Source organism: Streptomyces sp. Inha503, assembly GCF_047215865.1.
Classification (GTDB): Bacteria; Actinomycetota; Actinomycetes; order Streptomycetales; family Streptomycetaceae; genus Streptomyces; species Streptomyces lycopersici.
Map to the genome: position 1 here is coordinate 573977 of NZ_CP178360.1, position 57223 is coordinate 631199.

Below are 57223 nucleotides of genomic sequence, written 5' to 3' on the forward strand. Positions count from 1 at the left end.
AACGCCTCGCTCATCACCGCGACCTCCCCCGCCGCGTACGCGATGATCGCCGCGCTCACCCTGCTGTTGCTGCAAGCGCTGCCGTCCGCCGGACTGCACAGCGCCTATGTGCAGTGGGGCTGGCGGATACCCTTCCTGGCCGGTGCGCTGCTGGCGGCCCTGTTGTTCCGTTACTACCTCACGCAGGTGCACGAACCGCCGCCCGAGTACACCGGGGCACGGCACAAACTGCCGTTGGCGCGGCTGCTGGTGCGCTACCCGAAATCGCTGGCCCAGGTGTTCGTGCTGATGACCGGCACCTGGCTGGCCACCAATATGGAGGCCGCCGTGACCCCCGGGCAGCTCAAGGAGCACCTTCTGCTGTCGAGCAAGCAGGTCACACTGACCATGCTCGTGATCAACGCCTCCGCCGCGCTGTCCTACCCCCTGTTCGGACTGCTCTCCCAGCGCATCGGGAGGCGGCGGTTCTACATCGGCTACGGTCTGTCGGTCATGGTGATCGGCGCCGGTTCATACGCGTTGCTGATGGTTTCCGACGGTGGCCTGGGGACCGCCCTCGGCTGGGGTGTCATGATCGGCGTCTTCACCGTCGGCACGTTCGGCCCGATCGCCGCGTATCTGACCGAGCGGTTCCCGGCGAGCATCCGCTCCACGGGCTATGGCGTCGGGTACAGCCTCGCGCTCATCGCGCCCGCGTTCTACCAGTTCTATCTGCGGCAATTCGACGGCTTCATGCCCTCGCACCTCGCCCCTGCCGTCCTGATCGCGCTCGCCGGCGCACTGATCGCGTTCGGTGGCTTCCTCGGCCCGGAGACCAGGGACGTCGACATGGCCGACGACAGCACGATCCCGAAACTGGCCTGACCCGGCGCCACCCGGCCCACCCCCCGTACGCCCCGCGGCGGCCCTACACCGCGCGTCGGCCAAGGTCGTCGGGCCGGTAGTGGCCGCCGAGTTCGTGGGTGAGCGCACGCGCGGTGTCGACGACGACACTCAGCTCGGGGGTGTCGTCGGACATCGACAGGGTGTTGTCCGGGCCGACGATCGCGATCGTGGCGCAGATGCCGTCCTCGTCGAACACGGGCGCCCCCACCGCGACGACACCGGGAGTGCTCATCGCGGAGCAGTGGCCCACAGTGCGAACCCGCTCGACGTCGGCGCGCAGTTCCTCCCGCGCCTGGCCCGACAGATTCGCCATCAGCCGTTCCATGGACAGCTGGTCGGCGTGGTAGGCGAGGAAGACCTTGCTCTGCGCCGAATCCAGCGGCAGATGGCTGCCCACCCGTACGGACACCACGACCACGGCGGAGATGTTCTCCTCGACCCGGGAGACCACCGGCCCGGTGAGGCCCCAGAGGCTGAGCACCACGGTCGACTGCGTGGCGCGCGCGAGCGCCCTCATATGGCGCGGCGCGAGGTTGATGACACTGCGGTGGCCGATGGCGAAGGCACCGAGCTGGAGCAGCAGACCGCCGGGTACGTAGCTGCCCTCGGCATTGCGCTCGAGCAGCCCCGCCGCGACCAGGGATGTGCAGTACCGGTATGCGGTGGTGCGGTTCAGGCCGAGCCGCTCGGCGACCTCGACGGCGGTCACTTCCGGAGTGGCGGGCTCGAACAGCGACAGGATCTGGCTGACCCGGCTCACCGCCTGGATATCGGCCTGGTCGCCCCGGTCCGCGCGCGCGGCATCGGACGGCCTCGTCGACTTGCTCATGGGAGCCTCCGCCGGATGGTGATCGAGGGGCTGACACGCATGTTCACGAAGTGAACCTGATGGTCAGACTACCCGAGTCGACTGGCCAGCCACGGCCCGCCTGACCGGGCGTCGGCTCGGCGCGGCGGTGATCGCCGCGCGCTCCGTGGGGTGTGCGTTCCGTCGGAATGGTTCGGTCCTGGCTCTTGACGGTGGGTGAAGCTCACGCCAGAGTTCGTTAATGCGCATTAGTAATGCGCATTAATGGATCGGTGAGCGAGGGGACGTCAGGGGTGGATCAGCCGAAGAAGCGGGCGAAACCGGGACGGAGTTCCGGCTCCGCGAGCCGTACGTCACGGCCGCGGCAGGCCGAGGTGGCCGGGCTCGCCGGAGTGTCGCAGGCGACGGTGTCACTGGTCCTGTCGGCGCGTGGTGGCGGCAAAGCCGCCGCGATCTCCGAGGAGACCCGGCAGCGCGTCCTCGACGCGGCCCGCAGTCTCGGCTACGTGCCGGACCCGGCGGCCCGGCGGCTGGCGGCGGCCAGCAACAACCTGCTGGGCGTCTTCAGTTTCACCGCCACCTTCCCGACCGATGTACAGCACTCGTACTACCCGTTCCTGGTGGGCGTGGAGCAGGAGGCGGCCGCCCGGGGCTACGACCTGGTGCTGTTCACCGGGTCGAGCAGCGGTGGCGCGGGCGCCGCCGGACCGGACGCGCTGAGCCGGGTCCGGCTGGCCGACGGCTGCCTCTTCCTCGGCCGGCACGTACCGCGCGCCGAACTGAAGCGGCTCGTCGCCGACGGGTTTCCGGTGGTGCATCTGGGCCGCCGCGAGGAGCTGGAGGGGCTGGCCTGGGTCGGCGCCGACTATGTCAGCGCCAGCCGTGAAGTCGTCGCCCATCTGGCCGAGTTGGGGCATCGGCGGATCGTGCTCGTACGGGAGGACGACGACGCTCCCCCGTCCACGGACCGCCAGCGGGGCTTCCTGGACGGCCTGGCGGCGGTGGGCGTCGCGGGCGGCCCCGGCGCGGTGCTGCGCTGCGCCGATCCGGCGCGTGAGCTGACCGCGCGGCGCGTGCGGGCCCTGGTCGCGGACGGTGTGACCGCGTTCGTGGCCGAGGAGACCGACACGGGGGCGGCGTGGCGGGCGCTGAACGCCGCCGTCCGGGAGGCCGGGCTCAGTTGCCCGGGTGACGTCTCGCTGGGGCTGCTCGGGAGCCCGCCCGCCGACCTCGCCACCCGGCCCGTGCCGATGGGGTTCGACATCCCCCGGCACCGGCTCGGCGCCGCGGCCGTCCGGCTGCTCGCCGCGCTCGTGGCCGGCGAGGAGGCGCGGGAGCCGTTGGTGGCCTGCGAGTTCCGTGCGGGCGAGACATCGGGCCCGCCCATCCCGCCACCGTAGCGACCGGCACCGCAGCGGCCGGCCCCCGGGGGCCAACTCCGGGGCCATGGAACCAAGTTCAGTCACGACCACGAGGAGCACGGTGATACCCCAGCCAGACATCCTGATCGTCGGTGGCGGCCTCGGCGGCGTCGCCGCCGCACTCGCCGCCTGCCGCGCGGGCCGGCGTGTGGTGATGACCGAGGAGACCGACTGGATCGGTGGGCAGTTGACGGCGCAGGCGGTGCCGCCGGACGAGCACCCGTGGGTGGAGCGGTTCGGCACGACGGCGACGTACCGGGCCCTGCGCGAGGGCATCCGGGCCTACTACCGGCAGTGGTATCCGCTGCGGAGCGAAGCACTCGGGCTCACGGAACTCAACCCGGGCGCCGGGCGCGTCAGCAAACTGTGCCACGAGCCGCGCGTAGCGCTCGCCGTGCTGGAGGCGATGCTCGCGCCCCACCGGGCCTCCGGGCTGCTGACCGTCCTGACCGAGCACCGGGCCGTCTCCGCCGAGCACGACAACGATGCCATCACGGCCGTCACGGTACGGGACCTGCGCGACGGCACCCTGCGCACCGTCGCCGCCCCCTACGTCATCGACGCCACCGAGACCGGTGAGCTGCTCGAGCTGGCCGGTGTGGAGCACACGAGCGGGGCCGAGTCGCACGCCGAGTTCGGGGAGCCGCACGCCCCCGCCCAGGCCCAGCCCGGCAACCAGCAGGGCATCACGGTGTGCTTCGCGCTCTCCCACCACGAGGGCGAGGACCACACCATCGACCGGCCCGGGACGTATGACTTCTGGCGCGCCTACCGCCCGGAATTCTGGCCGGGGCCGCTGCTCGGGTTCGAGGCTCCCGACCCGCGGACCCTGGAGTCCGTCCCGCGCACGTTCATGCCCAACCCCGAGCTGGATCCGCTGGATGTCAGCGCGGACCAGAGCGCGGACGCCGGGGACAAGGAGCTGTGGGGTTTCCGCCGGATCCTGGCCCGCAAGCTGCACCGGCCCGGGGCCTTCGACTCGGACATCACGCTGGTCAACTGGCCCCTGAACGACTACTGGCTGAAGCCCTTCATCGGCCAGGAGGCCGACGCGCTGTACGAGGCACGGCAGTTGTCGCTGTCCGTCCTGTACTGGCTCCAGACCGAGGCGCCGCGCGCGGACGGCGGCACCGGGTTCCCCGGACTGCGCATCCGCCCCGATGTGACGGGCACGGCGGATGGACTGGCCAAGGGGCCTTACATACGCGAGTCGCGGCGTATCAAGGCGGTGACGACCGTCGTCGAGCAGGACGTCGCCATCGACGTCGTGGGCCCGTACGGCACCAAGCACTACCGGGACTCGGTCGGGGTCGGGGGCTATCGCATCGATCTGCACCCCTCGACCGGCGGGGACAGCTACATCGACATCGGCTCGGTGCCGTTCGAGATCCCGCTGGGCGCGATGGTCCCGCGCCGGGTGCGGAACCTGCTGCCCGCCGGCAAGAACATCGGCACGACGCACATCACCAACGGCTGCTACCGCCTGCACCCCGTGGAGTGGAACGTCGGCGAGGTCGCGGGCGCGCTCGCCGCGCACTGCCTGGCCGAGGACGTGGAGCCGGCCCAGGTGCAGGCGGACGACAAGCGGTTCGAGGAGTTCGCGCGGCTACTGGACCGGGCGGGTGTGCAAAGGAGCTGGCCCGACGTCCGCGGCTACTGACGGGTCCCCTTTCGACCGGTCCCCCCTTCGGCAACATACGCACGTCAACGCACAAGGAGGTGCCTGACATGTCCCCTGACCGTCGCGTCCGCGTCGGCATCGACGTGGGCGGCACGTTCACGGACGCCGTGGCCGTCGACGCCACGACACTCGAACCGGTGGGCCAGGTGAAAGTGCCCACCAGCCACCATCATGAGGACGGCGTCGCACACGGCATCGTCCAGGCGCTCGGCCGTCTCCTCGAACAGGCCGGGCGCACCCCGGCCGACGTCACGTTCCTGGCACACGGCACGACCCAGGCCACGAACGCGCTCCTGGAGGGCGATGTGGCGAAGGTCGGGCTCATCGGGATCGGCACCGGGGCGGGTGCGGTGTTCACCCGGCGCCTCGCCGCGTTCGGGAAGCTGGAAGTGGCCCCGGGCAAGCGGCTTCCGCTGGTGTACGCGCATGTGGCGGACCCGTTCGACGGCGACGCGGTGCGGGCGGCCGTGGCCCACGTACGGGACGAGGGCGCCGAAGTCATCGTCGCCACCGAGCCGTTCGGGGTGGACCGGCCCGAAGGGGAGCAGGCCGTGCTCGACGTGGCGCGGTCCACGGGGCTGCCGGTGGCGGCGGCACACGAGATCACATCGCTGTACGGGCTGCACAAGCGGACCCGTACCGCCGTGGTGAACGCGGCGATCCTGCCGCGCATGCTGGCCACGGCCGATCTCGTCGACTCCTCCATCACCAAGGCCGGGGTCACCGCGCCGCTGATGGTGATGCGGTGCGACGGCGGTGTGATGTCGCTGGACGAGATGCGGCGCCGTCCGCTGCTGACGGTCCTGTCGGGGCCGGCGGCGGGTGTGGCGGGGGCGCTGATGCGGGAGCGGATCAGCGAGGGGGTGTTCCTGGAGACGGGTGGCACGTCGACGGACATCAGTGTGGTGCGGCGCGGCAAGGTGGCGGTGCGGCACGCGACGATCCTCGGCAGGGCGTCGTACCTCAACGCCCTGGATGTGCGCACCGTCGGTGTCGGTGGCGGCTCCATGGTGCGGATCTCCGGAGGGAAGGTCACGGGCGTCGGCCCGCGCAGCGCGCATATCGCCGGGCTTCCCTACGCCTGTTTCGCCTCGCTCGACGAGCTGCGGGACGCGAAGGTCACCACGGTCCGGCCGATGGACGGCGACCCCGACGACCATGTGGTCCTGGACGCGGCGGGCGGCCGGTTCGCCGTGACGATGACGTGCGCGGCGAACGCGCTCGGCCGGGTCCCCGAGGGCGACTTCGCGGCGTGCGACCCGGAGGTGGCGCGGGCGGCGCTCGCCCCGCTCGCCGCCCTGCTCGGCATGGACGTGGCGGGCGCGGCGCGGGCCGTGCTGGACGCGGGGACGGCGTCGGTGCGGGCGGTCGTGGACACGATGATCCGCGACTACCGGCTCGGCCGGGAGACCACTGTCCTGGTGGGCGGGGGCGGCGGAGCGGCGGCCGTGACCCCGCATCTGGCCCGGGCCGCCGGTCTGGAAGGGCGTGTCGCCCGTCACCACGAGGTCATCAGCCCGATCGGGGTGGCCCTCGCGCTGGTCCGCGAGCAGGTCGAGCGGATCATCCCCGGCGCCACCCAGGAGCACATCCTCGCCGTGCGCGCCGAGGCCGAACGGGCGGTCGTCGCGCAGGGCGCCGCGGCCGACGGTGTGGAGGTCGAGGTGACGGTCGACCCGCAGACCAGCACCGTACGGGCCGTCGCCACCGGCGCGACCGAACTGCGCACCCGGGACCGGGCGCACCGCGCCGATGACGCCGAGCGGCTGCGCGCGGCCGCCACCAGCCTCAAGGAGCAGGAGGCCCGGGTGAGGATCCTGGCCGGGACGGACGCGTACACGGTGTACGGCACGGAGGTGCGGCGCCGGCTGCGGGCGGGGCGGCAGCCGGTGCGGGTCGTGGACGCGGACGGGGTGGTGCGACTGGGAGTGTCCGACGCGCGGGTGCGGACGACGACCGTGGGCGCGGCCGGCGAGGTGCTCGCCTCGCTGGTGCGGGAGTCCACCTCGTACGGCGACGGCGGGGTGCGGGCGCCCGCGGTACGGCTGCTGGTGGGCGGCCGGATCGCGGATCTGTCCGGGGTGCTCGAACCCGAGGCGCTGCTCGCGCTGGCCCGCAGCGAGTTGCGTACGCGCGCGGCCGACGAGCCGGTGGTCGCGGTCGTGGAGTCCCGCGCATGAGTGGCGACCACGGCCTCGACCTCGGCCGCGACCACGACCAGGACCGCGACCACGATCTGGACCTCGCCGTGCGGCTGCTCGCGGGAACGCCCACGCACGAAGGCCGCGATCCGCTGGTCCTGCGCCGGTGGGCCGAGGCGGCCGAGGAGTTCGGCCGCCGCATGAGGCCCGGTCCGGTGCCGGTCCGGGTGGTCGAGCGGGACGGCGGGCTCGCCGCCGGTCTGCTGGCCCGGTACCGCTCGCGACCGCCGGTGGTCGAGGTGTACGTCGACACGGTCGACCGCGCCGAACGGCTCATCGTCGAGCTGGGCTGGCGGAACTGGTTTCCCGCGGGCTCGGTGCTGGCCGCGGCCCTCGCCCACGAGCGGGCGCACGCCTGGCTCCATCACACGCGTGTCCGGGCCGAGTTCAAGCGGGCGCTCGGCCACACCGCGCTGCGGCTCGGGCCGCGTCGTCTGTACGCGCACGTCGCGGGCGCCGACGAACTCGCCGCGCATGCCTACGCCCGCGCTGCCTGCGGCCTCGGCCGCAGCCCCCTGCTGCTCACCGAGGCGCTGGCCGCCGCAATGTCCAAAAAACCAGAGGTGCCCGAAAGCGAGACGGATCGATGGGTGTCGTAATTCTGCTCCTCATGGCGGCGGGCGTCGCCGCCATGCTCACCCGCAGGCTGCCCACCGCGTTCGCGCTGGTGCTGCTCGCCGTGGCGATCGCGTTCGCCGCGGGCGCGCCGCTGACCGGGAAGAACAGCGTGCTCGACACGGTGCTCCAGGAGGGCGCGCCCGCGCTGGCGGCCACGATGGTCGCGATCCTGCTCGGTTCGTGGCTCGGCAAGCTCCTGGAGGAGACCGGTATCGCGGCCACCCTGGTCCGCAAGATCGTGGAGTTCGGCGGCGACCGGCCGGTGATCGTGGCGCTCGGCGTCCTCGCGGTGTCGGCCCTCGTGGGCACGGTGACGGGGTCCGCGCCCGCGGCGATGCTCGCCGGGCTCATCGGGATCCCGGCCATGATCGCGGTGGGCATCCCCAAGGTGACGGCCGCCGGCACGATCCTCATGGGCATCGCGGTGGGTGTCCCGTTCGAGCTTCCGGTGTGGCAGTTCTTCTCCACGGCGCTGGAACTGCCCGTGGACACCGTGCGCGGCTTCATGGTGAAGCTGTTCCCGTTCGCGCTGGTGGCGGCGGTCGCGTACGTCGTGGTGGAGTCGCGGCGGCGTGGCGTGGAGCACACCTGGTCGCTCAAGTCGCTTGAGGACAGGCCGACTTCGCGCAACCGACGGCAACTGCTCGGCGACGCCCCGTGGTACGCGCTGCTGACGCCGGTGGTACCGCTGGTCCTGGCCCTGGGCTTCGAACTGGCCATCATTCCCTCGCTGCTGGCGGGAGTGCTGTACGCGCTGGTGACGACGACACGGCCGCGCGAGATGAACCGGCGGCTGCTGCGCACCCTGTACGGCGGTTTCGAGGTGGCGGCGCCCCCGATCACGCTGTTCGTGGCGATCGGGATCCTGCTCGCCGCGGTGAAACTGCCCGGTGCGGTCGACGCCCTGGAACCGCTGGTCAAGGCCGTCAGCCCGCAGAACGCGGTGCTGTTCGTGCTGGTCTTCACGGTACTTGTGCCGCTGTGCCTGTACCGCGGCCCGCTCAATGTCTTCGGCCTCGGCGCCGGCATCGCGGGTGTCCTCATCGCCACCGGTATCTACCCGGCCACCGCCGTCCTCGGCATGGCCACCTCGTACAACCAGGTCTTCGGCGTCGCCGACCCGACCAGCACCCAGACCGTGTGGGCCGCCCAGTACGCGGGTGTCTCACCGCAGCAGGTGATGGTGCGGACGCTGCCGTATGTGTGGGCCGTGGCGCTCGGGGGCCTGTGTGTCACCGCCGCGACCCAACTGTGACGTCCATCCGACAACAACCCTTTCAACAACAACCCTTCTCAACAGCACCCCGACCTCAGGAGCCGATCATGCAAGAGCCGCAGTCCGGCCCGGATCGTCGTATGTTCCTGCGCGCGACCGCCGTCACCGGCGCCGCGCTCACCCTCGGCGGCCTGTCGACGCAAGGAGCGTCGGCCGCGCCCGGAGGCTTCCCCGACTACACCTACGTACGGACGCTGCTGACGCCGTCACAGCTGAAGTACAACCCGACGGGCGAGATCATCTTCCCGACCGTGCGCGGCGTCTACGACAAGCTGGCGTCGCCGCTCGGCCGCTACTACCTCTACTACGCGCCGCACGACGCGCCCGGCGGGATCTGCCTCGCCTACGGGAACTCGCTGGAGGGCCCGTTCACGGAGTATCCGGCGAACCCGATCGTGTCCAACAAGTGGTCCCCGCACTACTCGGTCAGCCATGTCTCCTCACCACATGTGCTGTGGAAGGAGGACGTCAAGGAGTTCTGGCTGTACTTCCACGGCGAGAACACCACGACACGGCTCGCCCGCTCCCGGGACGGCGTCCACTTCACGTACGACAAGGTCGTCCTGTCCGCCTCGATGATGCCGTCGGGCACCACCGAGACCTCGTACGCCAGGGTCTTCCGCCACAATCTGCCGTCACGCGGAGCCCGCTATGTGATGCTGTTCATGTACAGAAACACCACCGACCACCGTGACATCTGCTGGGGCTGGTCCGCCGACGGCCGGAACTGGACCTTCGACCAGACCCCGCTGGTACGCCACTCGGATGTCGGCGCGGTGAACGTCGGCGGCCCCCACCTGCTCACGCGCAACGGTTCCGCCTATGTGGTCTACAACAAGGACAAGGAGAGCGGCGGCGACATCATGATCACCGAGGTGGGCGCGGACTTCTCGCTCCGTCGCCATCTGGGTGTCTTCTACAACTCCCGCTCCGCGCCACCGGAGAACGGCAGGGCGGCGGCGCCGTCGTTCGGCACCGACCACGGAGTGCCGTACATGATCTACGAGGCGGGGGAACGGCTCAAGGGCTCGATCGCGGTGGCACGAGGGTAGTCGGGGCCCACGTCACGTCTGTGCGCTGTCCCGCCGGGTTCGCCGGACAGCGCACAGGCTCGACGGCGATCGCGCCGAATGCCCGTCAACGCTTGGGCTGTGTCCATTCCGGTACCCAGACGCCGCTGTTGGGGCGGCCGGGATACGCGGCGGTGAGATGGCGGCGCAGGGCGGCCAGGGCGGGGTGGCGGTCATGGGTACGCCAGATCAGCGAGTGGGGGTAGAGCGGGGTGGGGTCTTTGAGGGGGATACGGCGCAGGTCGTGGCCGGCCGGCCACACCAGGGGGGTCTGTTCGCTGACGAAGGTAGCCAGTGTCGTGGAACCGGCGATGGTGTCGAGCAGCGCCTCGATGCCGAAGTCCGGGCCGACCGAGTCGATGACGACGCCGAAGGCGGTGGCGAGTTCGTCGTAGTAGGCGGCCCACTCGGTGCCGGGCAGGTTGCCGGGCATCCAGATCCGCCGCCCGGCGAGTTGGGCGGGGGTGAGCGCGGGGGCGTTCGCGAACTCGTGTCGTGGTCCGGTGAACAGGTGCAGCGGTTCATCGAAGACGGGAGTGGCCTCCACGCCGCGGGGCAACGATCGGCCCGGCATGGTCACGGCGCGGAACGTCGCGTCGATGATCCCGTCCCGGACCGCGGCGATGGCCGTGTCGGAGTCGAACAGCGTCACGACGTCCAGCTCAATCTCGGAGTGGGCGAGATGGAAGCCGCGCAGCAGTCCCGTCAGGGAGAGCTGGCGGCCGATCACGTCGACGCGTAGCACCCGATGGCCCGGCCGTACGGACGCGACGGCGCGCTCGGCGGAGTGGAGGAAGGTCCGGGCGTGGGGCAGGAACGCCTGGCCGTCGATGGTGAGCCGCGCTCCACGGGCGTCACGGGTGAAGAGTTGGACACCGAGCTCCTTCTCCAGCGCGGCGACACGCTTGGACACGGCCTGCGGCGTGACCGAAAGACCGGCGGCGGCCTCCTGGAACTGCCCCGCGTCCGCGACGGCGACGAAGGTGCGCACGGCCATGACGTCCATGCATCCACTCTATGCGGACAACCAAGTGTTGTTCATGACCGCCCTGATCGTTGTTTGTCGGGTGTCCTCGGATGGCTTTGATGGCTCCGGCCAACCTCTGGTTGAGCGGCTGTCGTATTCGACGGGTGTCGTCCGACGGCTGTACGGGTGCCATCCGACGGCCGCGGTCCGAACGCCACCATCGTGAGGAATCCTCATGCCTGATCAAGACCGTCTCTACGTCCGCACCGCCGAGTTCGCGCGGGTGGCCGAGCGGATCGAGCACGTGACCACGCTCACGTCACGGCTCAACGTCCTGCCCTTCGACGACAAGGCCGCCCGCGCGGCCCTGCTGTCCGAGATCGTCGGCAAGCCCGTCCCCGACTCCGTCACCGTCTATCCGCCCTTCTACACCGACCACGGGCTCGGCATCGACTTCGGTGCCGTCGTCACGAAGGACATTCCCCCCAACACCCTGGTGACCGGATCGGCCGCCTTCGCACGCAAGCGATGGAACGACTGAGCCCGGCGCACGGGCGCGGCGGACGGGCGCGGCGGACGGGCCCGGCGGACGGCCGCGTCGAGCGCCGCGTTCCCCTATCCGCGCCCGGCCGTGGTGCCGCGCACGACGAGGCGCGGGGTGAGGACGACCTCACGGGGCTCGGTGCGGTCCTGGTCGAGGCGTTCCACGGCGGCGGTCACCGCGTGCCTGGCCTGTTCCCGGGCGCTCTGGCTGACGGTGGTCAGATTGAAGCAGCTCAGCCGGGAGAGGGTGTCGTCGTCGTAGCCGGCCACGGACACCTCGCCCGGGACGGCGACTCCGGCGCGCGCGAGGGCGGCCAGGACGCCGATGGCGCACTGGTCGTTGTACGCGACCACCGCGGTGGGCAGTCGGCCGCCGTCGAGGAGGTGGCGGGCGGCGCGCTCGCCGGACGCTTCCGTGTTGTCTCCGGATAGCACACGGATGTGGTCGCCGAGGCCGTGGCGGCGCATGGCGGTGCGGTAACCACGGCGCCGGTCGGTGGCGATGGCCCCCTTCCCGCCGTCCACGTAGACGATCTCGCGATGGCCGAGGCCGACCAGGTGATCAATGGTCTGACTCACGCCGTCGTCGTCAGCGGTGCGTACGACGTCCAGGGCGGTGTCCGCGATCCGGCGGCCGACGGTGATGACGGGGGCCTTGTTGTCGAGCACGGCGAGCGCGTCCGCGGGTGCGGTGGGGCCGAGCAGGATCAGCGCCTCGCTGCGGAAGGCCAGCAGGGTGTCCACCGCGGTCCGTTCGTCGCGGGTGCGGGTGAGGGTGCTCAGGACCAGGTCGTAGCCGACCTCCTCGGCCGCGGTGTGCAGGTGCTCGACCAGTTCGGCGTGGAACGGGCTGTGGATGTCGACCATGACGCCGAGCAGGCGGCTGCGTCTGCTGGCCAGTGTGGAGGCGGTGCGGTCCACCTGATAGCCGAGGTCGGCGGCCGCCTTCAGGACGCGCTGCCGGGTCCGCTCGCTCGGGCCGGGCACACCGCGCAGCACCAGGGAGACCGATGCCGTGGACAGGCCCACCCGCGCGGCCACGTCCTCCAGTCTGGGGCGCTTGGGCGTGCCGTTCTGGTGACGCCCGGAACCACCGTCCTCCACCCCGGAACCACCATCCTCCACCTGTGCCTCCCGGCGCGAATCTCCTTGTGCGACACCCTTGACACCCTCATGCGGCACGGCCGATAGTACCAGAACTTAAAGCGCTTTAAATTGTCCTGTCGTTCCAACAAAGCGATCGCGAAGTTCGCCGCGAAGGGCACCCGGTGACGCCCATGACCCACTCCGGCCGTGTTCCCCCGACCCGAAGGGATTCCCCGTGAAGATCGCCCTCGACCCGTTTATGATCCGCGACGTTCCGCTTCTCGAACTGCCCTCAGTCGTCGCCGAGTTGGGCTACGAGTGGATCGAACTCTCCCCCCGGGAGGACTTCATCCCCTTCTTCCGCCACCCCCGTGTCGACGACGCCACCGTAAGGAAGTTCCGCAAGGCGCTGGACACGGCCGGAGTGGGCGTCTCCTCCCTGCTGCCCCTGTTCCGCTGGTCCGGCCCGGACGAGGACGCACGGCAGGCCGCGGTCCGGTACTGGAAGCGCTCGATCCAGATCTGTGCGGACCTCGGAGTGGACAGCATGATCTCGGAGTTCAACGGCCGCCCCGAGGACCCGGACCGCAGCGAGGCGCAGTTCTGGCGCTCGATGGAGGAGCTGCTCCCGCTGTTCGAGCGCGAGGGCATCAAGCTCGCGCTGGAACCCCACCCGGACGACTTCATCGAGAACGGCTACGACGCGATCAACCTGATCCGGGGCATCAACCACTCCCACGCCGGCTTCCTCTACTGCGCCCCGCACACCTTCCACATCGGCGACGACGCGCCCGGCATCATCGAGTACGCGGGCGACCTCCTCACCCATGTCCACCTCGCGGACGCCTTCGACCACACCGCGTCCTCGGGCAACCGCTACATCCTCAACCCGCCCGGCACCCCGGCCCGGATCCATCAGCACCTCGACATCGGCCAGGGCGAGGTGGACTTCGACGAGCTCTTCCGCACACTGCGCGCACACGGATTCGACTCCACCCTGACCGCCTGCGTCTTCGCCTGGGAGGAACGGGCCAGGGAGTCCTCCGCCTTCATGCGGAAGAAGATCGACGAATACCTGGCCGCCCATTTCTGACCGGTCCCCCGCCGCTGTCCCGTTCCCCGTCCCTCTCTTTCCCTCGTTTCGAAAGGCATCCGCCATGACCACGTCCGCCCAGCCCCTCTCCGTCGCGGTGATCGGAGCCGGGATGGCCGGCCGCGCCCATGCCGCCGGCTACCGCAACGTCAACACCGTCTTCGACGCGGGTCTGCCGCCGGTCCGGCTGGCCGCGATAGCCGACGCCAACGTCGCACTCGGCGAGGACGCCGCCCGCCGCTACGGCTATGAGAAGGCGCTGCCGAGCTGGGAGGCCGTCGCCGAGGACCCGACGATCGACGCCGTCAGCATCGTCGTGGGAAACGATCTGCACCGCCCGATCGCCGAGGCACTGGTCGCGGCCAGCAAGCATGTGCTGTGTGAGAAGCCGCTGGCGGGAACGCTCGAGGACGCCCGGGCGATGGCCGAGTTGGAGCGTGGCGCCGATGTGGTGACCGCCGTCGGGTACACCTTCCGCCGCTCTCCCGCCATCGCCGCGATCCGCGATCATGTCCTGCGCGATGAACTGGGCGAGCCGACCCTGTTCAGCGGCCGGTACTGGTGTGACTACGCGACCGACCCGAAGGGCCCGCTGAGCTGGCGGTTCAAGGGCGGGCCCGGCTCCGGCGCGCTCGGGGACGTCGGTGCGCACGTGATCGACACCGCCGAGTACATCGCGGGCCCCATCACCGCCGTCTCCGGCGCCTCGCTGTCGACGCAGATCCCCAAGCGGCCCCTGCCGCTGGGCGCGGTCGTCGGGCATAACGCCGCGCCCGTCTCGGACGAGCTCGGCGCGGTCGAGAACGAGGACACCGCGTCCTTCACCGTCCGCTTCGAGTCCGGTCTGGTCGGCACCTTCTCGGTCTCGCGCACCGCCTTCGGACTGCCCAACGGGCTCTCGTTCGACGTCCTGGGCGTGGGCGGCCGGGCCGCGTTCGACCAGCACCGCCCGGCCGAGTACCTCTTCGACGACGCACGGCCCGACACCCGCCCGAGCGGCGCCCGCCAGATCATCGCCGGCCCGAACCTCCCCTACTTCAAGGGCGGTTACCCGATGGAGGCACCGGGCGTGGGCGGCGGCAACGCCGAGATGTTCACCTACCAGGCCCGGGCCTTCCTCGACCAGGTCGCGGGCGTGGCCGAACCGCTGCCGCCGTGCGCCACGTTCGCCGACGCCCTGCGGACGATGGAGATCATCCAGGCCGTTGTCGAGTCCTCGCGCCAGGGCGGCACCGCCGTCGACGTTCCGCCCGCCGTCTGAAACGCCCGTAAGGAGTCGTACCCATGCCCCTCAAGCTCGGCGCCTACACCGCCTGCCTGCACGACCGCACCCTCTCCGAGGCCCTGGACATCCTGAAGGAGAACGGTCTGACCTCGGTCGAGGTCAACACCGGCGGTTTCATCCCCTCCCCGCACTGCCCGGTCGACCTGCTGCTGTCCTCGGCCACCGCGCGCGAGGAGTACCTTGCGGCCTTCGCCGACCGGGGGATGGAGCTGACCGGTCTCAACTGCAACGGCAATCCGCTCAACCCCCTCCCCGGTGTCGGCCCGAAACACGCCGATGACCTGCGCCGCACCATCCGCCTCGCGGGCCTGCTCGGCGTCGAGCACGTCGTCACCATGTCCGGCACCCCGGGCTCCGACCCCGACGCCAAGTACCCCTCCTGGGTCGTCAACCCCTGGGACGGCGTCTACATGGACGTCCTGGACTACCAGTGGGGCGTGGCCGTCGAGTTCTGGAAGGAGATCGACGCGCTCGCCCGGGAGAACGGCGTCCGGGTCGCCATCGAGATGCACCCGCACAACGTCGTCTTCTCCCCGGTCACCCTGAAGCGGCTCGTCGACGAGACCGGTGCGACCAACGTCGGCGCCGAGATGGACCCCTCCCATCTGATGTGGCAGGGCATGGACATCGTCGCCGCCATCATGTGGCTCGGCCCGCTGGTATTCCACGCCGCCGCGAAGGACGCCACGCTCTGCCCCGGCGCCGACATCCGCGGCGTCCTGGACACGTCCTTCACCCGTGTCCCCGCCGACGCCCCCGGCAAGGTCCCCACCGGCTACGGCTTCTGGTGCAACGCCTGGCCCGAGAACCCGGCGTGGAAGTTCGTCGCCGTCGGACTCGGCAACGACGTCCCCTTCTGGACGGAGTTCCTGCGCACCCTCGCCGAGGTGAACCCCGACATGGCCGTCAACATCGAACACGAGGACGCCGCCTACTCGCAGACCGAGGGTCTGGCCCTGGCCGCCAAGAACCTCCGTAGCGCCGCGGAAGCCCTCTGACCCACCCGCGCCGTGGTCCCCGCTTCCGCCGGCCGGTGGAAGCGGGGACCCTCGTATCACTCGCCCCGGATCTTTCGGTACGTCTGTCGGCAGCCGGGCCATCGTGTCGTGAGCCGCGCGGTCAGACGCTGTATCCACCGTCCACCCCCAGCGCCTGCCCGGTGATGAACCCGGCGCGCTCCGACGCGAGGAACACGACCGCCTCGGCGATGTCCCGCGCCTGCCCGAACCTGCGCAGGGGGATGTTGCGCCGGGCGACGGCCAAGGCTTCCTCGTCCAGCTCGCCGGAGCTGATCAGCCGGCTGGCGATGCCGTCCGTGAGCATGCCGGGGGCGACGCAGTTGACCCGGACGCCGTACCGCCCCTCCTCGGCGGCGAGTGCCCGGGCCACCGCCTCGACCGCCCCCTTGGCCCCTGAGGACAGCCCGTCTCGGACCGGGAATCTCCGCGTGGCGACCGTCGTCACGGCGACGATGCTGCCCCGGCTCTCCCGCAGCGGGGACAGCGCGGGGTGGACGAGGTTGAAGAACGCCACCGCGTCGGCCTCCAGCTGCGTGCGGTACCGGCCGGGCGTCACCTTGCTCAGATGCGTCATCGGTACGTGCGGTCCGGCCGCGTAGACGAGGGTGTGCAGGCCGCCGAAGTCCGCCGCGGCGACCCGGACGGCCCGTGCTGTGGCCTCCTCGTCGGTCAGGTCGAGCGCGGTCGCGGCAGCCCGACGCCCGGATGCCTTCGTCTCCTCGATGAGTGCGTGCGCCGCGTCCTGGTTGGCTCGGTAGGTGAAGACGATGTCGCTGCCGCGTGCGGCAAGCAACCGTACGATCGCCGCACCGATGGCCCCGGTGCCGCCCGCGACAAAGGCGGCCCCCGGTCGGCCCACGAAGTCGTCCACGCCTCACGACCCCGGGGACTTGGCGATGATGACCATCCTGACCTCACTTGTCCCGGCATAGATACGAGTGACGGCGCGTCAGGGTACAGCCGGGCGATCGGGTACTCCAGTATGTGGCCGCATCCGCCGGACAGCCGGAGTCAGCGATCGACGGCGCGCGCCTGCGTCTCCGTGCGGAGCGGCACGCTATGAGTCGCAGAGCTGGAAGGCGATCTCCTGCGGCTGCGGCCCGAACCCCAGCCGTACCTGGGCTCCGACACACGCCCTGGCCAGCGGCACGGCGCTGACCCTGGCACGGAGACGGAACCCTTCGCGCATGTCGATGATGGCCATGGCGCGAGGCCTGCCCGCGCTGCGGCCGACAACGGTGACGTGATAGATGACGCCGGTACCGTCACTGCGTTCCTCGGCCATGTCGGTGGAGCCGCAGACAGGGCACAGCAGGCGGCGGAAGACCGCGGTATGGCACCAGCGGCAGCGCTGGAAGTACAGCACCCCGTCCCGGACCCCCCCTGCTGGGATGGGGCCGCTGTCCTGGTCCGCGTCAATCCGCGGTGCGGCGGTCGGGACGCCGTCCCCTGCGAAGGGGCCGTCGCCTGCGGTTTCGATCACTGTATGGGACATGGCGAATTCTCCTGACCGCCGCCGGGTGCGGCGGAACGGCTCTGTGAAGGGGGCGAGGGCGGGCCGGTGCGTTCGTCAGTCCTTGATCTCGCAGATCGCGGCACCGGAGGTGAGGGAGGCGCCGATCTCCGCGGACAGGCCCTTGACGGTGCCGGACTTGTGTGCGTTCAGCGGCTGCTCCATCTTCATCGCCTCCAGGACGACGACCAGGTCTCCCTCCTTGACCTCCTGGCCCTCCTCGACGGCGACCTTGACGATCGTGCCCTGCATCGGGGACGCGAGGGTGTCACCCGAGGCGACCGGACCCGACTTCCTGGCCGCGCGCCGCTTGGGGCGGGCGCCCGAGGCGTGACCGGCGCGGGACGGCGACATGCCCAGCGAGGACGGCAGGGAGACCTCCAGGCGCTTGCCGCCGACCTCGACGACCACCGTCTCACGGCCCGGCTCGTCGTCCGTCTCCGCGTCCGAGGGGGCGGCGAAGGGCGTGATCTCGCCTGTGAACTCGGTCTCGATCCAGCGGGTGTGGACGGTGAACGGCTCGGTGGAGCCGGTCAGTTCGGGGGCGAACGCCGGGTCCCTGACCACCGCGCGGTGGAACGGGATGGCGGTCGCCATGCCCTCGACCTGGAACTCGGCCAGGGCGCGGGCCGCGCGCTGGAGGGCTTGTGCGCGGGTGGCACCGGTGACGATCAGCTTGGCCAGCAGCGAGTCCCACGCGGGGCCGATGACGCTGCCGGACTCCACGCCCGCGTCCAGCCGCACACCCGGCCCGGCGGGCGGGGCGAAGGAGGTCACCGTGCCCGGGGCAGGCAGGAAGTTGCGGCCCGGGTCCTCGCCGTTGATGCGGAACTCGAAGGAGTGGCCGCGCAGTTCGGGGTCGCCGTAGCCGAGTTCCTCGCCATCGGCGATGCGGAACATCTCGCGCACCAGGTCGATGCCGGTGACCTCCTCGGTGACCGGGTGCTCCACCTGGAGCCGGGTGTTGACCTCCAGGAAGGAGATCGTGCCGTCGTTGCCGACCAGGAACTCCACCGTGCCCGCGCCGACGTAACCGGCCTCCTTGAGGATGGCCTTGGAGGCGGAGTACAGCTGCGCGACCTGCTCCTCGGACAGGAACGGCGCCGGGGCCTCCTCGACCAGCTTCTGGTGGCGGCGCTGGAGGGAGCAGTCGCGGGTGGAGACCACGACCACGTTGCCGTGGGTGTCGGCCAGGCACTGGGTCTCCACGTGGCGGGGCCTGTCCAGGTAGCGCTCGACGAAGCACTCGCCGCGGCCGAACGCGGCCACCGCCTCGCGTACCGCCGACTCGTAGAGCTCGGGGACCTCATCGAGGGTGCGGGCGACCTTCAGACCGCGGCCGCCGCCGCCGAAGGCCGCCTTGATGGCGATCGGCAGACCGTGCTCCTCGGCGAAGGCCACGACCTCCTCCGCCCCGGAAACGGGGTCGGGGGTCCCGGCCACCAGCGGGGCACCCGCGCGCTGGGCGATATGCCGGGCGGCGACCTTGTCGCCCAGGTCGCGGATGGCCCGCGGCGGCGGGCCGATCCAGATCAGACCGGCGTCCAGGACCGCCTGGGCGAACTCGGCGTTCTCCGACAGGAAGCCGTACCCGGGATGGATGGCGTCCGCGCCGGACTCGCGTGCCGCGTTCAGGATCTTGTCGATCACCAGATAGCTGGTCGCCGGGGTGTCACCGCCCAGGGCGAACGCCTCGTCCGCCGCGCGGACGTGCGGAGCGTCCCGGTCCGGGTCCGCGTAGACGGCCACGCTCACGATCCCGGCGTCCCGGCAGGCCCGAGCAACACGGACCGCGATCTCGCCACGGTTGGCGATCAGCACCTTCGTCAGCATGCCGGCTCCAGCCCGTCCCCGGCCGCGGTCGGCCGGTCCACCACGCGCGTGTGCGGTGCCGCGACGGCGCCGGTCTGCTCCGCTCGTTCCAACAGGTCGTTCATGCTGTTTTCTCCAAGAGTCGGGGGCTGCTCGTTCGACGAGGCCAGGAGGAGCGGTCCGGACTAGAGGGGGATGTTGCCGTGCTTCTTGGGCGGTAGCGACTCGCGCTTGGTGCTCAGCTGACGCAGGCCGCGCACGATGTGGCGACGGGTCTCGGACGGCATGATCACCGCGTCGACGTAGCCGCGCTCGGCCGCGACATAGGGGTTGAGGAGGGTGTCCTCGTACTCCTGGATGAGCCGCGCCCGGGTCGCCTCCACGTCGCCGCCGGTCTCGGCCTCGGCGAGGGTGCGGCGGTGCAGGATGTTGACCGCGCCCTGGGCGCCCATGACCGCGATCTGGGCGGTCGGCCAGGCCAGGTTGAGGTCGGCGCCCAGGTGCTTGGAGCCCATGACGTCGTACGCGCCGCCGAACGCCTTGCGGGTGATCACCGTGATCAGCGGGACCGTCGCCTCCGCGTAGGCGTAGATCAGCTTGGCGCCGCGCCGGATGATGCCGTCGTGTTCCTGGCCCACGCCCGGCAGGAAGCCCGGCACATCGACGAAGGTGATGACCGGGATGTTGAAGGCGTCGCAGGTGCGTACGAAGCGCGCGCCCTTCTCGCTCGCCTTGATGTCCAGGCACCCGGCGGACTGCATCGGCTGGTTGGCGACGATGCCCACCGAGTGGCCCTCGACCCGCCCGAAGCCGGTGACGATGTTCGGCGCGAACAGTGGCTGTGTCTCGAAGAACTCGGTGTCGTCGAGGATGTGCTCGATCACCCTGTGCATGTCGTACGGCTGGTTCGCGCTGTCGGGCACGAGGGTGTCCAGCTCCAGGTCCTCGTCCGTGACGGAGAGGTCCGCCTGCTCGGGGAAGACCGGCGCCTCGGAGAGGTTGTTGGACGGCAGGTACGACAGCAGCTGTTTGACGTACTCGATGGCGTCCTTCTCGTCGCCCGCCATGTGATGGGCCACGCCGGAGGTGGCGCTGTGGGTGCGGGCGCCGCCCAGTTCCTCGAAGCCGACGTCCTCACCGGTGACGGTCTTGATGACGTCCGGGCCGGTGATGAACATGTGCGAGGTCTGGTCGGCCATGACCGTGAAGTCGGTGATCGCCGGGGAGTACACGGCTCCCCCCGCACAGGGGCCCACGACCAGGCTGATCTGCGGGATCACACCGCTCGCGTGGGTGTTGCGGCGGAAGATCTCGCCGTAGGCGCCGAGGGAGGCCACGCCCTCCTGGATGCGGGCGCCGCCGGAGTCGTTGATGCCGATGACCGGGCAGCCGGTCTTCAGCGCGAAGTCCATCACCTTGACGATCTTCTGGCCGTAGACCTCGCCCAGCGCGCCGCCGAAGACGGTGAAGTCCTGGGAGAACACGGCCACCGGGCGGCCGTCGACCGCGCCGTATCCGGTGACGACGCCGTCGCCGTAGGGGCGGTTGCCGGCCAGGCCGAAGTTGGTGGAGCGGTGCCGGGCGAACTCGTCGAGCTCCACGAAGGAGCCCTCGTCGAGCAGCAGCTCGATCCGTTCCCGAGCCGTCAGCTTGCCCTTGGCGTGCTGCTTCTCCACCGCGCGCGCGGAGCCGGCGTGCGTCGCCTCCTCGATACGGCGCTGGAGATCCGCGAGCTTGCCGGCGGTGGTGTGGATGTCGATTTTGGACACGTCCTCGGCACTCTGTGTAACGGAATCCACGCCGGACCCTCCTGTGGTACTCAATGTCTTATGAACGGTACTCAGTACCGCTCGGTGGGGCAAGTGGTCTCCGAGTACTGAGACAGGGAAGGATGAGGGGTCATGAGCAAGCCAGCCGCGCGGATCCGGCTCGCGGACGCCGCGTTCGTTCTCTTCGACGAACGCGGATACGAGCGGACCACCGTTGATGACATCGCCGAACGGGCCGGAGTGGGCCGTACGACGTTCTTCCGGCACTACCGGTCGAAGGAAGCGGTCATCTTCCCCGATCATGACCGGCTGCTGGAGTTGATCAGGGACCGCCTGGCGACCTCCAGCGAGAGCACCGCCCTGGTCGCGGTATCCGACGCCGTACGCCTGGTGCTGCTGCACTACATCGACGAGGGCGACCTCGCGCGCCGCAGGTACGCGCTCACCAGCAAGGTGTCCGCCCTGCGGGATCGGGAGATCGCCAGCGTGGCGCGCTACCAGCGACTGTTCCGCGAGTTCATCGCGGACTGGATGGGCGACCCCACCGAGGCGGCCTCGCTTCGGGCCGAGCTCATGGCGGCGGCAGTGGTGGCGGCCCACAACCACGTACTGCGCCGATGGCTCCGGGGTGAGTCCGCCGACCCCGTCGCAGAGGTCGACGAGGCGATGCGCGAAGTCCTCGCGCTCTTCCCGACACCTCAGTCCCCCGGGGGAAGGGACGATGACGGCACCACCCTCGTCGCGTTCCGGACCAGCCAGGATCTCGACGCCCTGCTCCCCTCGCTGCGACGCCTCATCGAGGACAACCCTTGAGCGCGCCTCGGCCTCGCCGTCAAACGACGAGCACCGCGCACCCGCGTCCCGGCGTTCAGCGCTCCCGGCCGTAGGTCACGGCGCCGCGACCTCGAGCACCAGCTTGCCCGTGGTGGTGCCCGACTCGATGCGGCGGTGGGCCTCGGCGGCCCGTTCCAGCGGCAGGGTTTCGACCCGCGTCCGCAGGTCTCCCGTCGCCGCGGCCGCCACCGCGCGGCGCAGCGCCCGGCGTGTCTCCTCGGGGAAGGCGGCGGAGAAGGCGGCCAGGTTGAAGCCGGAGACGGTCCTGTTGGTGAACCACAGTTCATTGGCAGGGATACCGATGTCCTCGGCGCCGGAGGCGTTGCCCATCACCACCAGGCGCCCCATCGGGGCCAGCCGGTCCAGCCCCGCCCGGCGGGCCGGGCCGCCGACCATGTCGACCACGACGTCGAACTCGCCCGCGTCGGCGATCCGGTCCCGCGTGATCACCTCGTGGTAGCCGAAGCGCTTGGCGGTCTCGACCTTGGCCGCGCTGCCGACGGTGCCGACCACGTGGCCCGCGCCCAGCAGGCGGGCGGCCTGGCCAAGTTGGCTTCCCACGCCACCGGCGGCCGCGTGGATCAGAACGCGTTCCCCGGGCTCGATCCGGGCCACCCGGTCGAGCACCAGGAACGCGGTGGTGCTGTTGGACGGCAGCGCCGCGGCGACGTCCATCCCGATACCGAGGCCGTCCAGCGGCACGACCAGGTCCGCCGAGGTGACCACCACCTCCGCGTAGCCACCGCTGTCGACGATCGAGAGCGCGGCCACCGGCTGCCCGACGGCCAGCTCCTCGACGCCCTCACCGACCGCCCGGATCCGCCCCGACACCTCGATACCGGGCACGAAGGGGAGCGGCACGTCGACCACGCCGCGCCGGTAGAGGACCTCGGCGAAGTTGGCGCCCGCGTACGTCACGTCGATGGCGACCTGGCCCGGTCCGGGCTCGGGGACGGGAACGGTGGCAACGCGGAGCACCTCGGCGTCGCCGAACTCGGGGATGGTCACTGCCTTCATCTGCCTGCTGCTGTTGTTCATGTCCACGATCCTGCGGGCACGGCGGCGACGCGGGCAGTGCCCACTCATCCTGGGTGTGGCACCACCAGGCTGTGCTGCCGCAGCAAGGTCTCCAGCCGCTGCTGGGTGTCGGTGCCGGGGCGCGGGTTGTGCAGGATCAGATGGTGCCCGGGGTGCTCGGGCAGTGGCAGCAAGGTGGCATCGAAGATCATCGTCCCGGCGTCGGGGTGATCGACCGCCTTCACCGCGCTGGTGTGCTCGGCCACGTCGTGGCGCGCCCACAGCTCGGCGAATTCGGGGCTGACCGCGGCCAGGTCGGCGGCGATGCGGCCGAACTCCGGATCGTCCGGGTAACGTGCCGCGTCGGCCCGGAAGGCGGCCGCCACATCGGTCGCGGTCTCGGCCCAGTTCCGGTGCAGCACCCGGTAGCGGGCGTTGGTGAAGAAGGAGACCAGGCAGTTGTGGTCGCTTTCGCCGTAGCCGAACACCACGCGTGCCGCCTCGTTGACGGCGGTGAAGTTCCAGTGGCGGTCGCGAACATAGCCGGGCCGCGGTGACCAGGCATCCAGCAGCCGCCGTACCTCGGGTGAGGGTGCCGCCGAGGGCGCGGAGGGGGCCTGCGGCGGATTGAGTCCGGCCAGGCGGTACAGATGGGCACGCTCGGCGGAGCCCAGCAGCAGCGCCCGGGCGATCGCGTCGAGGACCTGCTCGGACACCTTGATGTCGCGCCCCTGCTCCAGCCACGTGTACCAGGACACTCCGACGCCCGCCAGCACCGCGACCTCCTCGCGCCGCAGACCGGGCGTACGCCGCCGGCCACCGTCCGGCATGCCGACATCGGCCGGGGAGACCCGGGCCCGGCGGCTACGCAGGAACTCCCGCAGCTCGGTGCGCCGGTCGTCGCGGGACAGGGGCGAATGAGAGGTGGCCATGTTGGTTGATCATCCGTTGATGGTGCGAAGGAAGTGGTCCGCGTCCTCGGGTTCGCCCAGCCGTCCTGCTTCCAGCCAGGAGCCGTCGGCGAAGCGGAGCCGGAAGGTGGCGAATCCGCGCGGCTGGCCCGCCTCGCCCTCGACGCGGGCCTGGTCGCGGGGGAACTCCGCGACGATCTGGAAGTCGTCGGCCTTGGTGGGCGACAGCCGACGGCGGGGGGACGTGGCGATACAGACGCGATCGCGGGCCAGCATGACCAGGCGCTTGGGGTTGGGTGAGTGCCCGTACCAGTGCAGGAGCAACTGGCCCGCCGTCAGGCTCCAGTCGCCGTCGAAGACCTGGTTCGTCGGATCCTGTCCGCGATCGCGGCCGGAGGCGGAGGAGCGGGCGTTCGGCCGGTCACGTCGGCCGGTGCCCAGCTTGTCGAGCAGCATCACCGGGACGACGACGAAGAAGAACACCACGGCACCGACGTACAGCAGCCAGTGGTGCCCCGGCTTCAGCCGCCCCCTGCCCGCGGCGCGGTGTACCTCTTTGGGCGGCGTGGGAATGGGTTTGTGGAGCTCGCACCAGACCAGGGCCGCGGGCTCCTCGCCCAATATCTTCCGGGCCCGCCGATGGACCGCGCGCTTCGCCATGCCGAAAATCCTAGAGGAGCCTTCCATGCGCCCCCCGAGAGGCCCGGTATATCCATGCTGGGCGGTTTGCCCGAGCGGTGGGCGGCCGGCCTTACGGCACCAGCGCGATGCCCCCGTCGACGCGCAGATTGATTCCGTTGATGTATCCGGCCGGCGGGCTGACGAGAAACGCGACCGCCGCCGAGATATCCGCCGCGGTGCCGAGCCTGCCCGCCGGGTTCGGGGCGTACTCCGCCACCACCAGCGGTTCCAGCTCTGTCCACTGCTCCGGCCAGCCTCGCGCGGCCGCTCCGTCCTCGAACATCCGCCGCATGCCGTCCGTCACGATGACACCGGGGCTGACCGTGTTCGCGGTGATGCCGGATCCGGCCAGATGCCGGGCCAGGCTGGTCGTCATGTTGACCACCGCCGCCTTCGCCGCCGAATACTCGACCATGTTCGGCAACGGAGTCGTCGCGGCCCTGCTGCCCACATTGACCACCCTTCCCCATCCGCGCTCGCGCATCTGAGGCACCAGGGCCCGGATCATCCGCACCGCGGACGCGACGTTCCCGTTCATCGCCTCCAGCCACAGCTCCGGTTCCGCGGACTCCCAGTCGTGCTCGGCGAAGGGGCCGGCGTTGTTGACCAGTATCTCCACGCCCCACTCCCGGGCCCGCTCGGCCACCGCCTCGGCGGCGGCCTCATCGGCGAGGTCGCCGAGCACGACGTCCACCACCCCGCCGGCGGCCCGAAGCCGCTCCGCGACATCGCCGACGCGCGCCGGGTCGCGACCGTGCACCAGCACCGCGCACCCTTCGTCGACCAGCCGCCGGGCCACGGCGGCACCGATACCGCCACTGCTCCCCGTCACCATCGCCCGTCGTCCCGCAAGCTCCAGGTCCATGGTTCGCACGCTAGACCACACCTATGACAGTCGCGCCGGTCATCGAAGCGGATCAAGAGTATGGGAGCGCTCCCAACCTGCCACTGTAACTGGCGCACGACGAGCCCGGAAGGTCAGCCGCCATCTTGGTGAGGGACATTGACCTGCCTGCAAGCGCTTGCTAATTTTCCGACTCGCATTGCCGCACCACCACCCATCAAATGCGTTCACCTCTGGACTCTAACGATGAGAAGCGGCCAGCAACCGCTCTCATGCGTTGTCTGCCGTCTCCACGGCGGCTCCCCCACATCAGGAGGTCTCAGCGCCATGAAGCACTCTCGGACATACCCTCGCGTCCTCGTCGCCGCGGCGGCGACCTTGGTCGCGTCGGCGGGCCTGCTCACCGTCCATCCGACCGTCTCGCGGGCGCAGTCCGCGTCCTTCGACGCCGATGACTTATTCGTGTCACCGAAGGGCAGTGCCGACGCCCCCGGGACGGAGTCCTCTCCCACCACACTCGCCTCGGCGATCACCCGCATCACCCCGGGCGGCACGATCTACGCGCGCGGCGGGGCCTACAACCTCTCGCAGACGGTCACCATCGCACCGGACAACAACGGCACGTCGAGCGCCCGCAAGGAACTGGTCGCCTATCCCGGTGAGACCCCGGTGCTGAACTTCTCGGCCATGAGCGAGGATTCGGGGAACCGCGGACTCGCCCTCAACGGGTCGTTCTGGCACGTCTCCGGCATCACCGTCGAACGCGCCGGTGACAACGGAATCTTCGTCGGTGGCAGCGACAACGTCATCGAGCGCACGGTGACCCGCTTCAACCGTGACACCGGGCTCCAGATCTCCCGCATCGCCTCCAGCACCCCCCACGACCAGTGGCCCTCGAACAACCTCGTCGTGAGTTCGGAGTCGCATGACAACGCCGACTCCGACGGCGAGGACGCCGATGGATTCGCCGCGAAGCTCACGGTCGGCTCCGGGAACGTGTTCCGCTACGACGTGTCCCACAACAACATCGATGATGGCTGGGACCTCTACACCAAGAAGGACACCGGCCCCATCGGCCCGGTGACCATCGAGGACTCCCTCGCCTACGGCAACGGCACCCTCTCGGACGGCACCCAGAACTCCAACGGCGACCGCAACGGCTACAAGCTCGGCGGCTCGGATATCGCCGTCGACCACGTCATCCGGCGGAGCATCGCCTACCACAACGGCAAGCACGGGTTCACCTACAACAGCAACCCCGGCCATATGTCGGTGTCGGGCAACGTCGGCATCGACAACGGGCAGCGCAACTTCTCCTTCGACGGCGGCACTTCGGTGTTCCGGGACAATGTGTCGTGCCGCGGTGGCAGCAGCGGGACGAAGGACCGCATCATCGGTGACGCCGACAGTTCGAACCAGTTCTGGTCCGGGGCGAACGGATCCCGGTGCTCGTCCTACACCGGCGCGCTGAAGTGGTCCTTCGCCACGGACGGCAGCCTCCGTGTGTCCTTCGGCGGCCAGGAGTCGCCCTCCTGAGGTCACAACCGGTGTGCCTTCGCCCGTGGGTGGCCGACTCTCGCGCATATGCCGCCGGGAAAGACCTAGCCTGACCGTGCGGCTTGGCACCGAAGGCACACCCCCCACCCCGGAGCTCGCATGACTCACGAACTGCCGAATGCCCTGAACCTGCGAACGGACAAGGCTCACTCCGCCCGCATGTACGACTTCTACCTCGGCGGGAAGGACAACTACGAGGCAGACCGGGAGGCCGCCGGCAGGGTCGCGGCCTCCTACCCCGGCATCTTCGTATGCGCCAGGGAGAACCGTGCGTTCATGCACCGCGCCACGCGCGTGCTCGCCCGGGACCACGGCATCCGGCAGTGGCTCGACATCGGCACCGGCATTCCGACCAAACCCAATCTGCACGAGGTGGCGCAGTCCGTGGCGCCCGACGCCCGGATCGTCTACGTGGACAACGACCCGATGGTCCTCGTCCACGCGCAGACCCTGCTCAACAGCTCCCCGGAGGGCCGTACCGCCTACATCAGGGCGGATGTCAACGAACCCGAGACCATCCTCCGGTCCCCCGGGCTCATCGAGACGCTGGACCTGACCAAGCCCGTCGCCCTCAGCCTGAACGCACTCATGCACTTCGTCACCGACGCCCAGGACGCGCACGGGCTCGTCCGCCGTCTGATGAGCGCGCTGCCCTCGGGCAGCGCGCTCGCCCTCAGCCACTGCACACCGGACTTCGATCCCCAGACCTGGCAGAAGGTCACCGACATCTACAACCGGGCCGGAACCCCGGTGCAGTTCCGTGACAAGTCGGCCGTGGCGGACTTCTTCACCGGTCTGGACCTGATCGAGCCGGGTATCGTCGTCGGCCACCGCTGGCGGCTGCCCGCCGAGGACGGCGGAGCGGCCCCGGAGGACGGCCCGGTGCCGAGCGACGCCGAGGTCAGTCTGTGGGCCGGCGTCGGCATCAAGCCATAAAGGGATACCAGTCCTCCATCCGAAGTTGAGAACCTGTCATTTTTTGCCGTCGGAGCTCTTGTGGGAGATGCCCGCCTTCATTACTTTCCAGTAGGTGGCGCCCCGACGATGACAGACCCCCATCACCTCCAATGGAGTGACCATGCCTCCCGAGCACCGTGGCTCCACCCGAACGATTCTCTCCCTCGCCGCCGCCGTGGCGCTGGCCATGACCGGTTCCACGGCGGTGAGCGCCTCCGCACAGCCGAATACGGACGGCCTGCGGGAAGTGATGTTCGTGGGCAACAACTGGGACGGCACCGCCGACGTCATAAAGTCCACCGGTGACTTGGCCAGGATCGGCCGGATCAACGTCATACCGGACAAGGACCAGCGGCTCACCGAGATCTACCTCAACCCCATCAAACTCGCCTTCTTCCTGGGGATCCGGCTGGGGCCGGGAGAAGGCCACGACCAGTTCGTGGACGACATGTACTCCACCCCGGACGGCTCCGCCATCGTCGTCTCCCGGCCCAGCTTCGCCGACGTGGTCTCGATCGACGTCACGACGGGCAAGGTCAACTGGCGCTTCCCCGTGTCGGGATTCCGCGCGGACCACATGGCCGTGTCCCCCGACGGCAAACACGTCGCGGTGTCGGCTTCGACGTCGAACACCGTGCATGTCCTCGACATCGAGACGGGGAAGCAGCTCGGTTCGTTCTCCGCCGGTGACAAGCCCCATGAGAACGTCTTCACCGACGGCGGCAAGTATCTCTGGAACATGTCGATCGGCGAGGTCAACACCGACCTGGACGATCCGTCGATGGACTGGACGAAGGGCGACCGGCACATCACCGTGGTCGACACGACCACATATCGGCAGGTGAAGGTCATCGACATGCGCGAACGGCTCGACGCCTTCGGTCGCAAGGACCTGTCCGACGCCGTCCGGCCCGTCGCCTTCACCCCCGATGAGTCCAAGCTCTACTTCCAGGTCTCCTTCTTCAACGGGTTCCTGGAGTACGACGTGGCCAAGGACAAGATCACCCGTGCGAAGACCCTGCCGAAGAACCCCGAGACCAGCGAGGACCGGACCACCTGGGTCAACGACTCCCGCCACCACGGCCTGTCGATGAGCCCCGACGGCAAGAAGCTGTGCGTGGCCGGGACGATGGACGACTACGCGACCGTCGTGGACCGGGAATCGCTCCAGGAGGGCCCCCTGGTGCCGACCTCGAAGCCGTACTGGGCGACGGTGAGCGGCGACGGCACCTCGTGTGTCGTCTCCGAGAGCGGTGCCGACCGGGTCACCGCGATCGACTTCGCGACGGGCGAGAAGACCGCGTCCGTGTCGGTCGGCGACCACCCGCAGCGGGTGCGCATCGGCCATGTGGCCGCCGACTGGACCGGACCGTCGGCCTCGTAGCCGACGCGGACTCGGCGATCGACGGCGACGCGGAAGGCTATCGGGAGCGGTCCTCGGCGCGCACCACGGCCGCGACCCTCAGGTCCGCTCCTGCCCCGCATCGGAGATGTCCGGAACGCCGACGGCAGGGGTGCCCGGATCGGCGGACTGCTCGGCCAGTGTGGCGGCCCAGGTGGCCGACCATTCGACGAGGGGGCTGAGGGCGGTGCGAGCCTCCCGTCCCAGCGCGGTGAGGGCGTAGTGGCCGTCCGGCGTTTGATGCACCAGACGCGCCTCGATCAGCTCGACGAGGCGTTGACGCAGCACGCTGGAGGACATGTTCCCGCAGCGTCCCCGGAGAGCGCGGAAACCCAGGCCGCCTTCGTGCAGCTCCCACACCACTCGCAGGCTCCATCGCCGGCCGAACAGATCGAGCGCGGCCATGAGAGGGCGTCCGGTGGTCGAGCCACGCACCGGCCGTCCTGGTGTCGGTGCAACCATCGCGGTCCTCCTGCCCTCCCGTAGATCCACAGCCCCTGGTGTTTCGGTTTTCGAAACATTAACATCGCCCGGTGATTCGGAAACCGAACCGCTCCAATGCGTGGAGGGCAGCATGACGGCATTGACCACACCTCTGTGTCGGCAGTTGGGGATCGAGGTGCCGGTGGTGCAGGCGCCCATCGGGTCCGCGGTCACGACGGACCTGGTGGCCGCGGTGACGGACGCCGGCGGCCTCGGCACCCTTGCTCTGACGTGGGTCACCGCGGAAGAGGCGGTGCGCCGGATCCGGGAGGTTCGGCGGTCGACGCCGGGGCCCTTCGCCGTGAACTTGGTGCTGGACTTCCCGGTGGACGAACTTCTGGACGCCTGCCTGGCGGAGAGCGTGCCGGTCATCTCGACGTTCTGGGGCGATCCCTCGGCTGTCGCCGGACGCGCGCACTCGGCCGGCGCCGTTCACCTCCACACCGTCGGTTCCGTCGCCGAGGCCGAAGCCGCTGTTGCCGCCGGTGTCGATGTGATCGTGGCCCAGGGGTGTGAGGCAGGCGGCCATGTGCGCGGGGAGACCACCACGATGGCGCTCGTGCCCGCAGTCGTGGACGCTGTGTACCCGGTGCCCGTCATCGCGGCAGGCGGCATCGCCGACGGGCGCGGGCTCGCGGCCGTACTGGCTCTCGGGGCCCAGGCGGGATGGCTGGGCACCCGATTCCTGACGGCATGCGAGGCCGCCACGCACGAGGTCTACCGCCAAGCCGTCATCCGGGCGGCGCCGCAGGAAGCCGTGCACACCCGGTGCTTCGACGGAGGCTGGCCCAACGCACCGCATCGCGCACTGCGCAACTCCACGCTCAGCGCCTGGGAGGCCGCGGGCCGTCCCGCCGCGCCGAATCGTCCCGGAGAAGGCACCGTGGTGGCCCGCGGCGCCGACGGACGGGCTTGGCCGCGTTACGAGGACATGGTGCCTGTGCCCGGCATGTCGGGCGACCTCGAGGCTCTCGCCCTATACGCGGGCCAGACCGCCGGGCTTGTCCACGACGTCGTCCCGGCGGGCCGCATCGTGGCCGACATCGCCGCTCGAGCCGCGGCCCTCATGCGGACGCCGACACCCTGACGCTGTGTACGGCATCCGCACGGCCCCCGTGCACGGGAGTACTCCGGACTCAGACGACCCCCTGGGCGGTCATGGCCTCGGCGACACGGAGGAAGCCCGCGGTGTTGGCGCCGAGCACGTAGTCGTCGGCGTCGCCGCCGTAGGTCTCCGCGGTGGCGCGGCACTGCGCATGCACCCGCCGCATGATGGTGGCGAGCTGGTCCTCCGTACGTTCGAAGCTCCAGCTCTCGCGGGACGCGTTCTGCTGCATCTCGAGTGCGGAGGTCGCCACCCCGCCCGCGTTGGCCGCCTTGCCGGGGCCGAACAGAATCCGCGCGCCGCGGAAGACCTCGACCGCCTCGGGCGTGCACGGCATGTTCGCGCCTTCGGCCACGGCCAGCACACCGTTCTTCGTCAGCGCGGTGGCGTCCTGCTGGTGCAGTTCGTTCTGGGTCGCGCAGGGCAGCGCCACCTGGCACGGCACGTCGAACACCGACCCCCGGGCGGAGAACCGCGCGGTCGTCTTCGCCTCGGCGTAGGCGGAGATCCGCTCGCGGCGCACCTCCTTGATCTCCTTGAGCAGTTCCAGGTCGATGCCGTCCTCGTCGACCAGGTAGCCGGAGGAGTCGGAGCAGGCCACCACCCGTCCGCCGAGGGCGTGGACCTTCTCGATGGCGTAGATGGCCACGTTGCCCGATCCGGAGACCACGGCCCGCCGTCCGTCGAAGTCCTGGCCGCGCGTGGCGAGCATCTCCTGGGCGAAGAACACCGCGCCGTAGCCGGTGGCCTCGGTGCGGGCGTGTGATCCGCCCCAGCCGACCGGCTTGCCGGTCAGAACGCCGGACTCATGGCGGTTGGTGATCCGCTTGTACTGGCCGAAGAGGTAGCCGATCTCACGGCCGCCGACTCCGATGTCCCCGGCGGGCACATCCGTGTGCTCGCCCAGATGCCGGTACAGCTCCGTCATGAACGCCTGGCAGAAGCGCATGACCTCGGCGTCCGAGCGGCCCTTGGAGTCGAAGTCCGAACCGCCCTTGCCGCCGCCGATCGCCATTCCGGTGAGCGCGTTCTTGAAGATCTGCTCGAACCCCAGGAACTTGACGATGCCGAGGTTGACGCTGGGGTGGAACCGCAGCCCGCCCTTGTACGGGCCGAGGGCGCTGTTGAACTCCACCCGAAAGCCGCGGTTGACCTGAACCGTGCCCTGGTCGTCCACCCACGGGACCCGGAAGATCAGCTGGCGTTCGGGCTCGCAGAGCCGTTCCACGATCCTGGCGTGCAGGTACTCCGGGTGGGCCTGGAGCACGGGTCCTATCGCCTGGAGGACTTCGTGTGCCGCCTGGTGGAACTCCGTTTCTGCGGGATCCCGGCGGTGGAGATTGCCGTAGACGGCCTCGAGGTAGGCACTGACGTCCATGTGCGCTGTTCTCTCCGTTCGCATGCGGGCCGGCCGGGCGCCGGCACGAGCCGTGCTTCAGGCGCTGAAGTGCGCCGACAGCGTACTTCAGCCGGTGTCCGCCTTCGGTGGAGAAGGGACCGACCCGGATTCCTCCGGCGTGCCGTGCCGGGCCGCCGACCATCCGATCAGGGCTCCGCGCAGTGCGCCCATGAGTCGGGTGGCCGCCTCGTCCTCGGTCCGTCCGCTCTTGATGAGGTCGAGGATGTCCCGTGGATCGAACAACGCGTTCCACAGATAGAGGGCTTCGTCGCCCAGGTCTCCCAGGCCGAGTTCCTCGGCGGTCTGCCGCAGTGGCTCGGTGAGCGCCTCGGCCTGCGGGGTGAGGTAGCCGGTGCCCTCGCGAAGGCGCTCGAGGTAGCCGCGGTGCGAGCGCATCTGCGCCATCGCACCGCCGTGCTCGAGGACCAGGGACACCCAGTACCGCGACACCGCGTCGAGCTTGCGCAAGCCCCGGGTCGTCTGGGCGGCGCTGAAGTCCCTCAGTTCGGAGCCCACTTGCGCGCGGAAGGCGTGCAGGATCTCCTCCACGGAGGAGAAGTGGCGGTAGGCGGTCGCGGTGGACACCTCGGCATGCTTGGCGATCTCCGCGAGGCTGACCGGCCTGGGCGAGTTCTCGAAGAGCCGTGCCGCCGCCTTGATCAGGTGCCTGCGGTTGCGCTCGGTGTCACTGCGCATGGGACGACTCCTCCTCGCGTCCGGGACGGCGTTCATCGCAGGGCGGCGAGGCCGTGGGCCAGCCTGCGGACACCCTCGACGATGGACCGCGGGCCGGCGGCGTACGACAGCCGCAGGTGTCCCTCGCCCCGGGCCCCGAACTCGCTTCCGGGCCGGACGGCGACACCGTGCGCGCGCAGTGCCGCCACCACATCGACGGAGGGCAGGCCGAGGTCGTACCGCGGGAACTGGTAGAAGGCCCCCTCGGGCGCGCTGAGGGTGAGACCTGGGATCGAGGCCAGTTCCTTGCGCATGATCTCGCCGCGTTCCTCGTAGGCGGCGCGCATCCGGGCGATGTCATCCGCACAGCTTTCCACCGCGACGAGCGCGGCGTCCTGGATAAAGGTGTTCACCGACCCGTTGAAGGTGTTGTGGACGCGCGCGGCCGCCTGGATGAGGGGCGGCGGACCCCAGAGGTAGCCCACGCGCCAGCCGGTCATCGCGTAACTCTTGGAGAAGGTCTGGCAGTAGACGGTCCGCTCGCGCAGCCCGTCGACGGAGACGGCGGATGTGAAGGGCCGCCCGGTGTAATCCAGGTCGGAGTAGGCCTCGTCGGAGATGACGATCGTGGAGGTGCCGTCGAGCAGGCCGGCGAGCGCGGAGAGTTCCTCGTGGCTGTGGACGATGCCGGTCGGGTTCACGGGGTTGCAGAAGACGAAGAGCCTGGCGTCCGCGAGGGCGGCGGCGAGCCGGTCGAGGTCCCAGTGCAGGTCCGGACCGAGCGGGACGGGGACGACGACGCCCCCGGCCATGGCGACGAGGTCGGCGTAGAGGGAGTAGGTGGGGTCGGGGATGACCACCTTGTCACCGGGGTTGACGATGGAGAGGATCGAGGCGGCGAGACCGGCGGTCCCGCCCTGGGTGATCAGGATGTCGGCGGCGGAGACCGGCGCTCCGGCGGTGGCGGCGAGCTTCCCGGCCAGCGCTTCGCGCAGGGCGGGTTCGCCGAGCAGGGGCGAGTAGTGGGTCCGTCCGGCGCGCAGCGAGGCCTGGGCCGCCTCGGTCACCAACGGGGGCGTGTCGAAATCGGGTTCGCCCATGGCGAGGGAGACGAGGTCGGCCCGGGAGTGCGGCTGCTGTGTCCGGCGGGACGCGGCCGCGATCCGGGCGACGGCGTCGGCGGTGGCGAACCGGGGCGGCTGCGTGGTGACGGTGGGCGGCATGCGCTCCTCCTGGTGTCGGGTGGTCAGGCCGGCGGTGCGGCGTCGGCGGGCGCTCCGGCCCAGCGGCTGATCTCGAGGTCGCCGGAGGTGTCGCGCTGCCGGGTGGGCGCCACGACGATCTCCTGGAGGACGACGCGCTGGGGAAGGGTGACGGCGAGGCGGATGGCCTCGGCCACGTCCTCCGGCCGCACCATCGTGGCGCGCTCCTCCGGCTCCGGGGGCCGGGCGCGGTTGTCGAGGATGGGAGTGTCCGCTTCCCCGGGCAGTACGGTGATCGCTCGCAGCCCCTGGTCGCGGAAGGTGTTGTGCAGGAAGGTCATGAAGTTGCGGGCCCCGGCCTTGGCCGCGCCGTAGGCGGCCCCGCCCAGCAGGTTGGGGTTGACGGCGGCGAGCGAGGAGACGGTGACGATCGTCCCGGTGCCACGGCCGAGCATGTCGGGCAGGACGGCCTGGGTGAGCTGGAAGACCGCGGTGAGGTTCACTTCGAGCACTTGGCGCCACTCGTCGTGCGGGAGCCACTGCGGGTTGAGCACCGACGAGGCGCTGCCCGCGTTGTTGACGAGGATGTCGATCGGGCCGAGCTCGGCATGGACCTGTTCGACGACGCGGGTGACGTCCTCGGCGCGGGTGACATCCGCCGCGAGGGGAAGGGCGGTGCCGCCCTCGGCGCGGATCGTGGCCGCGACGGTGTCGAGGACCCGCTGTCTGCGGCCGATCAGCACGGCCGTGGCGCCGTCGCGGGCGAGCAGCCGGGCGGTCTCGAGGCCCATTCCGCTGCCCGCTCCGGTGATGAGCGCGATCCTGCCGGCCGACGGTGGCACCGCTCCTCCTTCATGATTCATCTGCGATTCCAATTGCAATTGAGAATATCTTCTCAGTTAGTGAGTGACAAGGGTTCCTTGAAACCGAGGGCGCCGAACGCCTCGGCGACGGCGAGCCCGAGGGCCCTGACCTCCGCCGCCCGCCGCGCGAACCGCCGCAGCGAGCTCTCCCGGTCGATCCAGCGGAACCGCAGTTCCCGGCCGGGGCCGGCCTGCCCGAGCATCGGCAAGGAGGCACGTGCGGCGACGCCGACGATCGGATAGCCCGCCGTCAGGCTCCGGTAGCGGCCGAGCACGATCAGTTCGTCCGCGTGCGGGATCTGCAACGCCCCGATGGGCACCCCGTGCGAGACGATCTCGGCGTCGGTGTCCGGATGCAGTACGGGGCCGTCGAGACGGAGTCCGACGTGGTTGGAGCGAGGGGTGACGACGTAGGCCGACTCCTCGATCACCTCGCGGATGCCGGGGATCGAGTGGATGCCGTGACTGGCGACGACGTCTATGACCCAGGGGCCGTCGTCGAAGCGTGGCACGGGGACGGGGAGCCGGAACAACGGCGGCTCGAACGGACCGCGGCCGAATCCCCCGAACCCCGTTTCCAGCAGTACGCGCGAGCCCGGGGCGAGGTTCTGCCCGAACCCCATCCGGGCGTCCGGGGCCGCGCTGCCCAGCAGCGTCCGCGCGGCCATCCTGCCGTTCACGGCCAGATAGACGCGGGCTCCCCGGTTCATATCACCGCGGACCCGTACCTCGTGCCCGGCGGGAACGACCAGCGGCGACCAGCCCCCGGCCGGCCCGCCCGCGACGGTGACCCGGGCGGGAGCACCGGTCACGGCCACCAGGACGTCCTCGTCGGGCACGAGCGCCAGCTCGCCTCCGAGGTTCTCGATCAGGGTCGCGCCCCGGGCATTGCCCACCAGGAGGTTCGCGACGGTCGCCGAGTGCTGGTCGGCGGCGCCACCGGTGGGCACGCCGCGGCGTTCGGTGTCGTGTCGGCCGAGATCCTGGAACGTCGTGATCCAGCCGGTACCGGTGATCTCGAGTGCCACGGTCTTCATGCGCCCTCCCCCGTCGGCAGCGGGAAGCCGGCGTTCAGCGCCTCGCCCTCATCCCGTGTGACGGGCACGAAGCGCACGATGTCGCCCGTCCCGAACGCGGCGGGGTCGGGGCGGGAGATGTCGACGATGGTGTGCGGAGTGCGGCCGACGACCCGCCAGCCGGTCGGCCCCGGGAACGGCTGGATGATCGCGTTGGTACCGGCGATCATGACGGCTCCGGGGGCGACATCCGTCCGTGGCTCGGCGCGGCGGCGCACCGGCCCGGGTACCTTCAGACCGTCCATCATGGGGGCCATCGCCGCGCCGAGGAGGGCGACGGTGAAGGTGGACTCCGCGATCGCCTCGACGACCTCGGAGGGCGCGAGTCCCAGTTCTTCGGCGACCGAGGCCAGGTCGGGACCGCTGTCGTGGTCGAAGACGACGGGAATCGCGAAGGTCCGTACGGCTCGCCCGCCGTCCGTGGAGTCCGACGGGGACGGCGCCCACCGCGCCACCAGACGAGCCGCGTACTCCACGTGCTCGAGTGCGGTCCGCAGCGGATCGAACTCGATGAGCAGGGATTCGAGGCCGGAGACGACATCGAGCACACCGTGCGGGCGGTGCGCCAGGAACCGGTCGCGGAAGGCGACGGTCGCGGCTCTGCGGATCGCCCGGTCGGCGTGGGGGATGGTCACCATCACCGCCGAGTCCCCGAAGGGTTCGACGGTGATGGCGCCGTACTGTGCTGTGGTCATCGCCTGGTGCGCTCGACGTCAGCCGGCGAGCGCGGCCTCCGTCTTCTGTGCCTTCTCCGCCAGGACGTCCCGCAGTCCGGTGACCCGTATATCGGCGGCGTCGAGCGCGGCCCGCACGGCGGTGCCGTTCTCCAGCACGGTCGGGTGGTCGCCGTGCAGGAGCAGGACGTCCGCGTCATGGCCGAGGGGAACCACATTGCCGTTGACCGAGCGGACGGTGCCTTCCTGGACGACCTGGGCGGAGCGTCGGCCGATCAGTTCCGGGTCGTGGATCAGACCGCCCTCGTGCGAGCGGGACACCGGCATGCCGTCGTCGCCGTAACCGCGGTCGGCCAGGAAGACGTAGCCGACCTCCAGCCCGCGCTTGCGGGACTCCTCGGCGAGCAGCCCGCGCTGGCAGATGACGATGTAGTCGGTGTTGTAGGCGGCGATCGCGTCGGTGATGGCCCGCGCGTGCTTGGCGTCGGTCTGGGCGATGGAGCCCATGCGGCCGTGCGGGGCCACGTGGCTGATGGTGCCGCCGTGCACCCGGGCGAACGCGTCGAGCGCGCCGAGTTGGTAGAGGACGTCCGTGCGGATCTCCGCCTCGGTGGCCTCGATGAGCCGGCGGCCGAAGCCGACGAGGTCCGGGTAGCCGGGGTGGGCGCCGAGCTCGATGCCCCGCTCGACACAGTCGGCGACGGTTTGGTCCATGATGCGCGGGTCACCGGCATGGAAGCCGCATGCGATGTTCGAGGAGGTGACGAGGCCGAGCAGGGCGGCGTCGTCGCCGATCGTGTAGTTGCCGAAGCTCTCGCCGAGATCGGCGACGACGGCTACGGAATTGCTTCCCATGAGGTGTCTCCTGAGGTAGGGGCGGGCGGTTCAGCCAGGTGCGCGGGGCTGTCCCGGCTCAGTGGCCGGCGAGGGGCCGGCCCTTGGTCTCGCGTACGAAGGCGACAGTGGCCAGGGTGATCAGAGCGGTGAGGATGGAGGCGTAGGCGGGGATCATGTTGGAGCCGGTCGATTCGATCAGCTCGGTCATCACCAGGGGGGCGCTGCCGCCGAAGATGATGGTCGAGATGGAGAACCCGATGCTGTAGGCGGAGTAGCGCACGCTGGTCGGGAACATCTCGGCAAGCGCGGTGTGGACGACGGCGGCGTGTCCGGAGAAGGCGATCGCCAGCACGATGGTGCCGATACAGGCGAGCCCGAACTCGCCCGTGGTGAGGAGCCGGAACATCGGGTACGAGACGGCGGCCATGGCCACGGCCGAGCCGGCGAGGACGGGTTTGCGGCCGATCCGGTCCGACAGGCGGGCCATGAGCGGGATGCATATGGCGATGGCGATCAGGCTGAACGCCGTGACCGTGAGGGCGCGCAGCATGGAGAAGTCGTGCTCGCCGAGCGATGTCTTCAGGTACGTCGGCATGTAGACGAAGAGCAGGTAGTAGCCGGGGCCGTTGAGCGCGGGGAGGAAGATGGTCAGCCCGATCGCCTTCAGGTGGCGCGGTGAACTCAAGGCTTCCCGCAGCGGGTTGCGCGCGACCGTCCGCTGTTCGCGCAGCGCCTCGAAATGAGGGGTCTCCTCCAGCCGGCGGCGGATGTAGAAGCCGATGTACCCGAGGGGGACGGCCAGGAGGAACGGCAGGCGCCAGCCCCATGAGGTCATCGAGTCGTCGCCGAGCGCGGTGATGAGGATGGCGGAGAAGGCACTGCCGAACATCAGGGCGATGAACGAGCCCACGGCGATGAAGCTCATCATGTAGTTGCGGCGCGCGTCGGGGGCGTACTCGCCGACGAAGGACATCGCGCCGGCCACCTCACCGCCCGCCGAGAAGCCCTGGAGCACCCGCAACAGGACCAGGAGGACGGGCGCCGCGACGCCGATGACCGAGTGGGAGGGGATCAGCCCGATCGCCGCGGTCGCGGTACTGATCAGGACCAGCAGGGTGGCCAGGAGGGACTTCCGGCCGATCTTGTCACCGAGGTATCCGCAGATGACGCTGCCGAAGGGGCGGGCGGCAAAGCTGATCAGGAAGCCGACGTTGGTGAGGAGGAGGCCGCCGGCCTCGGCCTCCCCCATGAGGTCGATCGCGAGATAGGTGACGAGCAGGCCGTAGATGCCGTAGTCGTACCACTCGACGAAGGACCCGACCGCGCCCGCGAAGGTGGCTCTGCGGACCACCTTGTCATCGGCGGAGACGACATCGGCGGCTGCTGTATCGAACTGGCCCGGCACCGCATCCGGGCGGGCTGATGCGGTGTCGAGCCGATCTGACGCTGTCATACGCGTTCACTTTCGGTGTCGCGGACTCCGGAAAGGGTGTCCTGAAGAAGGATCGTGAGCTGGAGCCTGGTAACCGCCGCCGGCAGCCGCGGTGAGGGGTGGCTTCTGTATGTTCAGGAACCCGTCCGTCCAGGGCTCGCGGTGGTCCGTGCCGGACCGCTCGTCGCGACGGTTCCAAGGTGCGACTTGAATCGCGAATGAGAATAGATTCGCATTCTTGAGGTGGTCAAGGGTCCGCGTTGCCCCCACGTCAACCTTTCGATTCCGTCACCCTTCCGCCCCGTATTGCCGGAGTTGCCCGGCCGATCGAGACCGGTTCCGGTAGCGCACTCCCCCTCGCCGACCCTTGTCCCGCGACGCGGACCGATGCAGACTGACACCCATTGAAACGCGAAAACTTTCGCAGTTTCTGGGCCGTACGACACCCCGCCGGCGCGCTTCATCCCTCGCGCCGGACACCATCCGAAGGAGCCCTCGATGACTCAGGACAACGTGCGCGTGACACCCCCGTGGGAACGCGTCGACGGGCAGCTGCTGGACGGGTTCCGCGCCCACTCCGTGGCCAACCTCGGCGACGCGCTCGACCGGCTGAACATCGTCGACGGCGGCATCGCACCCGTCTGGCAGGGCGCCAAGGCCGTCGGAACCGCCCTTCCGGTCCTGACCGTCGCCGGGGACAACAAGGCGGTGATCGCGGCACTCGAGCACATACGCCACGGCGACATCCTCGTCATCAACGCCTTCGGCCACGACGGGCGTGCCGTCATCGGGGACAACCTCGCCCAGCGCTTCGCCGCGTACGGGGCCGTCGGCGCCGTCGTCGACGGCTATGTCCGCGACGCCGCGATCATCGAGGAACTCGGCGTCCCCGTCTTCGCCCGGGGGCTCACCCCCGCCGGCCCGTTCAAGAACGGGCCCGGAGCCATCGGCGAACCGGTCGCCATCGGCGGTGTCGTGGTGAATCCCGGAGACATCGTCGCGGCCGACGGCGACGGCGTCATCGTCATCCCGCCCCACCGGGCCCATGAAGCGCTGGCGTCGGTCCAGGAGATCGTCGCCCGCGAGGCCGCACTGGACGCCGAGGTCGAGGCACTGCGGAACGCGGGCGTCCGATGACCGGTCGGACCCAGCCGGAAGGCCGCCTCCGTGTCGCGGTCGCCGCCCCGCTGTCGGAGGAGAACCGCGCCCGCGTCAGGGAGCTGGAGCCGCGGATCGACCTCGTCGTCGACCATGATCTGCTGCCCCCGATGCGCTGGCCCGCCGACTTCGCGGGAGACCCGGCCTGGAAGCGCGGCCCCGCGGAGCAGCGCGCCTACGAGGAGGCCATCGACTCCGCCGACGCCCTGTACGGCGTCCCCGACGTGGACCCGGCCGCCCTGGCGCGAGCCGTCCGGGCCAATCCGCGCCTGCGCTGGGTGCACACCATGGCGGCGGGCGGGGGCGGACAGGTCAAGGCCGCCGGGCTGCGCCCCGACGAACTCGACCGGGTCCTCTTCACCACCTCGGCCGGGGTCCACGGACGCCCGCTCGCGGAGTTCGCCGTCTTCGGCGTGCTCGCGGGGGCCAAGGACCTGCCCCGCCTCAGCCGCCAGCAACGCGACCGGGAGTGGAGCGGCCGCTGGACGATGGGGCAGATCAGCCGCCAGACCGTGCTCGTCCTCGGCCTCGGCGGAATCGGCCGGGCCGTCGCCGGGGCACTCCAGGCGCTGGATGCGACGGTCATCGGCACGAGCCGGTCAGGCGCCACCGTCCCCGGTGTCTCCACCGTGATCCACCCCGACCGCATCACCGAGGTGGCACCGACCGTTGACGCCGTCGTGAGCACGCTCCCCGGCACCGAGGCGACCGAGCACCTCCTCGGCGAGCGGTTCTTCGACGCCCTGCGCCCCGGGGCCTCCCTGGTCAACGTCGGCCGCGGCAGCGTCGTCGACGAGGCCGCCCTGGCCCGCGCGCTCGACTCGGGCCGGGTCGGCTTCCGACCCGGCGGAGGACCGCCTCATCGCCGAACTCTTCGCCGCCAACGCCACCCGGCTCCTCGACGGACACGAGCTGATCAACCGGGTCGACACCGTCGAGTTCTACTGACCGGGGAGGCCGCCGCGCACCTGGCCGCTCCCCGGAGCCCCGGCTCAGTCCGGCAGCCCCCACGGCTTCGCGTCGCCGACGGCCGGTACGTCGCGCGGCCGCAGGTCCGGGTGGGCGCCGCGCGGAGCGACGACGGCCGTCTCGTCCCGGCCGAGCGGGATCTCGATACGGCCGGGCCCCGTCTCCCGGTACCGCAGCCGGCGGCCGTGCTCGTCCCGTACGTCGATGGCGCCGGCGATGCCGTGCTGGAGCACCAGTGGCGCACCCGCCTCGCTGTGGACCCGCACCCACCGGGTCCTGCCGTCGGAGCGGTCCGCGTCGACCAGGAACGCGCCCTGGGCGCGCAGGGCCTGGAACGAGACGTCGGGCCAGCGCCGTGAGACGGAGGGGAAGACCCGGACGACGCCGCCATGGCTCTGTATGCCCATGTCGAGGATCGACTGGGCCGTGGTCAGCGGGCTCTCGATGCCCAGGTTGGTGTCCTCCGCGTACATGGTGTTCGCGGTCATGTAGCAGTCCATGTAGGACTCGTCGAAGCGGTTCCCGGTGAAGGTGGTGAGGAAGTCGAGGGCGTCCTCGGGCCGCCCCATCCGTGACGCCATCGAGGATGCCGCCGCGTAGCTGTACCCCGCCCAGAGGCGGCGGTCCTTCGTCCAGTGGTCGAAGGTGGTGCGCATGATGTCCCGGTCGGCCGGCCGGTCCCAGGTGAGCTCGTGCAGCGGGTACAGCCACAGCATGTGGGAGAAGTGGCGGTGGGAGTCGGCGAGTGGTGTGCCGGCGCCGATCAGGACGCCGTCCGCGCCGCGCGGGTAGTCGACGAGACGGCGCAGGATCTCCCGCCAGCGCCCGGCGCGCGGATTGTCGGTGCGGAGGATGCGCAGACAGTCGAGGAGGGTGGCGCAGCCCCAGCGGAGCAGGGAGAGGTCGTAGGTGCAGTCCACCGCGTCCGCGTACTCCGGAGAGCGGGTGAGCGGCAGATGCAGCTTGCCGTCACCGCCCTCGTAGAGGAAGTGGTCGTAGTAGTTCACCGCCTTGACGAGGATCGGGTAGAGGACGTCGCGCACGATCGCTACGTCCATGGTGTGGCGGTAGCTGAGCCAGACGTTGTGCATGGCCCAGGAGAGGTTGCCGTTGTTGTCGGTCTTGGTGGAGGTGCCCGGGACGCCGACGGTGTGGGCGCCGGGGCGCAGCGTCCAGTCGGAGGGGTGGGACAGGGCGTAGATCTCCGCGTTCGGGATCTCGGGCGGGAGGGACAGCGGCAGGTTCTTCTCGAAGCGCTTGAAGGTGGAGGTGACGGAGTCGAGTTCGAGGTGGTTGGAGCCCTGGATCAGCCAGGTGGCGATCTGGACGTTGAGGTTCCACCAGACCGCGGTCCAGCTGCCGCCGGTCTCCGGGTACCAGGGTCCCCACTCGGACATCGAGGGTCCTCCGGCGCGGGTGGCGCAGGCGGCCTTGTAGAGCTGGATCCAGTAGAAGTCCTGAATCCGCTTGTCGGGTACGGAGAGCAGACTGCGCTCGTAGAAGCGGTGCCACCAGCCGCGGTGCTCGCGCACCAGGTCGTCCGGGTCCTCGGCCAGGGTCCGCGCCACCTCGGCCACGGCGAGTTCGGTGGTCTTCGAGAGGTCGTCGGGGTGGCGGTAGACGATATGCGCGGCGAGCAGCCTGCCGGTGCCGACGCGGCGTTCCCGCCAGGCCGTGGTCCACCCGCCACCGGCGATCAACGGCTGTTCGACGTAGTGGGTGTCGCCCGTGGAGCCGGTGCGGGGGTCGGGGTTGCCGGTGTAGTCGGCGGGTTTGCCCTTGGTCCGGGGCGAGGTGGCGGACATCCATGTGAACGACCAGGCGGCGCTCTCCTCCCCCGCGCTGGGCCGGGTGGAGATCAGCAGCGCGGTACGGGCGTTGTGCACCAGCATCGAGAAGCGGACGCTGCCCCGGGTGGTGGTGACGGTGCCGCGCAGCTCGGCGTCCCAGATGTCGAGGGTCCAGTCGACATCGGTCACCTCGCCCGCCAGCGTGAGGTCGAAATGGCCTATGGGCAGCCGTGAGTAGCCGTACGTGGCAGCCCACTGGGGTCGCTGGTCCTGTACCTGGTTGTGGCTGACCATCACCTTCACGGAGTTGGCCGTGGCGCCCCGGTAGACGTTCACCCCGAGCAGGCCGTTGGCGAGGAAGGGACCGTCCTTCCAGTCGCCGGGCATCCGCCGCCAGCGCGGAGCGGCGGCCCTGGCCAGCCGTTCGGGCAGGCTTCCCGACCCGCCGGTCCCCCCGGACGCGGCCCATGCGGTACCCGAGCCGGTGAGCCGCCCTCCGGCACCGAGCGCGACCGCCGAACCGGCTGCGGCCGCCGAGCCGATCACTCCTCTTCGAGAGATCCCGTTCCCTGTTGTCGGGGTCACGTATGTGCCTCCCATATCCGTGGGTGAACTACCCGGCATGGTGCAGGCCATAGGAGGCCCAGGGGAAGACCTCCGACGTATCAGAATTCCGAAGGCTCCATATCCGCAGGTGAGTTGGGCCGCTCAACGCCATCGAGGAGATGGAAGGCGCCAGCCAACCGATGTATAGCCGCGACTCACCCTGGTGAGTCCCTGAAAGGCGGATCCTGTACCCGGTCCGGCGTCAGGGACCCACATGGAGGTGGGAGGCCCAGAGGTCGGGCCTGTCGGGGTGGGCGCGACGGAGTTCCGCGGTGGCTGCGTGCAGGGCATGGGCGGCGTGGTCGGGGCCATGGGCCGCGATGACGGTGTAGAAGTGGTCGGCGATGTCGGCCGCCGCGAGGTCGTCGATGCGCCAGTGGGTGCCGATGACATGGCGGAAGCCCGCCAGATGGAAGGCGCCGGTGATGTGCACCGCTTCGTCGGCGCCGAGGAAGAGGACATCGCTGGTGGCGCAGGCGGACAGATAGGCGAGGTCGGCGTCCAGACCGAACGGCAGATCACCCGGGGTGAGCGGCTGGTCATGGAGGAACAGGCGGCTGCGGATGGGTTCGCGGGTGTCGGCTTGCGCATGGCAGGCGAAATGAACGATCCGGGTGCCGGGCAGGGCCGTCAGGACGGCGTCGCGGGTGGCTTGCTCGTTGTGCAGGACCGTGGCCGAGAGCAGGCGGGAGAGGCTGTTCACCTCGGACGCGGCTCCCGGCAGCGAAGCCTGTCCGGGAGTTCTGCTCATGGCCACCACGAGGGCCTCGCCCGGGGAGGCGGGGCGCCGGCGCACGGCGGGCAGGGACCGGACGGTGGGCAGATACGAGGACACCACTCTGTCCATGACACCGTCGTGACCGTCGCCCGCGGCGTGCAGGGGGAAGAGGGACATCACGCCCGCGGGGCACCACCAGAGGCGGGACCCCTGCCACCCCGCGGCCTTCAACGCCTCCAGCACGGGGCGGGCGACCGTGTTCCAGAGCCAGGTGAGGACGTCGAGGACGTCCTCGCAGGCGCCGGAGGCGAGGGCCGTCTTGAGAGCTTTGTGCCGGGCCCTGGCCTTGTGGAGCCTGAGGCCGGGCAGGGCGACGGGGTGGACACCCGACGGTGTGACGAGCAACGCCAGACCGCCGGTCTCGATCGCGCTGACCGTGACGATCGGGCCACGGGTGGCGTTGCGGCACAGGTGGCGGGCGGTGGTGTCCCGAGTGCCGCGCCATCCCGGCGTCGGCGCGGTATCGGCGAGGATGCCGCGCGCCCTCTCCAGGAGTTCCAGGGCCCGATCAGGGCGGTTGGCCGCGACCGCGGCGTCGGCTGCCTTCGCGCCCAGGCCGGCGTGGACCGACAACATGAACTCACGGTCCTCGTGGTAAGGGCTGCTCAGGCCGACCTCGGGCAGCAACTCGACGATCGCCTCGAAGGCCGACAGCCTCTCCGCGGGACGCTCCGAGGAAAGGGACGCCAGCTCAGCCTGTTCCAGGCCGATCCGTATCCGCTTTCTGGCCGAGAGAGCGGGGAGGGCGAGGGTCTCGGCGACCCCCGCCCTGGCATGGTCGAGATCGGTGGCGTCGCCGGTGCCGCCGAAGCGCATCCGGCGGGCGACGCTGAGATCCAGCAGGATGTCCGCCCGCTGTTGGGCGGAGGCGAACTCCAGGGCGCGTTCACCCGCGGCGATGGACTCGTCGAGGTCGGTGATGTCCCGTGTCAGTTCGTACCGGTACCCGAGGGCGGCGGCGAGCAGGGCAAGCGGCAGGCAGCGGTCGGGGGCGTCGGCGACGGCTTCCCGAAACAGGTCGATCGCCTCGGGCAGGGCAGATCGCTCACTACGCATGGTGAAGCGCGCCATGTGGACGTTGCCGAGCCCGCACAGAAACTTCTGGCGGCGACGCACATCGGTCGTGGCCACGAGGTCAAGGGCGGCCCGGCCGTTGTCGACCGCGTTGTCCAGGTGCCAGAAGGAGCCCATCCGCCGGTACCAGTGCATCTGGGCCTGGCTGAGCGAGTAGAGGGCGTCCGCGCGAGAGAAGTCGTCGTCTTCGGGGAGTTTGCGCAGTACGCGCTCCCTCAGGCTGAGGACGTTCAAGAGGTGTTCGCTGTTTCCCGTGCGCTCGTACTGGGCGAATGCGATGTCGGCCTGGAGAGCGGTGATCCGGAGCTCACGGGTCAGGCACAGGGTGGCCTCGAGGATCGCGGCCGCGGCCCGGTCGAGGTCGTCGCCGGAGTGTGTCGTGCGGTGGCGCGCGAAGTACAGCGAGGCGATCTGCCACTTGATGAGCGGGTAGTCCTGGTGGTTCCGCGGGACCAGTTCCTCGGCCTGCTCGGCCCGGGCGATCGCCTCGGTCACGATGCCGGGGTCCCGGGCGGCGGCCGACCAGAGGCCGAGGGCGCGCGACAGGACCAGCAGCCGGGTCGGCAGGTGCGGGCCGGGGAACTCGACCGCATCCCGCAGGAAGCCAATGGCGCGGCGCAGATCCGCGGTGCTGGGGTCCCGCAGGAACCGCTGATAGAGCTTCTCGCCGCAGGAGAAGAGGAGGGAGCATCCGACGGCGTCGCGCGCCGAGGTATGTGCGTATACGGCCAGTTCCTCGGCGCACCGGAGCGCGGCCTCGTGATCCTCCGCGTTCCCGGTCGCCTCGTAGCGTTCTTCCAGCGCCAGGAGGAGCTCATGGCAGGTGGCGAGGCGGTCCTTGTGGCCGTGCGGGACAAGACCCGCGCGTGCCGCGGCGACGGCCCGGTCGAGGTGGGCGGTGTCGCCGCGCCGGGCGGCCAGCAGCCGCAGCGCCCGCCGCAGCGCCCGCTCCCGCTCCTCGCGCCGCGGATGGTCGCCCTCGGTCGCCATGACGATGCGTTGCCAGGCGAACGCCGCACGCTCGGCAAGCGCGGGATCGGGTGAGCTGCGGGCGTCCTCGCGCAGCCGCTCCGCCTCGCAGACGCCGTAGTCGGCGAGGAAGGGGAGCATGTCGGGCGGCAGGGCCATGTCCGCGTACAGAAGGCAGGGGGTGAGCGTCCGGATGGCCATGAGCAGGTCGGTTCGGTCGTGCGCCGCGAGATGGCGGTAGAAGAGGAAGACGCCCAGCACCTGGGACGACTCGGTGTCCGCGTCGTCCCAGCTCTGCCAGACAGCCGAGAGGGGCCTTGCCATCTCGTCCGCGAGAGTGAGCCCGACGTCGCCGGTCTCGGTCACCCGATTGCTACAGGCGATGAGTTCCCGCAACGCGTGAGTGTCCATCGGTTCGCCTCCGGTGACGTCTGGTCACCCGCTCACAGCGCGCTGACGGCGGGTGAGGTCCACGAACGTGTGGGCTCCGAGAAGGAACGCCGGCACCAGCGCTATCGCGACGAGCGGCTGAGGTATACGGAAGAACAGGGCGATCACACCGAGAGTCAGGCTCAGCGCCGAGGTGATCGAGGCCGAGGTGACCGATCGGCGCAGGACGAGCGGCAGAAGGCACAGCAGGAGGCAGGCGGCGCCCCCGATACGTACCGGCCAGCCAGGCCAGACGCCGGTCGCGGACACCGACACCAGGATGGCGAGCAGAACGGCCATGCCGAGCCAGGCGTCGCGGCGGATCGCGCGATCGAGAAAGGTTGCCCTGACCAGCCAGGCGAGTTCCCCCACGACGCCGGACGCGCAGACGGCGAGAACCGTCCAGCGGCCGCCGGTCGGCTGTCCTCGTGGCACGCAGATGACGAACAGCCCGGTGAGCAGCGCGATGATCCCCGCGTGGTAGAAGCCGCGTGCCAGGTTCGCCCAGCGCTGGGCCTGCCGCAGATGGCTCTGCTGCATACCGATCAGGAACGGGCTGGGAGTCCCGTCGGTCGCCTCGCCGGGGAACCACTCCAGGAGGTCGCCCGGGGCGCACATATAACGTCGTGCCCATGCCGTCGCCTGAATGGTTGCGATCTGGAGCAGACCGGACAGGACGAACAGAGCCAGCGAGGCGTTCGGCCATCGGCTGACGCCCGCGGGGCCCGGGGCCGACTGCAACGCCACCACCGCGAGCGTGAAGCTTCCTCCGGCGAGCAGCGGGGCGGCGAACCCGCCGACCGCCTGGATGCTGTCCAGGTAGCCCATTGGGACGGGTGGCCGCCAGCTCATGTGCCGGCCGCTCTCGGGCACTCCGCGGTGTGGTCGCCGTCGACCCCGCCGCAGGAGCAGGAGTAGCCGCGCCCGGCGATGCCCCGGACCTCGGAGACCGCGCGCTCGAAGGTGATCCGGGGCGACTCCAGCGCCAGCACGCCCGCCACCGCCGAGCCGAGGGCGATCAGGTCGGCCGTCTCCGGCACCACGATCAGCACCCGGAGGTCGCCCGGCCCGACCGGCATCACCTCGACGAGGTCCGCGCCGAACGCCGCGAGAGCGGCCCGGACCAGCTCCCCGTCGAGTGGTTCGGCCTGCTGCCACGTCCCGCGTAACCGCACTATCAGCTCTTCCCGCACCGGGCCATCATGCCCGTACCGCGCCCCGGGGATTCACCGAACCGCGAACGGGGCCAGGTCCGGCCGGGCGGTCCGCCGGACACTCCATGCCCGCGTCATGTGTTGTCCAAGCCCTGTCAATTCCGCCTACGGGCCGCCTGTCCAGGGTCGAGGACCGTGGGGCCCCGCCGTCGGCCGGCGGCGGGGAACGGTCACGGCACTCCTTGGAGCCAGAGTGAAACGTCGCGCCCTCCTGCGTGCCGCCGTCATCGGCGGCTCCTCGACAGCTCTCGGCGGAACCCTGTGGCGCGGCGCCGCGTACGCCGCACCGGCGCAGCCGGGCACCGGCCCGTACGGGGCGCTCGGTTCGCCGGACGCCAACGGTGCGGCGCGGCGCGATGGGCCGCTTCAAGCACGAGGCGGCGGCGGCCGATCCCGACCGCCGGACCGTCTACATGACCGAGGACGTCACGGACGGGTGCTTCTACCGTTTCACGCCGACGACATGGGGTGACCTGTCCACCGGCAGGCTGGAGGTCATGGTCGCCGGTTCCGGCACCAGTGGCCCCGTCACCTGGACGACCGTGCCGGACCCGACCGGCGCCACCGCCACCCGCAACCAGGTGACCTACGTGGCCGAGGACGGCGGGAACATGGAGATTTGCGTCATCACCCCGGACGATGCGGTGGCCCCGTTCCTGCGCGTCGATGGCCAGTCGGGCTCGGAGATCACCGGCCCGGCGTTCTCACCGGACGGCAGACGGCTGTACTTCTCCAGCCAGCGCGGCACCAGCGGCAGTTCGTCGGGCGGCATCACCTACGAGGTGACGGGGCCGTTCCGCGGCTGACGGCCCGCGGTGCACCGGAGCCGGAGCCGCCGCCGGTCAAGGGTCCGGCGACGGCTGACGGCCCGCTCCGCTCATCGAGCGGCCGCTGCCCCGTCGCCAGTCACTGTGTGTCGGTCACGGTGACCGGGTCGTCGTTCCTGAGCTCTTGCACAAGCTGTTTGACCTTGGTCTTGTCCCACTGGAGGTTGCCGCCGACGCTGCCGGAGATCGGCATGTTGATCGACTTGCCGTCGCTGCCGGTGACGTCCTGCATGGCGAAGAACATCTTGGCCAGGTAGTAGGGGTTCATGTCCTTGTCGACGATGAGGGTGTCGAGTCCGGCGCCCATGGTGGGGTAGAGCTTGAAGGGGTTCAGGAGCGTACCGGGCGTCGCGGTCTGGTCGGCCAGCGCGGAGAGGAACTTCTGCTGGTTCTTGGTGCGTTCCAGGTCGCTGGTGGCGAACGCGTGCCGGGTGCGGACGAACGCGAGGGCCTGCCGGCCGTTCAGCGTCTGCTCGCCCGCCTCGAAATCGGCGCCGGACCACTTGTCCTCGAAGCCCTTGTCGAGGGTCATGTCGACGCCGCCGATGGAGTCCACGATGTTGGCGAAGCCGGAGAACCCGACCTCCGCGTAGTGGTCGATGTGCAGGCCGGTGTTGTACTCGACGGTGCGGACCAGCAGCTGTGGGCCGTCGATGGAGTACGCGGCGTTCAGCTTGTTGTCGCCCAGCGGGCCCTTGAGGTTCCCGGACTCGGAGCCGCGGAACTTCGGGATGGTCACGTTCGAGTCGCGCGGCAGCGATATGAGTGTCGGGCCGGACGCGCCGTCGTGCAGGATCATCATCGAGTCCGTGCGCTTGCCGTCGGCGGAGCCCGTGTGCAAGTCCTTCTTCTGCTGGTCGGACATGCCCTCGCGGCTGTCGGATCCCACGATCAGATAGTTGGTGCCCTCCCCCGTGCCGGGGCGGTCGACCACCTTGCTGAGGTCGACTTCCTTGCGCAGCTGGGAGTCGGCCCAGAAGTACGTCGCCACCGAGACGACCAGCAGAACCAGGACCAGGGCGACCAGCACGCGTATGACCGTCCTGCCACGGCGGCGGTGCGGCCTGCCGCGGTCCCCGCCACCGTGCTCCTCGTACGGGAAGTCATCCGGTGGGTACGGGCCGTCGGCGCCCGGCGCGGTGTTTCCCCATCCAGCGGGGCGCGCGTAGTCGGGGTTTCTGCTGTCTGTCCTTGGGTGCATGCCCGACAGTGTGCATTCCTTACCCGACTGAAACGCAATTGGCGGAGGGCATGCGCCTCGGAGTGTTTCCGATTCGATACACGACCAAGGCGGGCAGCGAAAAGCGCACAGCCGATATTTCCCATCAGCTGTGACCGCGAGTGTGAAGGTCTTGCGACCACTCTGCATTTTGGACATCATCCGGGTGTGCTCTCGGTGGGCCTCCGACTCTCGTGTACTGATGGCTCCATTGCCTACAGCGCCGGGGGCGCGGATCGTGTTACTCAGCCGGGCTGGGACGGGTCGCGTCGGGCGAAAAGGGCCCAGGAGTAACACGCGTTTACGGTACGGCGCTGTAGGTATTGCCGATTGGTCATCGGCGCGCGCCCTCCCTGGTCGATCTCGGTCCCCCCCGGGTTCAGGGACAGCAGGGCGCGTGGCGCGGGCGGGTACCCGCTATCCGCCCGCGCCCTCCTCCAGCCCCCTGCCGACCCCAGGTCCAGCCCCCTGCCGACCCCAGGCGCCGACGTCGTCCGCGCGGGCATCGCCGCTGGTAGCCGCATGGTCCGCCCGAACACGGCGGCGGCCGGCACCCCTCGGCACGAGAAGGGGTACCGGCCGCCGAACGTGCGGGGTCAGAGCCGTCGCACCCAGGCCGCCGCGCCGTGCCCGATCGCCAGGTAGATCACCGCGGGCAGTGCGTAGTTGAAGAAGACCCGCACGGATTCCGTGTCCATCGTGAAGATGTCCTGTGACCAGCCGGCGAGCCAGTCCGCTACACCGTGCACGAAGTCGACGAAGACATTCGCCTGATTCGCGTCGAGCATGTACAGCAGGATCCACAACGCCAGAAAACCCGCGGCAATGTCTGCGAGGGTGTGAATGACCAGCGCTGTCCGGTCTGCTCCCAGACCCCCTCCATTGCCCGCCCGACGCCGACTGGCAGCGGGATATCCGGCAGGGTCGACATGGTATGGGCGATTTCCATCGCTGTTGTACTGACTGTTATCCGCTACGCGGTCATGGGGGTAACTCATGGGGCTCCCCCTTGCCGGGTCAGCCCAACCGAAACCTTCTTCACACTCGTTTCACACCGGTGTTCCCGGGGCGTTATGAATTCCATCCGGAACGGGCCTCGGCCGAACTGATTTGATACGGCCTCAGTTCTCTTGGAGCGGTGTGGATGGCATGGTCGGGTGCGTGGAGCTACGTCACCTCTCCGGATTCGTCGCCGTCGCCGAGGAACTGCACTTCGGGCGGGCAGCCGAGCGGCTGCACATCGCCCAGTCGCCGCTGAGCCAGCAGATCCGGCTGCTGGAGCGGGACCTCGGGGTCAGGCTGTTCGACCGTACGACCCGGTCCGTGCAGCTCACCGCCGCGGGGCGGGCGCTGCTCGAGCCCGCCCGGCGGCTGCTGGCCGAGGCCTCGGCCGCACGGCGGACCGTGCAGGCGGCGCATCTGGGCGAGGTCGGCCGCGTCACGCTCGGCTTCGCGGGCGCCAGCAGCTACTCCGCCCTGCCGGTGCTGACGCGTGCCGTCACCTCCGAACACCCTGGTATCGAGTTGGTGCTGGAAGGCCAGACCTATGCCGGCGAGGCGCTGGGACGGATCGCCGAGGGGTCGCTGGACCTCGGCTTCGTGGCGCTGCCCGTACGGCGCGGGATCAGCGCACGGGTCGTCCGCATGGAGCGGCTCCAGCTGGCGCTGCCGGACAGCCATCCGCTCGCGAACCGTGCCGAGGTGGCCTTCGCCGAGTTGGCGCGGGAGCCGTTCGTGACGTTCCCGCTCTCCCGCGGCTCCGCGGTGCGGGAGGCGATGATGCAGGCCTGCCACGAGGCGGGGTTCGCGCCGCGGATCGCTCAGGAAGCACCGGATTCGTACACCATGCTCGCCCTGGTCGGCGCGGGTGTCGGCCTCGCGGTGGTGGTGGAGTCGGCGCGCAACATCCAGCTGGAACATGTCGTCTTCCGTCCCCTGGCCGGGGACGACGTTCCGGTGCTGCCGATAGCGCTGGGCTGGCGCTCGGGCAATCAGTCCGCCGCGCTGGCGGCGGTGCTGCGCGTCGCCGACCGGGTCCTGCCCACCCCGGCCGACTTCCACCGATAGCGGCGGTCGGCCGGTCGATTGTGACGGATGACGTCCGACCGATGGGCGGAATTGGTCTTGGACACCTCTGAAACGGCGGGTGCACAGTGATGGCCATCTCGCGATGGGGCGCCGAGCGGCCGCACCGCTCTCCTCCACGGCCTCTCGTGGCGAGATCTGCCGCTACGAGAGGACGCTCGTCATGCAGCACATCGCTCCCGCCGATCGGCCGCCCACGGCCCGCGACGCCAAACGTGCCGGGATCACCGCCTTCGTCGGCACCACCATCGAGTGGTTCGACTTCTACATCTACGGCTCCGCCTCCGCGCTCGTCCTCGGCAAGGTCTTCTTCGCCGACATCCCGCCCGCGGTCGGCACCCTGGCCGCGTTCGCCACCTTCTGGGTCGGGTTCCTCGCCCGTCCCCTCGGCGGCCTGATATTCGGCCACTACGGCGATCGCCACGGCCGCAAGAAGGCCCTGATCACCACGCTCGTCATGATGGGTACGGCCACCTTCTGCGTCGGACTGCTGCCCGGATACGCGCAGATCGGCGCCGCCGCCCCGGTCCTCCTCGTCCTGCTGCGCATGGTCCAGGGCGTCGCGATGGGCGGGGAGTGGGGCGGCGCGGTGCTCATCGCCACCGAGTACGCCCCGCCGAAGCGCAAGCTGCTCTACGGAGCCTTCGCCCAGCAGGGCTCCCCGGTCGGCAATCTCCTCGCGACGCTCGCCTTTCTCGGCATCGCCAGACTCCCGGACGCCGCCTTCGAATCCTGGGGCTGGCGCGTCCCCTTCCTCGCCTCCGCCGTCCTCGTGGCCATCGGCCTGGTCATCCGGCTGCGGCTGGCGGAGACCCCGGAGATGCTGGCCGTCCTGGAGCGCGGGCAAACCGCCAAGCTGCCCCTCAAGGTCGTGCTCACCCGCTATCCGCTGCTCGTCGCCCTGGGCGTACTCGCGGGCACCGCCGGCGTCGCGATCACCTACATCAAGACGACCTTCGCGCTCTCCTGGGCCACCTCCGACATCGGCTTCGACCGCACCACCTTTCTGACCGTCATCTCCCTCGCCCTCGTGGTGCAGGTCGTGGTCCAGCCCTTCGGCGCCGTCCTCGCCGGCAGGTGGCCGGTGAAGAAGGCCGTGCTGTGGATGCTCGTGCCCGAGTTCGTCGTCCTGCCGCTGATGTTCGTGCTCTGCGCCACCGGCAACTTCTGGCTGGCCGTCCTCGGGATGGGGCTGGCGACCTTCCCGCACGCCATGTACTACGCGGCGCTGGCGGGCATCCTCGCCCGTGTCTTCCCCGTCGAGGTCCGCTACACCGGAATGTCCCTGTCGTACCAGCTGTGCACCACGCTCTTCGCCGGGACCGCACCGATCGTCGCCCAGTACCTGCTCACCGCCTCCGGCTCGATCTGGCCGGTCGTCGGCCTCGGCCTCGGCTACACCGCCGTGACCCTCCTCGGCGTGCTGCCCCTGCTGGCCCGCACCGGTGAACCTGCCCCGGCCGTCACCGCCCGCGCCGCCACACCCGTCTGAGCCGCCTCTCACCCGACACAGGAGACCCCTCTGTGAACTACGCCGATCAGGACCCCGCCCTGCGCCCGCTGCTCGACCGGATCCTTTCCGCCGAGGACCGCGCCCGAGTGGAGCCGCTGCTCACCGAGCTCGGCGAGCTCGCCGCCGGTGAGCTCGACCGGCAGGCCGCGCTCGCCGACGCCAACCCGCCGAAGCTGCGCCAGTACGCCCCGGACGGTGAACGCGTCGACGAGATCGAGTACCACCCGGCGCACGACCGGGTGGCCTCGATCGCGTACGAGCGGTTCGGCCTCGCCGCGATGTCGCACCGCCCCGGCGTCCACGGCTGGCCCACCGCGATCCCGCACACGGTCAAATACGCACTCTCCTATCTGTATGTCCAGTCGGAGTTCGGCATGGCCTGCCCGCTGTCGATGACCGACTCCGCCGCCCGCGTCCTGCGCCTGTTCGACCGGGAGCGGTACGCCGACGAGATCGCCGCCCTGTCCTCCACCGACCATGAACTCCGCGCCACCGGCGCGATGTTCATGACGGAGCAGCAGGGCGGTACCGACGTGGGTCTCACGCGGACCCTCGCCACCGACCACGGCACGCACTGGACGCTCACGGGCAAGAAGTGGTTCGCCTCCAATCCGGCCGCCGATGTGATCCTCACGCTCGCCCGCGTCCCCGGCCAGGGCGCGGGCACGCGTGGGCTCGGCATGTTTCTCGTCCCGCGGCTGCGCCCGGACGGCAGCCGCAACGCCATCCGTATCGACCGCCTGAAGGACAAGCTCGGCTCGCGGTCCATCGCGAGCGCCGAGGTCTCCCTCGAGGAGGCGTACGCGACCCCGGTCGGCGAACTCACCGCTGGATTCCGCCAGATGGCCGAGATGGTCAATGTCTCCCGCCTCTCCAACGCCATGCGCGCCACCGCTCTGATGCGACGCGCCGTCCGCGAGTCCATCGACCACACCCGCGTCCGCGAAGTGTTCGGCAAGCCGCTGTTCGACCAGCCCCTGATGCGCGCCACCCTGCTGCCGATGGTCGTCGACGCGGAGGCCGCGCTCGGCCTGGTACTGGAAGCGGCCGCCCGGCTGACCGAGGCCGACAACGGCTCCACCGCCGCCCGGGACCTGATCCGCGTCCTCACCCCACTCGCCAAGTACACCCTGTGCAAGCGCGCCCGCACCGTCACCGGCGAAGCGATGGAGATCCGTGGCGGCAACGGTTACATCGAGGACTGGGTCAACCCGCGCCTGCTGCGCGACGCCCACCTCGGCTCCATCTGGGAGGGGTCGTCCAACGTGATCGCGCTGGACGTACTGCGCTGCATGCGCCGCCGGAGTGGACACCACATCCTCGCCGACACGTACGGGACCGAACGCCTCGCCGGCCGCCCCGCCGACTGCCCCGCCAGCCGCCTCGGCGACCGCTGGAAGGCGCTGCGCGAGAAGGGGGACCGGCTCCTGGAGCTCCCCGGGGAGGAAGCGGAGATGAGGATCGGCCGGTACGCCGGCGAACTGGCCCGCACCGTCATGGCCACACTCCTCTTCGAGCAGGCCGAGTACGAGGCCGAGGCGACCGGCAACGGCCGCACGTTCCTGGTCGCCCACGCCTTCCTGGACCTGCTGGACGACCCGGACGCCCTCCCCCGCACCGCGCTGGACCACCTCGCCGAACTCGCCGACGGCGGCCGGGTGCCCCTCGCCCTGGTCCCCGCGCTCGGCGCCGGGCCCGAGGCGGCGGAGGCCGCCCGTGCCTGAGCAGCCCGCGGCCGCACCACTCGCCGGGATCAAGGTCGTCGATCTGTCGAAGATCCTGGCCGGACCGTATGTGACGATGTCGCTCGCCGACCTCGGTGCCGACGTCATCAAGGTCGAACACCCCGATGGCGGCGATCCCACGCGCGGCTGGGGCCCGCCCTTCAACGGCCCCGACGCGACGTACTACTTGGCCGCCAACCGCGGCAAGCGCTCGGTGACGCTCGATCTGAAGTCGCCCCAGGGCCAGGAGGCCGTCCACCGGCTGCTGGCGACCGCCGACGTGGTCGTGGAGAACTTCCGCCCCGGCAGTTCCCTCGCGCGCGCCTTCGACTACAGGGATCTGTCCGCCCGCTACCCGCGCCTGGTGCTGCTGCACATCTCGGCGTTCGGCGACCACGGACCGCTGCGCGACGAACCCGGCTACGACATGATCGCGCAGGCCTCGGCCGGCCTGATGTCACTCACGGGCGAGCCGGACGGCCCGCCCGTCAAGGCCGGATACGCGATGGGGGACCTGGCAGCCGCCCTCTTCGGCCTCATCGGGGTGAGCTCCGCGCTCGTCGAACGGGAGCGGACGGGACGCGGGCAGTACGTCACCACGTCCCTGTACGAGTCCCAACTGGCCCTGCACGTCAACTGGGCCACCGGCTACTTCGCGACCGGGGAGCGCCCCGGGCGCCTGGGCTCCGGCCATCCGAGCCTGGTCCCGTACCAGGCCTACCCGGCCGCCGATGGACACTTCGTGATCGCCGTCGGCAACGACGCGTTGTTCCGCCGGCTGTGCGCGGCGCTCCGCCAGCCGCAATGGGCGGACGACCCGCGGTTCGTCACCAACCGCGATCGGGTGGCGAACCGCGCCGCCCTCAACGCCAAGCTCCAGGCCGTCCTGGTCGACGACACCGTGGCCCACTGGTGTGCCCTGCTGGGGAACGCGGGCGTTCCGGTCACCCCCATCCGCCACCTCGACGAGGTCTACGACTGCCCGCAGACCGAGGCGCTGGGCATGGTCCGGGACGTCGACCACCCCGCCATCGGACCGCTCCGGCAGATCGCCTTCCCCGTCACCTTCCGCGGCGAGCGCCCACCGGTGCGCACCGCCCCGCCCACACTCGGCCAGCACAGCCGCGACGTACTCGCCGAACTCGGCTACGGCGAGGCGGAGATCGCCCGCCTGCTCGACCACTGAACCGGCCCGCGCCTAGGCCCGTCCGGCGAACCGCACCCGCAGCGAGCCGGGGCCCCGGGCGAACACTCCGGTCTCGGCGGGGACCCCACCATCGGCGAAGGTCATCGCCGGGAAGGCGTCCAGCAGGTCGTTGACGCCCACCTCGACCTCGGTCTTCGCCAGCAGCGCCCCCACACAGAAGTGCCGCCCGAGTGCGAACGCCAGATGGTCCGCGGCGGCCGAGAAGGCGCTGCCGGCCGTCAGATCCTCACGGAAGACGTTGAACGTGTCGGGGTCGGCGTAACGGCTCCCGTCACGGTTGGCCGCCCCGATCAGACAGGTGACGGTGGCACCCGCCGGAATCGTGCCACCGCTCACCTCCACGTCCTCGCGCGGCTGACGGAAGATCATGTGCACCGGAGGCGTGAAGCGCAGCGTCTCGGCGAAGGCCGCCGGGATGAGCGTACGGTCCTCGCGCACGGCCGCCAGTTGCTCCGGATGTGCCAGCAGATTGCGGAAGAGACCGGCGATGGCCTTGTCCGTCGTCTCACCGCCCGCCGCGAGCAGCAGGCTGACGAACGCCTTGATGTCCTCGCCGCTCATCCGCGTGCCGTCGATCTCGGCGGTGCACAGGACGGAGAGCAGATCCTCCCCCGGATGCGCGCGCCGGTCCTGGATGATGGGGATCATGTAGGCCGCGAGTTCGT

Annotated in this window: 48 protein-coding genes and 2 pseudogenes (2 of these 50 cut by a window edge); 23 read left to right on the forward strand and 27 right to left on the reverse strand. The window is 70.3% G+C overall.

Annotated elements, in window-relative coordinates; all coding sequences use genetic code 11:
* Positions 1 to 864 carry the 3' portion of an MFS transporter gene (locus ACJX2R_RS02600; RefSeq protein ID WP_413098544.1) on the forward strand. 534 nt of this gene lie to the left of the window's left edge, so only the last 864 of its 1398 coding nucleotides appear in the window; its start codon lies beyond the left edge, outside the window; the stop codon is at positions 862 to 864.
* Between the two features lie 43 nt (positions 865 to 907).
* Here ACJX2R_RS02600 and ACJX2R_RS02605 read toward each other — a convergent pair whose 3' ends face one another.
* Positions 908 to 1714 (reverse strand): IclR family transcriptional regulator, encoded by an 807-nt coding sequence (locus ACJX2R_RS02605; protein ID WP_086884854.1) that lies wholly within the window; start codon positions 1712 to 1714, stop codon positions 908 to 910.
* A gap of 272 nt (positions 1715 to 1986) precedes the next feature.
* Between ACJX2R_RS02605 and ACJX2R_RS02610 the strand changes: the two genes are divergently transcribed.
* From ACJX2R_RS02610 to ACJX2R_RS02635, 6 genes are all read left to right on the forward strand, one after another.
* Positions 1987 to 3093, forward strand: coding sequence for a LacI family DNA-binding transcriptional regulator (locus ACJX2R_RS02610; RefSeq protein WP_413098545.1), 1107 nt, complete (start codon positions 1987 to 1989; stop codon positions 3091 to 3093).
* An 82-nt stretch (positions 3094 to 3175) separates the two neighbouring features.
* Positions 3176 to 4774 (forward strand): FAD-dependent oxidoreductase, encoded by a 1599-nt coding sequence (locus ACJX2R_RS02615; protein WP_413098546.1) that lies wholly within the window; start codon positions 3176 to 3178, stop codon positions 4772 to 4774.
* Between the two features lie 68 nt (positions 4775 to 4842).
* Positions 4843 to 6975: a hydantoinase/oxoprolinase family protein gene (locus tag ACJX2R_RS02620; RefSeq protein WP_413098547.1), complete on the forward strand. Its 2133-nt coding sequence runs from the start codon at positions 4843 to 4845 to the stop codon at positions 6973 to 6975.
* Positions 6972 to 7595 (forward strand): hypothetical protein, encoded by a 624-nt coding sequence (locus ACJX2R_RS02625; protein WP_413098548.1) that lies wholly within the window; start codon positions 6972 to 6974, stop codon positions 7593 to 7595. The genes ACJX2R_RS02620 and ACJX2R_RS02625 overlap by 4 nt, the downstream gene beginning before the upstream one ends.
* Complete coding sequence (locus tag ACJX2R_RS02630) at positions 7583 to 8869, forward strand: transporter (protein WP_413098549.1); 1287 nt, start codon at positions 7583 to 7585, stop codon at positions 8867 to 8869. The genes ACJX2R_RS02625 and ACJX2R_RS02630 overlap by 13 nt, the downstream gene beginning before the upstream one ends.
* Positions 8870 to 8937: 68 nt before the next feature.
* The gene (locus tag ACJX2R_RS02635) at positions 8938 to 9942 is read left to right on the forward strand and encodes a hypothetical protein (protein ID WP_413098550.1); all 1005 of its coding nucleotides are present in this window, start codon (positions 8938 to 8940) and stop codon (positions 9940 to 9942) included.
* Positions 9943 to 10027: 85 nt separating this feature from the next.
* On the opposite strand, the gene ACJX2R_RS02640 is transcribed toward ACJX2R_RS02635, so the two are convergent.
* Positions 10028 to 10966 carry a LysR family transcriptional regulator gene (locus ACJX2R_RS02640; RefSeq protein ID WP_413098551.1) on the reverse strand — a complete coding sequence of 313 codons (939 nt, stop codon included), beginning with the start codon at positions 10964 to 10966 and terminating at the stop codon, positions 10028 to 10030.
* A gap of 196 nt (positions 10967 to 11162) precedes the next feature.
* Between ACJX2R_RS02640 and ACJX2R_RS02645 the strand changes: the two genes are divergently transcribed.
* Entirely contained in the window at positions 11163 to 11468 is a 306-nt protein-coding gene (locus ACJX2R_RS02645; RefSeq protein WP_413098552.1) for a hypothetical protein, read from the forward strand.
* Between the two features lie 74 nt (positions 11469 to 11542).
* Here ACJX2R_RS02645 and ACJX2R_RS02650 read toward each other — a convergent pair whose 3' ends face one another.
* The gene (locus tag ACJX2R_RS02650; RefSeq protein ID WP_413105757.1) at positions 11543 to 12574 is read right to left on the reverse strand and encodes a LacI family DNA-binding transcriptional regulator; all 1032 of its coding nucleotides are present in this window, start codon (positions 12572 to 12574) and stop codon (positions 11543 to 11545) included.
* Positions 12575 to 12791: 217 nt separating this feature from the next.
* On the opposite strand from ACJX2R_RS02650, the gene ACJX2R_RS02655 reads away from it, so the two are divergent.
* The 3 genes from ACJX2R_RS02655 (at position 12792) to ACJX2R_RS02665 (ending at position 15932) form a co-directional block, all read left to right on the forward strand.
* Positions 12792 to 13649: a sugar phosphate isomerase/epimerase family protein gene (locus ACJX2R_RS02655; protein WP_413098553.1), complete on the forward strand. Its 858-nt coding sequence runs from the start codon at positions 12792 to 12794 to the stop codon at positions 13647 to 13649.
* A 64-nt stretch (positions 13650 to 13713) separates the two neighbouring features.
* On the forward strand, positions 13714 to 14910 hold the full coding sequence (locus ACJX2R_RS02660) for a Gfo/Idh/MocA family protein (protein ID WP_413098554.1): 1197 nt from the start codon (positions 13714 to 13716) through the stop codon (positions 14908 to 14910).
* Between the two features lie 23 nt (positions 14911 to 14933).
* Entirely contained in the window at positions 14934 to 15932 is a 999-nt protein-coding gene (locus ACJX2R_RS02665; protein WP_413098555.1) for a sugar phosphate isomerase/epimerase family protein, read from the forward strand.
* Between the two features lie 121 nt (positions 15933 to 16053).
* Here the strand turns inward: ACJX2R_RS02665 and ACJX2R_RS02670 are convergent, their stop codons facing one another.
* From ACJX2R_RS02670 to ACJX2R_RS02685, 4 genes are all read right to left on the reverse strand, one after another.
* Complete coding sequence (locus ACJX2R_RS02670; RefSeq protein ID WP_413098556.1) at positions 16054 to 16824, reverse strand: SDR family NAD(P)-dependent oxidoreductase; 771 nt, start codon at positions 16822 to 16824, stop codon at positions 16054 to 16056.
* A 186-nt stretch (positions 16825 to 17010) separates the two neighbouring features.
* Positions 17011 to 17448, reverse strand: coding sequence for a Zn-ribbon domain-containing OB-fold protein (locus ACJX2R_RS02675; protein ID WP_413098557.1), 438 nt, complete (start codon positions 17446 to 17448; stop codon positions 17011 to 17013).
* A 75-nt stretch (positions 17449 to 17523) separates the two neighbouring features.
* Positions 17524 to 19296, reverse strand: coding sequence for a biotin carboxylase N-terminal domain-containing protein (locus ACJX2R_RS02680; protein WP_413105758.1), 1773 nt, complete (start codon positions 19294 to 19296; stop codon positions 17524 to 17526).
* Positions 19297 to 19463: 167 nt separating this feature from the next.
* Complete coding sequence (locus ACJX2R_RS02685) at positions 19464 to 21077, reverse strand: acyl-CoA carboxylase subunit beta (protein ID WP_413098558.1); 1614 nt, start codon at positions 21075 to 21077, stop codon at positions 19464 to 19466.
* Between the two features lie 102 nt (positions 21078 to 21179).
* Here ACJX2R_RS02685 and ACJX2R_RS02690 point away from each other — a divergent pair, with 102 nt between their 5' ends.
* Positions 21180 to 21860, forward strand: a complete 681-nt coding sequence (locus ACJX2R_RS02690) for a TetR/AcrR family transcriptional regulator (protein WP_262704529.1) — start codon at positions 21180 to 21182, stop codon at positions 21858 to 21860.
* A 75-nt stretch (positions 21861 to 21935) separates the two neighbouring features.
* Here the strand turns inward: ACJX2R_RS02690 and ACJX2R_RS02695 are convergent, their stop codons facing one another.
* The 4 genes from ACJX2R_RS02695 to ACJX2R_RS02710 form a co-directional block, all read right to left on the reverse strand.
* Positions 21936 to 22919 carry a quinone oxidoreductase family protein gene (locus tag ACJX2R_RS02695; protein WP_413098559.1) on the reverse strand — a complete coding sequence of 328 codons (984 nt, stop codon included), beginning with the start codon at positions 22917 to 22919 and terminating at the stop codon, positions 21936 to 21938.
* 44 nt (positions 22920 to 22963) lie between these two features.
* Entirely contained in the window at positions 22964 to 23830 is an 867-nt protein-coding gene (locus ACJX2R_RS02700) for a helix-turn-helix transcriptional regulator (protein WP_413098560.1), read from the reverse strand.
* Positions 23831 to 23839: 9 nt separating this feature from the next.
* Positions 23840 to 24469: a hypothetical protein gene (locus ACJX2R_RS02705; RefSeq protein WP_413098561.1), complete on the reverse strand. Its 630-nt coding sequence runs from the start codon at positions 24467 to 24469 to the stop codon at positions 23840 to 23842.
* A 91-nt stretch (positions 24470 to 24560) separates the two neighbouring features.
* A complete protein-coding gene (locus ACJX2R_RS02710; protein WP_413098562.1) occupies positions 24561 to 25355 on the reverse strand; it encodes an SDR family NAD(P)-dependent oxidoreductase in 795 nt (264 codons plus the stop codon).
* 306 nt (positions 25356 to 25661) lie between these two features.
* Here ACJX2R_RS02710 and ACJX2R_RS02715 point away from each other — a divergent pair, with 306 nt between their 5' ends.
* From ACJX2R_RS02715 to ACJX2R_RS02725, 3 genes are all read left to right on the forward strand, one after another.
* Positions 25662 to 26870, forward strand: a complete 1209-nt coding sequence (locus ACJX2R_RS02715; protein WP_413098563.1) for a right-handed parallel beta-helix repeat-containing protein — start codon at positions 25662 to 25664, stop codon at positions 26868 to 26870.
* Between the two features lie 120 nt (positions 26871 to 26990).
* Positions 26991 to 27827 (forward strand): SAM-dependent methyltransferase, encoded by an 837-nt coding sequence (locus tag ACJX2R_RS02720; RefSeq protein ID WP_413098564.1) that lies wholly within the window; start codon positions 26991 to 26993, stop codon positions 27825 to 27827.
* A 142-nt stretch (positions 27828 to 27969) separates the two neighbouring features.
* A complete protein-coding gene (locus ACJX2R_RS02725) occupies positions 27970 to 29232 on the forward strand; it encodes a YncE family protein (RefSeq protein WP_413098565.1) in 1263 nt (420 codons plus the stop codon).
* Between the two features lie 78 nt (positions 29233 to 29310).
* Here the strand turns inward: ACJX2R_RS02725 and ACJX2R_RS02730 are convergent, their stop codons facing one another.
* Complete coding sequence (locus ACJX2R_RS02730; RefSeq protein ID WP_413098566.1) at positions 29311 to 29892, reverse strand: winged helix-turn-helix transcriptional regulator; 582 nt, start codon at positions 29890 to 29892, stop codon at positions 29311 to 29313.
* Here ACJX2R_RS02730 and ACJX2R_RS02735 point away from each other — a divergent pair.
* Positions 29825 to 30820 carry an NAD(P)H-dependent flavin oxidoreductase gene (locus tag ACJX2R_RS02735; RefSeq protein WP_413098567.1) on the forward strand — a complete coding sequence of 332 codons (996 nt, stop codon included), beginning with the start codon at positions 29825 to 29827 and terminating at the stop codon, positions 30818 to 30820. The two genes, ACJX2R_RS02730 and ACJX2R_RS02735, sit on opposite strands and share 68 nt — an antisense overlap.
* 49 nt (positions 30821 to 30869) lie before the next feature.
* On the opposite strand, the gene gdhA is transcribed toward ACJX2R_RS02735, so the two are convergent.
* The 8 genes from gdhA to ACJX2R_RS02775 form a co-directional block, all read right to left on the reverse strand.
* On the reverse strand, positions 30870 to 32216 hold the full coding sequence (gene gdhA / locus ACJX2R_RS02740; protein ID WP_413098568.1) for an NADP-specific glutamate dehydrogenase: 1347 nt from the start codon (positions 32214 to 32216) through the stop codon (positions 30870 to 30872).
* 87 nt (positions 32217 to 32303) lie between these two features.
* Positions 32304 to 32933, reverse strand: a complete 630-nt coding sequence (locus ACJX2R_RS02745) for a TetR/AcrR family transcriptional regulator (protein WP_413098569.1) — start codon at positions 32931 to 32933, stop codon at positions 32304 to 32306.
* Positions 32934 to 32965: 32 nt separating this feature from the next.
* Positions 32966 to 34135 carry a pyridoxal phosphate-dependent aminotransferase gene (locus tag ACJX2R_RS02750; protein ID WP_413098570.1) on the reverse strand — a complete coding sequence of 390 codons (1170 nt, stop codon included), beginning with the start codon at positions 34133 to 34135 and terminating at the stop codon, positions 32966 to 32968.
* Positions 34136 to 34158: 23 nt separating this feature from the next.
* Positions 34159 to 34956: an SDR family oxidoreductase gene (locus ACJX2R_RS02755; protein WP_413098571.1), complete on the reverse strand. Its 798-nt coding sequence runs from the start codon at positions 34954 to 34956 to the stop codon at positions 34159 to 34161.
* 53 nt (positions 34957 to 35009) lie between these two features.
* Positions 35010 to 36014: a biotin-dependent carboxyltransferase family protein gene (locus tag ACJX2R_RS02760; protein ID WP_413098572.1), complete on the reverse strand. Its 1005-nt coding sequence runs from the start codon at positions 36012 to 36014 to the stop codon at positions 35010 to 35012.
* The gene (locus ACJX2R_RS02765) at positions 36011 to 36748 is read right to left on the reverse strand and encodes a 5-oxoprolinase subunit B family protein (protein ID WP_413098573.1); all 738 of its coding nucleotides are present in this window, start codon (positions 36746 to 36748) and stop codon (positions 36011 to 36013) included. The genes ACJX2R_RS02760 and ACJX2R_RS02765 overlap by 4 nt, the downstream gene beginning before the upstream one ends.
* Before the next feature lie 18 nt (positions 36749 to 36766).
* Entirely contained in the window at positions 36767 to 37582 is an 816-nt protein-coding gene (locus ACJX2R_RS02770; RefSeq protein ID WP_413098574.1) for a LamB/YcsF family protein, read from the reverse strand.
* A 58-nt stretch (positions 37583 to 37640) separates the two neighbouring features.
* Positions 37641 to 39017 (reverse strand): MFS transporter, encoded by a 1377-nt coding sequence (locus ACJX2R_RS02775; protein ID WP_413098575.1) that lies wholly within the window; start codon positions 39015 to 39017, stop codon positions 37641 to 37643.
* Positions 39018 to 39494: 477 nt separating this feature from the next.
* Between ACJX2R_RS02775 and ACJX2R_RS02780 the strand changes: the two genes are divergently transcribed.
* Positions 39495 to 40133: an RraA family protein gene (locus tag ACJX2R_RS02780; RefSeq protein ID WP_262704513.1), complete on the forward strand. Its 639-nt coding sequence runs from the start codon at positions 39495 to 39497 to the stop codon at positions 40131 to 40133.
* A 308-nt stretch (positions 40134 to 40441) separates the two neighbouring features.
* Positions 40442 to 40930 (forward strand): annotated as a pseudogene (locus tag ACJX2R_RS02785) (NAD(P)-dependent oxidoreductase); the annotation flags it as partial.
* A 216-nt stretch (positions 40931 to 41146) separates the two neighbouring features.
* Here the strand turns inward: ACJX2R_RS02785 and ACJX2R_RS02790 are convergent.
* The 4 genes from ACJX2R_RS02790 to ACJX2R_RS02805 all read right to left on the reverse strand — a co-directional run bounded on the left by ACJX2R_RS02790 (position 41147) and on the right by ACJX2R_RS02805 (position 47962).
* Positions 41147 to 43498 carry a glycosyl hydrolase family 95 catalytic domain-containing protein gene (locus tag ACJX2R_RS02790; RefSeq protein ID WP_413098576.1) on the reverse strand — a complete coding sequence of 784 codons (2352 nt, stop codon included), beginning with the start codon at positions 43496 to 43498 and terminating at the stop codon, positions 41147 to 41149.
* 223 nt (positions 43499 to 43721) lie between these two features.
* Entirely contained in the window at positions 43722 to 46751 is a 3030-nt protein-coding gene (locus tag ACJX2R_RS02795; protein WP_413098577.1) for a CHAT domain-containing protein, read from the reverse strand.
* A gap of 24 nt (positions 46752 to 46775) precedes the next feature.
* Entirely contained in the window at positions 46776 to 47621 is an 846-nt protein-coding gene (locus tag ACJX2R_RS02800) for a hypothetical protein (protein ID WP_413098578.1), read from the reverse strand.
* Positions 47618 to 47962, reverse strand: coding sequence for a hypothetical protein (locus tag ACJX2R_RS02805; RefSeq protein WP_413098579.1), 345 nt, complete (start codon positions 47960 to 47962; stop codon positions 47618 to 47620). The genes ACJX2R_RS02800 and ACJX2R_RS02805 overlap by 4 nt, the downstream gene beginning before the upstream one ends.
* A 214-nt stretch (positions 47963 to 48176) precedes the next feature.
* Here ACJX2R_RS02805 and ACJX2R_RS02810 point away from each other — a divergent pair.
* Positions 48177 to 48789: pseudogene (locus ACJX2R_RS02810) on the forward strand (alkaline phosphatase PhoX).
* A gap of 100 nt (positions 48790 to 48889) precedes the next feature.
* On the opposite strand, the gene ACJX2R_RS02815 reads toward ACJX2R_RS02810, so the two are convergent.
* Complete coding sequence (locus ACJX2R_RS02815) at positions 48890 to 50011, reverse strand: LCP family protein (protein ID WP_413098580.1); 1122 nt, start codon at positions 50009 to 50011, stop codon at positions 48890 to 48892.
* A gap of 614 nt (positions 50012 to 50625) precedes the next feature.
* A complete protein-coding gene (locus ACJX2R_RS02820) occupies positions 50626 to 51027 on the reverse strand; it encodes a hypothetical protein (protein WP_371106142.1) in 402 nt (133 codons plus the stop codon).
* Between the two features lie 163 nt (positions 51028 to 51190).
* Here ACJX2R_RS02820 and ACJX2R_RS02825 point away from each other — a divergent pair, with 163 nt between their 5' ends.
* The 4 genes from ACJX2R_RS02825 (at position 51191) to ACJX2R_RS02840 (ending at position 56537) form a co-directional block, all read left to right on the forward strand.
* Positions 51191 to 52096, forward strand: coding sequence for a LysR substrate-binding domain-containing protein (locus ACJX2R_RS02825; protein WP_413098581.1), 906 nt, complete (start codon positions 51191 to 51193; stop codon positions 52094 to 52096).
* Between the two features lie 181 nt (positions 52097 to 52277).
* Positions 52278 to 53606, forward strand: coding sequence for an MFS transporter (locus ACJX2R_RS02830; RefSeq protein ID WP_413098582.1), 1329 nt, complete (start codon positions 52278 to 52280; stop codon positions 53604 to 53606).
* 32 nt (positions 53607 to 53638) lie between these two features.
* Positions 53639 to 55351: an acyl-CoA dehydrogenase family protein gene (locus ACJX2R_RS02835; RefSeq protein ID WP_413098583.1), complete on the forward strand. Its 1713-nt coding sequence runs from the start codon at positions 53639 to 53641 to the stop codon at positions 55349 to 55351.
* Positions 55344 to 56537: a CaiB/BaiF CoA transferase family protein gene (locus tag ACJX2R_RS02840; RefSeq protein WP_413098584.1), complete on the forward strand. Its 1194-nt coding sequence runs from the start codon at positions 55344 to 55346 to the stop codon at positions 56535 to 56537. The genes ACJX2R_RS02835 and ACJX2R_RS02840 overlap by 8 nt, the downstream gene beginning before the upstream one ends.
* Positions 56538 to 56549: 12 nt before the next feature.
* Here ACJX2R_RS02840 and ACJX2R_RS02845 read toward each other — a convergent pair whose 3' ends face one another.
* A protein-coding gene (locus ACJX2R_RS02845) for a cytochrome P450 (protein WP_413098585.1) crosses the window boundary here: on the reverse strand, positions 56550 to 57223 show its 3' portion. The gene runs 547 nt beyond the window's last position; 674 of the gene's 1221 nt are visible here — the last part of the coding sequence; its start codon lies off the right edge, out of view; the stop codon is at positions 56550 to 56552.

Excerpts from the sequence above, each read along its gene's own strand:
- ACJX2R_RS02605 (WP_086884854.1), bottom strand. The coding sequence starts at position 1,714 with ATGAGCAAGTCGACGAGGCCGTCCGATGCCGCGCGCGCGGACCGGGGC.
- ACJX2R_RS02620 (WP_413098547.1), top strand. The coding sequence starts at position 4,843 with ATGTCCCCTGACCGTCGCGTCCGCGTCGGCATCGACGTGGGCGGCACG.
- ACJX2R_RS02625 (WP_413098548.1), top strand. The coding sequence starts at position 6,972 with ATGAGTGGCGACCACGGCCTCGACCTCGGCCGCGACCACGACCAGGAC.
- ACJX2R_RS02630 (WP_413098549.1), top strand. The coding sequence starts at position 7,583 with ATGGGTGTCGTAATTCTGCTCCTCATGGCGGCGGGCGTCGCCGCCATG.
- ACJX2R_RS02635 (WP_413098550.1), top strand. The coding sequence starts at position 8,938 with ATGCAAGAGCCGCAGTCCGGCCCGGATCGTCGTATGTTCCTGCGCGCG.
- ACJX2R_RS02640 (WP_413098551.1), bottom strand. The coding sequence starts at position 10,966 with ATGGACGTCATGGCCGTGCGCACCTTCGTCGCCGTCGCGGACGCGGGG.
- ACJX2R_RS02645 (WP_413098552.1), top strand. The coding sequence starts at position 11,163 with ATGCCTGATCAAGACCGTCTCTACGTCCGCACCGCCGAGTTCGCGCGG.
- ACJX2R_RS02660 (WP_413098554.1), top strand. The coding sequence starts at position 13,714 with ATGACCACGTCCGCCCAGCCCCTCTCCGTCGCGGTGATCGGAGCCGGG.
- ACJX2R_RS02665 (WP_413098555.1), top strand. The coding sequence starts at position 14,934 with ATGCCCCTCAAGCTCGGCGCCTACACCGCCTGCCTGCACGACCGCACC.
- ACJX2R_RS02675 (WP_413098557.1), bottom strand. The coding sequence starts at position 17,448 with ATGTCCCATACAGTGATCGAAACCGCAGGCGACGGCCCCTTCGCAGGG.
- ACJX2R_RS02690 (WP_262704529.1), top strand. The coding sequence starts at position 21,180 with ATGAGCAAGCCAGCCGCGCGGATCCGGCTCGCGGACGCCGCGTTCGTT.
- ACJX2R_RS02695 (WP_413098559.1), bottom strand. The coding sequence starts at position 22,919 with ATGAACAACAGCAGCAGGCAGATGAAGGCAGTGACCATCCCCGAGTTC.
- ACJX2R_RS02700 (WP_413098560.1), bottom strand. The coding sequence starts at position 23,830 with ATGGCCACCTCTCATTCGCCCCTGTCCCGCGACGACCGGCGCACCGAG.
- ACJX2R_RS02705 (WP_413098561.1), bottom strand. The coding sequence starts at position 24,469 with ATGGCGAAGCGCGCGGTCCATCGGCGGGCCCGGAAGATATTGGGCGAG.
- ACJX2R_RS02710 (WP_413098562.1), bottom strand. The coding sequence starts at position 25,355 with ATGGACCTGGAGCTTGCGGGACGACGGGCGATGGTGACGGGGAGCAGT.
- ACJX2R_RS02715 (WP_413098563.1), top strand. The coding sequence starts at position 25,662 with ATGAAGCACTCTCGGACATACCCTCGCGTCCTCGTCGCCGCGGCGGCG.
- ACJX2R_RS02720 (WP_413098564.1), top strand. The coding sequence starts at position 26,991 with ATGACTCACGAACTGCCGAATGCCCTGAACCTGCGAACGGACAAGGCT.
- ACJX2R_RS02725 (WP_413098565.1), top strand. The coding sequence starts at position 27,970 with ATGCCTCCCGAGCACCGTGGCTCCACCCGAACGATTCTCTCCCTCGCC.
- ACJX2R_RS02735 (WP_413098567.1), top strand. The coding sequence starts at position 29,825 with ATGACGGCATTGACCACACCTCTGTGTCGGCAGTTGGGGATCGAGGTG.
- ACJX2R_RS02730 (WP_413098566.1), bottom strand. The coding sequence starts at position 29,892 with ATGGGCGCCTGCACCACCGGCACCTCGATCCCCAACTGCCGACACAGA.
- gdhA (WP_413098568.1), bottom strand. The coding sequence starts at position 32,216 with ATGGACGTCAGTGCCTACCTCGAGGCCGTCTACGGCAATCTCCACCGC.
- ACJX2R_RS02745 (WP_413098569.1), bottom strand. The coding sequence starts at position 32,933 with ATGCGCAGTGACACCGAGCGCAACCGCAGGCACCTGATCAAGGCGGCG.
- ACJX2R_RS02750 (WP_413098570.1), bottom strand. The coding sequence starts at position 34,135 with ATGCCGCCCACCGTCACCACGCAGCCGCCCCGGTTCGCCACCGCCGAC.
- ACJX2R_RS02760 (WP_413098572.1), bottom strand. The coding sequence starts at position 36,014 with ATGAAGACCGTGGCACTCGAGATCACCGGTACCGGCTGGATCACGACG.
- ACJX2R_RS02765 (WP_413098573.1), bottom strand. The coding sequence starts at position 36,748 with ATGACCACAGCACAGTACGGCGCCATCACCGTCGAACCCTTCGGGGAC.
- ACJX2R_RS02770 (WP_413098574.1), bottom strand. The coding sequence starts at position 37,582 with ATGGGAAGCAATTCCGTAGCCGTCGTCGCCGATCTCGGCGAGAGCTTC.
- ACJX2R_RS02775 (WP_413098575.1), bottom strand. The coding sequence starts at position 39,017 with ATGACAGCGTCAGATCGGCTCGACACCGCATCAGCCCGCCCGGATGCG.
- ACJX2R_RS02780 (WP_262704513.1), top strand. The coding sequence starts at position 39,495 with ATGACTCAGGACAACGTGCGCGTGACACCCCCGTGGGAACGCGTCGAC.
- ACJX2R_RS02795 (WP_413098577.1), bottom strand. The coding sequence starts at position 46,751 with ATGGACACTCACGCGTTGCGGGAACTCATCGCCTGTAGCAATCGGGTG.
- ACJX2R_RS02800 (WP_413098578.1), bottom strand. The coding sequence starts at position 47,621 with ATGAGCTGGCGGCCACCCGTCCCAATGGGCTACCTGGACAGCATCCAG.
- ACJX2R_RS02815 (WP_413098580.1), bottom strand. The coding sequence starts at position 50,011 with ATGCACCCAAGGACAGACAGCAGAAACCCCGACTACGCGCGCCCCGCT.
- ACJX2R_RS02820 (WP_371106142.1), bottom strand. The coding sequence starts at position 51,027 with ATGAGTTACCCCCATGACCGCGTAGCGGATAACAGTCAGTACAACAGC.
- ACJX2R_RS02830 (WP_413098582.1), top strand. The coding sequence starts at position 52,278 with ATGCAGCACATCGCTCCCGCCGATCGGCCGCCCACGGCCCGCGACGCC.